The organism is Pseudomonas sp. GW821-FHT09A09 (assembly GCF_059418405.1).
Genome location: NZ_JBWKPU010000037.1, coordinates 1 through 57671, shown reverse-complemented (window position 1 = coordinate 57671; position 57671 = coordinate 1). Strand labels below are relative to the sequence as shown.

48 protein-coding genes and 4 tRNA genes are annotated in these 57671 nt (G+C 61.4%); 25 read left to right on the top strand and 27 right to left on the bottom strand.

What is annotated here, in order from left to right:
• Positions 1-5: 5 nt before the first annotated feature.
• Positions 6-476 carry a MarR family winged helix-turn-helix transcriptional regulator gene (locus AC07OV_RS25450; RefSeq protein WP_495093214.1) on the bottom strand — a complete coding sequence of 157 codons (471 nt, stop codon included), beginning with the start codon at positions 474-476 and terminating at the stop codon, positions 6-8.
• A 145-nt stretch (positions 477-621) separates the two neighbouring features.
• Here AC07OV_RS25450 and aceE point away from each other — a divergent pair, with 145 nt between their 5' ends.
• Entirely contained in the window at positions 622-3282 is a 2661-nt protein-coding gene (gene aceE / locus AC07OV_RS25445; protein ID WP_495093213.1) for a pyruvate dehydrogenase (acetyl-transferring), homodimeric type, read from the top strand.
• A 1-nt stretch (position 3283) separates the two neighbouring features.
• On the opposite strand, the gene AC07OV_RS25440 is transcribed toward aceE, so the two are convergent.
• Complete coding sequence (locus AC07OV_RS25440) at positions 3284-4063, bottom strand: DUF2242 domain-containing protein (protein WP_495093212.1); 780 nt, start codon at positions 4061-4063, stop codon at positions 3284-3286.
• A gap of 89 nt (positions 4064-4152) precedes the next feature.
• A complete protein-coding gene (locus tag AC07OV_RS25435) occupies positions 4153-5052 on the bottom strand; it encodes a LysR family transcriptional regulator (RefSeq protein WP_494996406.1) in 900 nt (299 codons plus the stop codon).
• A gap of 118 nt (positions 5053-5170) precedes the next feature.
• On the opposite strand from AC07OV_RS25435, the gene AC07OV_RS25430 reads away from it, so the two are divergent.
• Positions 5171-6343, top strand: coding sequence for an MFS transporter (locus AC07OV_RS25430; protein ID WP_495093211.1), 1173 nt, complete (start codon positions 5171-5173; stop codon positions 6341-6343).
• On the opposite strand, the gene AC07OV_RS25425 is transcribed toward AC07OV_RS25430, so the two are convergent.
• From AC07OV_RS25425 to AC07OV_RS25370, 12 genes are all read right to left on the bottom strand, one after another.
• The gene (locus tag AC07OV_RS25425; RefSeq protein WP_494996404.1) at positions 6323-6847 is read right to left on the bottom strand and encodes a GNAT family N-acetyltransferase; all 525 of its coding nucleotides are present in this window, start codon (positions 6845-6847) and stop codon (positions 6323-6325) included. The genes AC07OV_RS25430 and AC07OV_RS25425 overlap by 21 nt on opposite strands.
• A gap of 99 nt (positions 6848-6946) precedes the next feature.
• Positions 6947-8821, bottom strand: a complete 1875-nt coding sequence (locus tag AC07OV_RS25420) for a SurA N-terminal domain-containing protein (RefSeq protein WP_494996403.1) — start codon at positions 8819-8821, stop codon at positions 6947-6949.
• Between the two features lie 231 nt (positions 8822-9052).
• On the bottom strand, positions 9053-9340 hold the full coding sequence (locus AC07OV_RS25415) for an HU family DNA-binding protein (RefSeq protein ID WP_221034285.1): 288 nt from the start codon (positions 9338-9340) through the stop codon (positions 9053-9055).
• Positions 9341-9473: 133 nt separating this feature from the next.
• On the bottom strand, positions 9474-11870 hold the full coding sequence (lon, locus tag AC07OV_RS25410) for an endopeptidase La (RefSeq protein WP_176998900.1): 2397 nt from the start codon (positions 11868-11870) through the stop codon (positions 9474-9476).
• 174 nt (positions 11871-12044) lie between these two features.
• Complete coding sequence (gene clpX / locus AC07OV_RS25405; protein ID WP_003238279.1) at positions 12045-13328, bottom strand: ATP-dependent Clp protease ATP-binding subunit ClpX; 1284 nt, start codon at positions 13326-13328, stop codon at positions 12045-12047.
• A 112-nt stretch (positions 13329-13440) separates the two neighbouring features.
• Positions 13441-14076: an ATP-dependent Clp endopeptidase proteolytic subunit ClpP gene (gene clpP / locus AC07OV_RS25400; protein ID WP_016974096.1), complete on the bottom strand. Its 636-nt coding sequence runs from the start codon at positions 14074-14076 to the stop codon at positions 13441-13443.
• 91 nt (positions 14077-14167) lie between these two features.
• On the bottom strand, positions 14168-15478 hold the full coding sequence (gene tig / locus AC07OV_RS25395) for a trigger factor (RefSeq protein ID WP_495093210.1): 1311 nt from the start codon (positions 15476-15478) through the stop codon (positions 14168-14170).
• Between the two features lie 488 nt (positions 15479-15966).
• Positions 15967-16590 (bottom strand): RNA polymerase sigma factor, encoded by a 624-nt coding sequence (locus AC07OV_RS25390; RefSeq protein WP_495093209.1) that lies wholly within the window; start codon positions 16588-16590, stop codon positions 15967-15969.
• A 135-nt stretch (positions 16591-16725) separates the two neighbouring features.
• Positions 16726-16801: transfer RNA gene (locus tag AC07OV_RS25385), tRNA-His, on the bottom strand.
• A gap of 76 nt (positions 16802-16877) precedes the next feature.
• Positions 16878-16962: transfer RNA gene (locus tag AC07OV_RS25380), tRNA-Leu, on the bottom strand.
• Positions 16963-17018: 56 nt separating this feature from the next.
• Positions 17019-17094 (bottom strand) — tRNA-His (locus AC07OV_RS25375).
• 32 nt (positions 17095-17126) lie between these two features.
• Positions 17127-17203: transfer RNA gene (locus tag AC07OV_RS25370), tRNA-Arg, on the bottom strand.
• Positions 17204-17478: 275 nt separating this feature from the next.
• On the opposite strand from AC07OV_RS25370, the gene folD reads away from it, so the two are divergent.
• Both folD and pbpG read left to right on the top strand, forming a co-directional pair.
• The gene (folD, locus tag AC07OV_RS25365) at positions 17479-18333 is read left to right on the top strand and encodes a bifunctional methylenetetrahydrofolate dehydrogenase/methenyltetrahydrofolate cyclohydrolase FolD (protein ID WP_495093208.1); all 855 of its coding nucleotides are present in this window, start codon (positions 17479-17481) and stop codon (positions 18331-18333) included.
• A 208-nt stretch (positions 18334-18541) separates the two neighbouring features.
• Positions 18542-19465: a D-alanyl-D-alanine endopeptidase gene (pbpG, locus tag AC07OV_RS25360; RefSeq protein WP_176998904.1), complete on the top strand. Its 924-nt coding sequence runs from the start codon at positions 18542-18544 to the stop codon at positions 19463-19465.
• Positions 19466-19611: 146 nt separating this feature from the next.
• On the opposite strand, the gene AC07OV_RS25355 is transcribed toward pbpG, so the two are convergent.
• Entirely contained in the window at positions 19612-20274 is a 663-nt protein-coding gene (locus AC07OV_RS25355; protein WP_494996401.1) for a peptidase C39 family protein, read from the bottom strand.
• Between the two features lie 211 nt (positions 20275-20485).
• Between AC07OV_RS25355 and AC07OV_RS25350 the strand changes: the two genes are divergently transcribed.
• Positions 20486-20647: a hypothetical protein gene (locus AC07OV_RS25350; protein WP_494996400.1), complete on the top strand. Its 162-nt coding sequence runs from the start codon at positions 20486-20488 to the stop codon at positions 20645-20647.
• Here AC07OV_RS25350 and AC07OV_RS25345 read toward each other — a convergent pair.
• Positions 20644-21054 (bottom strand): PA0061/PA0062 family lipoprotein, encoded by a 411-nt coding sequence (locus AC07OV_RS25345; RefSeq protein ID WP_178920856.1) that lies wholly within the window; start codon positions 21052-21054, stop codon positions 20644-20646. The genes AC07OV_RS25350 and AC07OV_RS25345 overlap by 4 nt on opposite strands.
• A 226-nt stretch (positions 21055-21280) precedes the next feature.
• On the opposite strand from AC07OV_RS25345, the gene AC07OV_RS25340 reads away from it, so the two are divergent.
• The 3 genes from AC07OV_RS25340 to AC07OV_RS25330 are packed head-to-tail and all read left to right on the top strand — an operon-like array spanning position 21281 to position 27063.
• Entirely contained in the window at positions 21281-24502 is a 3222-nt protein-coding gene (locus AC07OV_RS25340) for an efflux RND transporter permease subunit (protein ID WP_494996398.1), read from the top strand.
• Entirely contained in the window at positions 24492-25661 is a 1170-nt protein-coding gene (locus AC07OV_RS25335) for an efflux RND transporter periplasmic adaptor subunit (RefSeq protein ID WP_494996397.1), read from the top strand. The genes AC07OV_RS25340 and AC07OV_RS25335 overlap by 11 nt, the downstream gene beginning before the upstream one ends.
• Entirely contained in the window at positions 25645-27063 is a 1419-nt protein-coding gene (locus AC07OV_RS25330; protein ID WP_494996396.1) for an efflux transporter outer membrane subunit, read from the top strand. The genes AC07OV_RS25335 and AC07OV_RS25330 overlap by 17 nt, the downstream gene beginning before the upstream one ends.
• 116 nt (positions 27064-27179) lie before the next feature.
• Here AC07OV_RS25330 and AC07OV_RS25325 read toward each other — a convergent pair whose 3' ends face one another.
• On the bottom strand, positions 27180-28463 hold the full coding sequence (locus AC07OV_RS25325; RefSeq protein WP_494996395.1) for a Zn-dependent hydrolase: 1284 nt from the start codon (positions 28461-28463) through the stop codon (positions 27180-27182).
• A gap of 130 nt (positions 28464-28593) precedes the next feature.
• Positions 28594-30081 carry an NCS1 family nucleobase:cation symporter-1 gene (locus AC07OV_RS25320; protein WP_495093207.1) on the bottom strand — a complete coding sequence of 496 codons (1488 nt, stop codon included), beginning with the start codon at positions 30079-30081 and terminating at the stop codon, positions 28594-28596.
• 590 nt (positions 30082-30671) lie between these two features.
• Between AC07OV_RS25320 and hydA the strand changes: the two genes are divergently transcribed.
• The 3 genes from hydA to preA all read left to right on the top strand — a co-directional run bounded on the left by hydA (position 30672) and on the right by preA (position 34921).
• Entirely contained in the window at positions 30672-32111 is a 1440-nt protein-coding gene (gene hydA / locus AC07OV_RS25315) for a dihydropyrimidinase (RefSeq protein ID WP_176998913.1), read from the top strand.
• A gap of 168 nt (positions 32112-32279) precedes the next feature.
• Positions 32280-33647 (top strand): NAD(P)-dependent oxidoreductase, encoded by a 1368-nt coding sequence (locus tag AC07OV_RS25310; protein ID WP_176998914.1) that lies wholly within the window; start codon positions 32280-32282, stop codon positions 33645-33647.
• Complete coding sequence (gene preA, locus AC07OV_RS25305; protein ID WP_494996393.1) at positions 33647-34921, top strand: NAD-dependent dihydropyrimidine dehydrogenase subunit PreA; 1275 nt, start codon at positions 33647-33649, stop codon at positions 34919-34921. The genes AC07OV_RS25310 and preA overlap by 1 nt, the downstream gene beginning before the upstream one ends.
• A 104-nt stretch (positions 34922-35025) precedes the next feature.
• Here the strand turns inward: preA and AC07OV_RS25300 are convergent, their stop codons facing one another.
• Positions 35026-35646: a TetR/AcrR family transcriptional regulator gene (locus AC07OV_RS25300; RefSeq protein WP_025854871.1), complete on the bottom strand. Its 621-nt coding sequence runs from the start codon at positions 35644-35646 to the stop codon at positions 35026-35028.
• Positions 35647-35884: 238 nt separating this feature from the next.
• Between AC07OV_RS25300 and AC07OV_RS25295 the strand changes: the two genes are divergently transcribed.
• From AC07OV_RS25295 to AC07OV_RS25260, 8 genes are all read left to right on the top strand, one after another.
• A complete protein-coding gene (locus AC07OV_RS25295; protein WP_494996392.1) occupies positions 35885-36748 on the top strand; it encodes a diguanylate cyclase domain-containing protein in 864 nt (287 codons plus the stop codon).
• Between the two features lie 95 nt (positions 36749-36843).
• The gene (locus tag AC07OV_RS25290; RefSeq protein ID WP_176998917.1) at positions 36844-37311 is read left to right on the top strand and encodes a GNAT family N-acetyltransferase; all 468 of its coding nucleotides are present in this window, start codon (positions 36844-36846) and stop codon (positions 37309-37311) included.
• A complete protein-coding gene (gene copC / locus AC07OV_RS25285) occupies positions 37305-37670 on the top strand; it encodes a copper homeostasis periplasmic binding protein CopC (RefSeq protein ID WP_176998918.1) in 366 nt (121 codons plus the stop codon). The genes AC07OV_RS25290 and copC overlap by 7 nt, the downstream gene beginning before the upstream one ends.
• Before the next feature lie 3 nt (positions 37671-37673).
• Positions 37674-38531: a copper homeostasis membrane protein CopD gene (copD, locus tag AC07OV_RS25280; protein ID WP_495093206.1), complete on the top strand. Its 858-nt coding sequence runs from the start codon at positions 37674-37676 to the stop codon at positions 38529-38531.
• Between the two features lie 638 nt (positions 38532-39169).
• On the top strand, positions 39170-40432 hold the full coding sequence (locus AC07OV_RS25275; RefSeq protein ID WP_494996390.1) for an OprD family porin: 1263 nt from the start codon (positions 39170-39172) through the stop codon (positions 40430-40432).
• Between the two features lie 179 nt (positions 40433-40611).
• On the top strand, positions 40612-41436 hold the full coding sequence (locus AC07OV_RS25270; protein ID WP_495093205.1) for an NAD-dependent epimerase/dehydratase family protein: 825 nt from the start codon (positions 40612-40614) through the stop codon (positions 41434-41436).
• A gap of 3 nt (positions 41437-41439) precedes the next feature.
• Positions 41440-42315, top strand: coding sequence for an SMP-30/gluconolactonase/LRE family protein (locus tag AC07OV_RS25265; RefSeq protein WP_494996388.1), 876 nt, complete (start codon positions 41440-41442; stop codon positions 42313-42315).
• Between the two features lie 10 nt (positions 42316-42325).
• Positions 42326-43186, top strand: coding sequence for an aldose 1-epimerase (locus tag AC07OV_RS25260; protein ID WP_495093204.1), 861 nt, complete (start codon positions 42326-42328; stop codon positions 43184-43186).
• Between the two features lie 84 nt (positions 43187-43270).
• On the opposite strand, the gene AC07OV_RS25255 is transcribed toward AC07OV_RS25260, so the two are convergent.
• The 5 genes from AC07OV_RS25255 to AC07OV_RS25235 all read right to left on the bottom strand — a co-directional run bounded on the left by AC07OV_RS25255 (position 43271) and on the right by AC07OV_RS25235 (position 48657).
• Positions 43271-44416, bottom strand: a complete 1146-nt coding sequence (locus AC07OV_RS25255) for an HlyD family secretion protein (protein ID WP_176998924.1) — start codon at positions 44414-44416, stop codon at positions 43271-43273.
• The gene (locus tag AC07OV_RS25250) at positions 44413-46056 is read right to left on the bottom strand and encodes an MFS transporter (RefSeq protein WP_495093203.1); all 1644 of its coding nucleotides are present in this window, start codon (positions 46054-46056) and stop codon (positions 44413-44415) included. Before AC07OV_RS25250 ends, AC07OV_RS25255 begins: the two co-directional genes overlap by 4 nt.
• A gap of 162 nt (positions 46057-46218) precedes the next feature.
• On the bottom strand, positions 46219-47025 hold the full coding sequence (locus tag AC07OV_RS25245) for a sulfite exporter TauE/SafE family protein (RefSeq protein ID WP_495093202.1): 807 nt from the start codon (positions 47023-47025) through the stop codon (positions 46219-46221).
• On the bottom strand, positions 47026-48270 hold the full coding sequence (locus AC07OV_RS25240; RefSeq protein ID WP_495093201.1) for an NAD(P)/FAD-dependent oxidoreductase: 1245 nt from the start codon (positions 48268-48270) through the stop codon (positions 47026-47028). It lies immediately after the preceding gene.
• A gap of 51 nt (positions 48271-48321) precedes the next feature.
• Positions 48322-48657, bottom strand: coding sequence for an ArsR/SmtB family transcription factor (locus tag AC07OV_RS25235; protein WP_017136253.1), 336 nt, complete (start codon positions 48655-48657; stop codon positions 48322-48324).
• A gap of 109 nt (positions 48658-48766) precedes the next feature.
• On the opposite strand from AC07OV_RS25235, the gene AC07OV_RS25230 reads away from it, so the two are divergent.
• A complete protein-coding gene (locus AC07OV_RS25230) occupies positions 48767-49630 on the top strand; it encodes an MBL fold metallo-hydrolase (RefSeq protein WP_495093200.1) in 864 nt (287 codons plus the stop codon).
• A 99-nt stretch (positions 49631-49729) separates the two neighbouring features.
• Here the strand turns inward: AC07OV_RS25230 and bkdR are convergent, their stop codons facing one another.
• Complete coding sequence (bkdR, locus tag AC07OV_RS25225) at positions 49730-50218, bottom strand: Bkd operon transcriptional regulator BkdR (RefSeq protein ID WP_176998929.1); 489 nt, start codon at positions 50216-50218, stop codon at positions 49730-49732.
• 195 nt (positions 50219-50413) lie between these two features.
• Between bkdR and AC07OV_RS25220 the strand changes: the two genes are divergently transcribed.
• From AC07OV_RS25220 to AC07OV_RS25200, 5 genes are all read left to right on the top strand, one after another.
• Positions 50414-51649 carry a 3-methyl-2-oxobutanoate dehydrogenase (2-methylpropanoyl-transferring) subunit alpha gene (locus AC07OV_RS25220; protein ID WP_176998930.1) on the top strand — a complete coding sequence of 412 codons (1236 nt, stop codon included), beginning with the start codon at positions 50414-50416 and terminating at the stop codon, positions 51647-51649.
• Between the two features lies 1 nt (position 51650).
• Positions 51651-52709: an alpha-ketoacid dehydrogenase subunit beta gene (locus AC07OV_RS25215; protein ID WP_176998931.1), complete on the top strand. Its 1059-nt coding sequence runs from the start codon at positions 51651-51653 to the stop codon at positions 52707-52709.
• Positions 52710-53969, top strand: coding sequence for a dihydrolipoamide acetyltransferase family protein (locus AC07OV_RS25210; RefSeq protein ID WP_495093199.1), 1260 nt, complete (start codon positions 52710-52712; stop codon positions 53967-53969).
• A gap of 3 nt (positions 53970-53972) precedes the next feature.
• Positions 53973-55352 (top strand): dihydrolipoyl dehydrogenase, encoded by a 1380-nt coding sequence (lpdA, locus tag AC07OV_RS25205; protein WP_495093198.1) that lies wholly within the window; start codon positions 53973-53975, stop codon positions 55350-55352.
• 182 nt (positions 55353-55534) lie between these two features.
• On the top strand, positions 55535-56554 hold the full coding sequence (locus AC07OV_RS25200) for a branched-chain amino acid aminotransferase (RefSeq protein ID WP_176998934.1): 1020 nt from the start codon (positions 55535-55537) through the stop codon (positions 56552-56554).
• 99 nt (positions 56555-56653) lie between these two features.
• Here AC07OV_RS25200 and AC07OV_RS25195 read toward each other — a convergent pair whose 3' ends face one another.
• Positions 56654-57550, bottom strand: a complete 897-nt coding sequence (locus tag AC07OV_RS25195; RefSeq protein ID WP_495093197.1) for a GNAT family acetyltransferase — start codon at positions 57548-57550, stop codon at positions 56654-56656.
• Between the last annotated feature and the right edge of the window lie 121 nt (positions 57551-57671).

Genomic DNA, 57671 nt, shown 5'->3' with positions numbered 1-57671 from the left:
AGAGGTCAGGGTTTGCGTCGGATGCGGGGCTGTATACCCGCCTCCATCGCCAATCCCGCCGTGCGCTCCAGGGTGTCGGCAAACAATTGGCGCTGCTCCGGCTCGATCTGCGAGAGGAACAGCTCATCCACTGTGCTTTCGTAGATCTTCCACATCTTTTTGCGCAACACCCGGCCCGCGTCGGTGATCGAGGCAAACGCCGCACGGCCATCACCCTCGGAACGCGAACGCACCACCAGGCCGTCCTTTTCCAGGCGGTCTACCAACCGGGTCAGGTTGTAGCGCTCGATCGCCAGCACATCGGCCAACTCGTGCATGCGGCGGGTGCCGTCGGGGCCGCTTTCCAGGCCCCACAAGGCGTCATACCAGGCATAGGGCGGCAGGTCCGCCTCGGCCAGGCGGCGTTCAATTTCACGGATGACCGTCCTGTGGGCCCTGACAAAACGGAACCAGACATCAGGCTCTTTCGACGACATGCAACACCATCCGGGGGTTTTCAAGAAGGTTGCAATAGTACCTCATCCCACGCTAGATTCTGGCATGTAGTTGCAATTGCAATTACTTTTGCAGCGCTCCCACAAAGAGCCTGCCGCTTGAAATCTGCCTACCCTGGAGCCGCACATGACCACGAATCACGCAGTAAGACCGGACAACGATCCGCAGGAAACCCGCGAATGGCTGGAGTCCATCGAATCGGTGCTGTCCACCGAAGGCCGCCCCCGCGCGCACTACCTGATTGATCAGTTGCTGGATTTCGACGTAGCGCGGCATGGCGACTTCCACGGGCGGGTGACCACACCCTACGTCAACACCCTCCCGCTCGAACGCCAGCTGCCCTACCCCGGTAACCTGTCCATCGAACGCCGTACCAACGCGTTTATCCGCTGGAACGCCATGGCCATGGTGCTGCGCGCCGGCAAACACTCAGGCGTGGGTGGGCATATCGCGACCTACGCGTCAGCCGCCGTGCTGTACGACGTAGGTTTTGACCACTTTTTCCGTGGTCGTACTGACACTTTCGACGGCGACCTGGTGTACATCCAGGGCCACTCATCCCCAGGCATTTACGGTCGCGCCTACCTCGAGGGCCGCATCAGCGAAGCCCAACTGGACAACTTCCGCCGCGAAGCCAGTGGCGAGGGCTTGTCGTCCTACCCTCACCCTCGGCTGATGCCGGACTTCTGGCAATTCCCCACTGTGTCCATGGGCCTGGGGCCGATCACCGCGGCCTACCAGGCGCGCTTTATGCGCTACCTGGAACTGCGCGCACTCAAGCAGCACCAAGGGCGCAAGGTGTGGGCCTTCCTCGGTGATGGTGAAATGGACCAGCCGGAATCCCTGGCCGCCATCTCCCTGGCCGGGCGCGAGAAGCTCGACAACCTGATCTTCGTGGTCAACTGCAACCTGCAACGCCTGGACGGCCCGGTACGCGGCAATGCCAAGGTGATCCAGGAGTTCGAAAGCCTGTACCGCGCCGCCGGCTGGAATGTGATCAAGGTGATCTGGGGCGGCGGTTGGGATGCGCTGCTGGAAAAGGACAAGAGCGGCCTGCTGCGCCAACGCATGATGGAGTGCGTCGACGGCGATTATCAGAACTACAAGTCGCAGAACGGCGCCTACGTGCGCGAACATTTCTTCGGCAAATACCCGGAGTTGCTGGCACTGGTCGCCGATATGTCCGACGACGATATCTGGAAACTCTCACGGGGCGGGCATGACCCGGACAAGGTCTACAACGCCTACGCGGCCGCCATGCGCCACAAAGGCCAGCCGACGGTGATCCTGGCGAAGACAGTCAAGGGCTTCGGCATGGGCGAAGCCGGCGAAGGCCAGAACATCAACCATCAGCTCAAGAAGATGGGCGCCGACGCCGTCAGGGCCTTTCGCGATCGCTTCGACCTGGACGTGGCCGACGACCAGCTCGACCAGATTCCCTACCTCAAGCCAGCGCCCGACAGCGAAGAGGCGCGCTACTTCGCGGCACGCCGCCAGGCGTTGGGCGGCTACGTACCGGCGCGTCACAGCGCGGTCGAGCCGTTGCAGATTCCCGAACTGAGCGCTTTCGCCACCCAGCTCAAGGACACCGGCGAGCGCGCGATCTCCACCACCATGGCGTTTGTGCGCATCCTCGGCACTCTGCTCAAGGACCCGAACCTGGGCAAGCTGATCGTGCCCATCGTGCCGGACGAATCGCGCACCTTCGGCATGGAAAGCCTGTTCCGCCAGATCGGCATCCATTCTGCCGTCGGTCAGCTCTACACCCCACAAGACGCCGGGCAACTGAGCTACTACAAAGAGAGCAAAGACGGGCAGATCATGCAGGAAGGCCTGAATGAGTCAGGCGCCATTTCTTCCTGGATTGCGGCCAGTACGTCCTACAGCAACCACGGCCTGATGACCGTGCCGTTCTACATTTTCTATTCGATGTTCGGCTTTCAACGCGTCGGCGACCTGGCCTGGGCGGCCGGCGATGCACGGGCCCGTGGCTTCCTGCTGGGCGCCACGGCCGGGCGTACCACGCTGATGGGCGAAGGCTTGCAGCATGACGACGGCCACAGCCATATCCTGTCGTCGGTGATTCCGTGTTGCGTGTCGTATGACCCGACCTTTGCCTACGAGCTGGCGGTGATCATTCGCGAAGGCATGCGGCGCATGTATGTCGAGCAGGAGGACATTTACTACTACATCACCCTGCTCAACGAGAACTACCCACACCCGGCCATGCCCGAAGGTGTCGAGGAAGGGATTCTCAAGGGTATGTACCGGCTAACGGCCAGCGAACAGCCACAGGTGCAGTTGATGGGCAGCGGTTCGATTCTGCGGGAGGTGATCGCCGCCGCCGAATTGCTCGATAAGGATTTTGCCGTACGCAGCAACGTGTGGAGTGTGACCAGCCTCACCGAGTTACGCCGTGACGGGCACCAGGTGGAACGCTGGAACCTGCTGCACCCGCACAGCGATCCGCGCGTGAGTTACGTGGAGCAGTGCCTGGCCGACCAGGCTGGGCCGGTGGTGGTGGCGACTGACTACATGAAGTTGTTCGCTGACCAGATTCGCCCGTTCGTCAGCGGCCGCCGGTTTGTGGCGCTGGGCACCGACGGTTTCGGGCAATCGGACACACGGGAAACCTTGCGTGCGTTCTTTGAAGTGGACCGGCACTTCATCGTGCTGGCGGCGCTGAAGGCGCTGGCGGATGACGGCGTGATCGGCCGCGAGAAGGTCGGGGAAGCCATCAGCCGCTACGGGATCGACGTCGACAAGGCCGACCCCGTAGCGGTCTGAGTTATTGCGCAGGCGTTGGCAGGGGCGGAATCGCTTCTGTCGGCGCCGGCAGGCTTGGGTTGGTCGGCGCGGGTGCCGGTGCAGGCTCTTCGTGGGGCACAACCGGTGCCGGCTCGGCAGGCGGTACCACCGGCTCGGACGCGGCCGGTTCTTCCTTCGGCGCCTCGACCTTCTCGGCAACCGGGGCAGCCTTGGGCTCTGGTACACCCAAGTCAGCCTTGGGCTTCTCGGGAATATGTTCGGCCTGCTTCACTTCCTGCGGCAGGAACACATCCACCAGTGCAAAGTAACGCTCGTAGAACTTCGGCGCGGAGACGGTCTCGCTCGCCACTTTCACCATGGAGTCATCGGTAGAACCGATCGGCATCGACACCGACCCCAACACACCGACGCCCAGGCTCGCGGAGTTGTTGACCTTCTTCAGGGCATAGCGGTCCTGCAAGGCGTTGGCAAACATCGTCGAGTGATTGTTGCCCTTGCCATCATTGGCGCACACCACGTTGAAGCTGATCTGCATGTGGGTTTCGCCAGTCTGCTGGAAGCTCTTGTTACCCACCACCAACTTCGGATCGCTGCTGGTGATGATGTAGCCCTGGCTCAACAACGCACGACGCGCCGCTTCACAGGCAGCCGCATCGCTGACCGGGTAATCACGGGAGAACGTGCCGGAGTCGTCGAAATTCTCATGTTCATAAATAGCGGTCTTGGGTGACGAGCAGCCCGCGGCGCCCGCCAGCACCAGCGCCAACCCGAGGTTACGCAAGTGAAATGATGTCGACATCGAAAATCCTGAGAAAAACAGTCCGGGCGGTATTGTGCAACAGAACGAGGCCTTGGCGCGCGGATTCCTGTCGGTAAAACGTCACAGACCTACGCACCGGTGCCTGCAGGAAAAAGCCCTGCGCACATATGATCAATAAACACGCGCAGTTTGACCGAGGCATGACGGCTGGAGGGCCAGAGCATCCAGAAACTGCCGCGATGCTCCAGGTAATCGTCCAGTACCCGCTGCAGGCGCCCGTCGGCCACGGCCTGCTTGACCATGTAGTCCGGCAGGCAGGCGATGCCCAAGCCTTCGTGTACGACATGGTTGAGTGACTCGATGGTGGTGCTGACCAACGGCGTGCGCAACACCGGTTCGGCGGCGCCGGGGTCGAGCCGCAAGGGCCAGGGCTCCAGTTTGCCCGTCGCGCAGAACTTGTGGCGCAAGCAGGCATGGCGGTTCAAATCCTGGGGCTGCTGCGGCGTGCCGCACTCGCGAAAGTAGGCCGGGGTGCCCACCAGCACCAGTTGATAATGCCCCAGATGACGGGCCATCAGCCGGGAGTCTTCGGGCTTGCCGGTGCGAATCACCGCGTCGAACCCTTCCTCGATCACGTCCACCATGCGGTCAGAGAAATCCACATCCAGTTCGATCTCCGGATAGGCGCGCATGAAATCGCTGAGTACCGGCATCAACAGGCCGCGCACTTGCGGCACGCTGATGCGCAATTTGCCGCGGGGTGTGGCGCTGGCCTCCGTGAGCTCGCGCTCGGCAGCCTCGACTTCGGCCAGGATGCGCCGCGAGCGCTCCAGGAACAACGTGCCCTCCCCGGTCAGGGTGATGCTGCGCGTGCTGCGGTGAAACAAACGCACGCCCAGGCGCTCTTCCATACGCGCGATGGTTTTGCCGATGGCCGAGGACGACACACCCAGCACACGCCCGGCGACGGTAAAACTGCGAGTCTCGGCCACCTGCACGAAGACCGAAAGGCTGCCCAGACTGTCCATGACAGGGTCCTTGATGATTGCGGACACCAGCGTCCGATAAGTTCGGAACCTTAGCCTGTTTTTCCGCTGACCACAGCCCCCTACTCTGCCGCCTTGCCTTTTGCATGGATCGAGCGCGATGACCTCACTGACCGAATCTCCCGTGACCACCCAGCGGGACACATTGCCATTGGGTGGCCTGCTCGCTTTGGCAAGCGCCGGGTTTATCACTATCCTCACCGAAGCCATGCCTGCAGGGCTGCTGCCGCAGATGGGCGAAGGCCTCGGCGTGTCACCCGCGCTCGTCGGCCAACTGGTCACGCTGTACGCCCTTGGATCACTGCTGGCGGCCATTCCGTTGACACTGCTGACCCGAAGCTGGCGACGTCGGCCATTACTGCTCGTGGCGATCGGTGGCTTTGCACTGGTCAACAGCGTAACAGCCCTTTCCAGTCACTATGGGCTGACCCTGGTCGCACGCTTTTTTGCGGGTGTATTTGCCGGCCTGCTCTGGGCACTGCTGGCCGGGTATGCCAGCCGAATGGTGGCGCCTCACCTGCAAGGCCGCGCAATCGCGGTGGCGATGCTCGGCGCCCCGTTGGCGCTGTCGCTGGGGGTGCCCGCTGGCACCTTCCTCGGCGCGGCCGTGGGCTGGCGCCTGAGCTTTGCAATCATGACCGGGCTCACGCTGGTGTTGCTGATCTGGGCGCGCCTGCAACTTCCGGACTTCGCTGGCGAGCAGGCGGGTAAACGCCTGGGGCTGCATCAGGTAGTGGCGTTGCCGGGTATTCGTCCGGTGTTGTGGGTGACCTTTACCTACGTGTTGGCCCACAACATTCTCTACACCTACATCGCCCCGCTTCTGGTGCCTGCGGGCATTGCCGCCGATGTCGACCGGGTGCTGCTGGTGTTCGGCCTCGCCGCGCTGTTGAGCATCTGGCTGGCCGGTGTGTTGATTGATCGATGGTTGCGCACATTGCTACTGATCAGTTGCGCACTGTTTGGGCTGATTGCCTTGGCGCTGGCATTCTGGATCATGCAGCCCGTGGTTATTTACCTCGCCGTGGCCTTGTGGGGCCTGGCGTTCGGCGGGCTGCCGGCTTTGCTGCAAACAGCGCTGGCCAAGTCGGCCGGCGAGTCGGCGGATGCCGCGCAATCGATGCTGGTGACCGTGTGGAACCTGGGCATTGCAGGTGGCGGCTTGGCGGGCGGTGTGTTGCTGCAGGGCTGGGGTGTCGGGGCGTTTGCCTGGGCGGTGGTGCTGCTGATGCTACTGGCCTTTGCCGGCGCGCTAAAGACTGCGCCCCAGTAACTGGCCCGGCCACCCATCCACGTCGAACGTTGAAAGCCGCTCATAGCCGCAGGATTCATAGAAGCGCACCAGATCGCCGCTCCCGCCGCCGTAGCAATCCACCCGCAAACGCTTCACGCCGGATGCGCGGGCGCGCTCATCGGCAAAGCCCATCAGTTGCCGACCAACGCCGCGCGCACGCTCATCGCGCGCGGCGATCAGCAAACGCACGTACAGCTCAGGCTCGGTTGCCGGTGGCGCATAAGGCATAGGCTCACCCAACACCAGTGCGGCAAGGATGCGGCCGTCGGGGGCTTCGACGACCCACGCATCCGGCATCGCACAGGCTTGCATGACTTGCTCGACGCGCCGAGGCGAAGCCGACCAAGGCTGCGTGCCCCACTGGCCGTCATTGCCCATGCCGACGAACCAGGCAATCACCTCGTCAAACACCTGCAACACGGCGGGAACATCCGACACCCTGGCGCGACGAATCAGCCCACCTTCTCTTCCTTGATCAAACACGCTTGATACTCCTGGTTCGGCAATAGCGAATAGCCAGTCTAGCGCACATAAAAAAGCCCCCGGTCTTTTCAGGCCGGGGGCTTCTTGTTCAGGCGTGCATCAGAACTTCTTGATGTCAGCCTTGGCTTCCAACTGCTTGCGGTACGCCGCGAAGTCTTGCTGGCCAATACGGGAGGCGAGGAAGCGGCGGTATTGCGCTTTCTCTTCGTCCGTAGGAGCAGCCGCTTCGTTGACGCCGTTCAAGCGCACGATCACCAGGCTACCGTCAGCCAGGGTCACAGTGGTGAAGGTCGGCTTGTCCTTGGCCGCAGGCTTGGGCATGCGGAACAGGGCTTGCAGCACGGCCGGGTCAATCGCTTCCTGGTTGCGGGTAGCCGCTTCGGTCACCTTCCAGGCCTGGCCGTCGATCGGCTGGTTCAGCGGGGTCTTGCCATCACGCAGGCTGGTGATCAACTCGTCAGCATGGGCCTTGGCCGCCGCGCTGGCACGCTCCTTGGTCATCTGGGTGCGGATCGCCGCAGAGACGCTTTCCAGCGGCAGTTGTGTTGGCTTCAAGTGCTCTTTGGCACGCAGCACGATGATGGTTTCCGGGTCCAGCTCGATAGCCGAACTGTTGGCACCTTCATCCAGCACTTCCGGGCTGAACGCTGCGGTCACCACGGCACGGTTGGCCGCAACACCTTCGCCACCTTCACGGCCAAAGGGCGCGGAGGTGTGCACAGTCAGTTTCAGGTCAGAAGCCGGCTGCGCCAGATCGGAGGCTTCGAATGCCGCATCTTCCAATTGCTTGGTCGCTTCGACATAACGCTGTTCAACCTGCTGGGTCTTGAGCTCGCGGGTCAGCTTGTCTTTCAGGCTGGCGAACGTTGGCACTTGCGGTGCCTCAACGCCGAGCAACTTGATCAGGTGCCAACCGAAGGAGGTGCGCACCGGTGCCGACACCTGGTCCTTGTTCAAGGCGTACAGGGCCGTTTCGAAGTCCGGGTCGTAGACGCCAGGGCCGGCGAAACCGAGGTCACCGCCATTGTTGGCCGAACCCGGGTCCTGGGAGAACTCCTTGGCCAGGGCTTCGAACTTCTCACCCTTGGCCAGGCGCGCCTGGATTTCTTCGATCTTGGCCTTGGCTTGCGCCTCGGTGACCTTGTCGTTGACTTCAATCAGGATGTGCGCGGCACGACGCTGTTCAGCGAGGTTGGCGGTTTCTTTCTGATAAGCCGCTTGCAGTTCATCGTCCTTGACGGTGACCTGGTCGAAGAAGGAAGACTTCTTCAGCTCCAGATAGTCGATGACCACCTGGTCCGGGGTCATGAACTCTTTGGCGTGCTGGTCGTAGTAAGCCTTGACCTCATCGTCGGTGAGTTTCACCGCGGCAGGGTTGGCCTTGAGATTGACGGTGGCGAAATCGCGGGTCTGTTTTTCCAGACGGGCGAAGGCAAGCACTTCGGCGTCAGTCACAAAACCACTGCCGGCGATGCCTGCGCGAACCTGGCCGATCAGCATTTCCTGGGTCATCATCTGACGGAACTGCATACGGCTGTAGCCCAGCTGACGGATCACCTGGTCAAAGCGTTCGGCGTTGAACTTGCCGTCCACCTGGAATTCCGGAGTCTGCAGGATCACTTGGTCCAGTGCCGCTTCAGAGAAGCCGAACTTGGAATCCGCAGCGCCTTGCAGCAACAGCTTGCGATCGATCAGGCCCTTGAGGGCCGCGTCGCGCAGCAGCTTTTCGTCCAGCAGGGAAGCATCGAAATCCTTGCCCAGCTGTTGCATCAGCTGACGGCGTTGCATATCGACGGCACTGCTGAGTTCGGTCTGGGTGATTTCTTCACCGTTGACCTTGGCAACGTCCTGCTTGTTGTTGGTCGAAGCCTGGAAAATGGCCTCGATACCGGTGAACGCCATCAACGCGACGATGATCCCGATAATGGTCTTGGCAATCCAGCCTTGTGAATTGTCCCTGATATTCTGCAGCATGCGTCCCCCAGAAACGGTTGAACTTCAAAAATTAGGCAACCGTGGAGCGTGGGTAGAGTCCGGATAGAAGAAAGGCGCATCCGAGGATGCGCCTTCTCGTAACTGGCGGAGCGGACGGGGGTTTGAACCCACACCCCCGGCGTGGCGACCCGATGGATACTTGGGTCAGCTGCCGCTCCGCTGCCAGGCCGGACGTTTGTCCAACCCGGGTAGGTAAGGCTTGAGCGAAGCTTAGTTAACGGCTTCTTTCAGGGCTTTACCGGCTTTGAAACCTGGTTTCTTGGCAGCAGCGATTTGCAGTGCTTTGCCAGTCTGTGGGTTACGGCCAGTGCGAGCTGGGCGGTCAGTCACAGAGAAAGTACCGAAGCCTACCAGTACCACGGAGTCGCCGGCCTTCAGAGCGCCAGTGACGGATTCGATTACTGCATCCAGCGCACGGCCAGCAGCAGCTTTCGGGATATCAGCGGATGCAGCGATAGCATCAATCAGTTCCGACTTGTTCACTCTAAGTCCCCTTATATATCTATTGAGTATGATTCTAAGTTTTTTGGTGAAAGCAAAAACCAGTGCTGAATGGCCTACAGACACTTAAGAGCCGCTTTATAACAAGGGCTCTAAAAAGCTGTCAAGGAAGCCACCAGGCTTAATCGCATTAATGCGTGCTAATTCTTTCCTTGGAATCAGACTCGCGTTTTTCGTCCTTCGCGACTATCTCCGGAGCCACATCCGGCAAGGGCTCCGGCGCGTATTGCAGCGCAATTTGCAGGACCTCGTCAATCCATTTAACCGGTTTAATCTGAAGATCCTGCTTGATGTTGTCAGGAATTTCCTTCAAGTCGCGAACATTCTCTTCCGGAATGATCACGGTCTTGATACCGCCCCGATGTGCAGCCAGCAATTTCTCTTTCAGACCACCGATCGCCAATACTTGGCCACGCAAGGTGATTTCACCGGTCATGGCCACGTCAGCGCGTACCGGAATGCCGGTCAATGCCGAGACCAGGGCCGTGCACATGCCTACGCCAGCGCTAGGGCCGTCTTTCGGGGTCGCCCCTTCCGGCATGTGGATGTGGGTGTCGTGCTTCTCGTGGAAGTCCAGGGGGATCCCCAGGCTCTTCGCGCGGCTGCGCACCACGGTCTGCGCGGCGGTAATGGATTCAACCATCACATCACCGAGGGAACCGGTCTTGATCAGTTGGCCTTTGCCAGGGATCACCGCCGCCTCGATGGTCAGCAATTCGCCGCCCACTTGGGTCCACGCCAGGCCAGTCACCTGCCCTACTTGATCCTGCTGCTCTGCCAAGCCGTAGCGGAATTTGCGCACGCCGAGGAAGTGTTCCAGCGAGTCGGCTGTCACCTTCACCGAGAAGCGTTTTTCCAGTGCGTGCTCTTTGACAGCCTTGCGGCAAATCTTCGCAATCTGGCGCTCCAGGCCCCGTACACCGGCCTCGCGGGTGTAGTAGCGCACGATGTCGCGGATGGTTTCGACCTCAAATTCAATCTCGCCTTTTTTCAGGCCATTGGCTGAAATCTGCTTGGGTGCGAGGTATTTGACGGCAATGTTGATCTTCTCGTCTTCGGTGTAGCCCGGCAGACGAATCACCTCCATCCGATCCAGCAGTGCTGGCGGGATGTTCATGGAGTTGGAGGTGCACAGGAACATCACGTCGGACAGGTCGTAGTCGACTTCCAGGTAATGGTCGTTGAAATTGTGGTTCTGCTCAGGATCGAGCACTTCCAGCAACGCCGACGCCGGATCGCCGCGCATGTCGCTGCCCATCTTGTCGATTTCATCGAGCAGGAACAGCGGGTTGCGCACGCCGACCTTTGTCATCTTTTGAATCAATCTTCCTGGCATCGAACCGATGTAAGTACGGCGATGACCACGAATTTCCGCTTCATCACGCACACCGCCAAGGGCCATGCGCACGAATTTGCGGTTGGTGGCGTTGGCAATGGACTCGGCCAGGGAGGTTTTACCCACACCAGGCGGACCCACCAGGCACAACACCGGGCCACGAATCTTCTTCACGCGCTTTTGCACGGCGAGGTATTCGAGGATGCGTTCTTTGACTTCTTCAAGGCCGTAGTGATCGGCGTCGAGGATGTCCTCGGCACGCGCCAGGTCCAGGCGAACCTTGGTCTGGGCCTTCCACGGCACCTGCACCAGCCAGTCGATGTAGGAGCGCACCACGGTGGCTTCGGCCGACATCGGCGACATTTGCTTGAGCTTGTTCAGCTCGGCGGTGGCTTTGGTCAGGGCGTCTTTGGGCAAGCCAGCGGCATCGATGCGCTTTTTCAGCTCTTCGATTTCGTTGTGGCCTTCCTCGCTATCGCCGAGTTCCTTCTGAATGGCCTTCATCTGCTCGTTCAGGTAGTACTCGCGCTGACTGCGCTCCATTTGTTTCTTCACGCGACCACGGATGCGCTTCTCAACCTGCAGCAGGTCGATTTCCGCATCCAGCAAGGCCAGCACGTGCTCGACACGGGCGGACAGGTCAATGATCTCGAGGATGTCTTGCTTCTGCTCGATCTTCAGCGCCATGTGCGCAGCCATGGTGTCGACCAGGCGGCTTGGCTCATCGATGCTGTTGAGGGAAGACAGGACTTCAGCCGGGACTTTCTTGCCCAACTGCACATACTGCTCGAACTGCGAGAGCAGGCTGCGAACAAACACTTCGGATTCGCGCTCAGGGGCTTCGACTTCGTCGATCAGCGCCACTTCGGCGCGCAGGTGGCCATCCACCTCCATGAAACGCTCTACCGCACCACGCTGCTCGCCTTCTACCAGGACCTTGACGGTGCCATCAGGCAGCTTGAGCAATTGCAGGACAGTGGCAATGGTGCCGACGCGATACAGGGCGTCTTCGCCTGGATCATCATCAGCAGGATTTTTCTGGGCCAACAGCAGGATCTGCTTGTCGCCCGTCATCGCGGCCTCGAGGGCTTCGATAGACTTCTCGCGCCCCACGAACAGCGGGATAACCATGTGCGGATAGACGACGACATCACGCAACGGCAGGAGAGGCAATTCGATGGTGGTCTTCATGATTTCGCCTCTATGACAGATGAAAAATAAGCTTGAAACCAAGATGGGGGCTGCATGCAAAAAAAACAAGCGCAATGCCAGCAGTTAAACGCATGAATACACGCGAATTAAAAACCGCCCCAAAAAACAAGGGGCCCCGAAAGGCCCCTTGCTTGCTCTGCGACTGCAAAACGCTTACGCGTCTGGCGCAGCCTTGGCAGTCGGCTCACTGTTTTCGTAGATATACAGTGGCTTGGACTTGCCTTCTATAACGCTTTCGTCGATCACCACTTTACTCACCTCGGACTGCGAGGGGATTTCGTACATGGTGTCGAGCAACACGCCTTCGAGGATCGAACGCAGGCCACGTGCACCGGTCTTGCGCTCCAGCGCCCGCTTGGCAACGGACTTGAGGGCATCGGTGCGGAACTCGAGGTCCACGCCTTCCATCTCGAACAGCTTGGCGTATTGCTTGGTCAGGGCGTTTTTCGGCTCGGTGAGGATCTGGATCAAAGCCGCCTCATCCAACTCGTCCAACGTCGCCAGGACTGGCAGACGGCCAACGAATTCCGGGATCAGACCGAACTTGACCAGATCGTCAGGCTCGACTTCACGCAGGGACTCGCCCACCTTCTTGCCTTCTTCCTTGCTGCGCACTTCGGCACTGAAGCCGATGCCACCACGGGTGGAGCGCTGCTGGATAACTTTTTCCAGACCCGAGAACGCACCGCCACAGATGAACAGGATGTTGCGCGTATCAACCTGAAGGAATTCCTGCTGCGGGTGCTTGCGGCCACCTTGAGGCGGTACGGAAGCGACCGTGCCTTCGATCAGTTTCAACAGGGCTTGCTGCACGCCTTCACCGGAAACGTCCCGGGTGATCGACGGGTTGTCGGACTTGCGCGAGATCTTGTCGATCTCGTCGATGTAGACAATACCCATCTGGGCCTTCTCTACGTCGTAGTCACACTTCTGCAGCAGTTTCTGAATGATGTTCTCGACGTCCTCACCCACGTAGCCAGCCTCGGTGAGGGTGGTGGCGTCGGCGATGGTGAACGGAACGTTCAGCAGGCGAGCGAGGGTTTCTGCAAGCAGGGTTTTACCCGAGCCTGTAGGACCGATCAGCAAGATGTTGCTCTTGCCGAGTTCAACTTCGTCGCCTTTCTTGTCACGCTGGTTCAGACGCTTGTAGTGGTTGTATACCGCTACGGCCAGAACCTTCTTTGCACGCTCTTGACCGATGACATACTGGTCAAGGATGCCGCTGATTTCTTTAGGCGAAGGCAATTTATGCGCACTGCTCTCGGCCTGGGCTTCCTGCACCTCCTCGCGGATGATGTCATTGCACAGGTCGACGCACTCGTCGCAGATAAACACCGAGGGGCCGGCAATCAATTTGCGTACTTCATGCTGGCTTTTGCCGCAGAAGGAGCAATAGAGCAGCTTGCCGTTGTCCTCGCCGTTGCGGGTGTCAGTCATTCGTTCGATCCAAATCCGATAGGCTTGCAACACAAGATGAAGGCTTATGCGGGCTTTTTCAAGCCCGCCAGTGGTCGGACATGCCGACCAGCCCTATTTTGAGCGGCTTATATTAAGCGGGGCGCTTGTCGATCACTGCGTCGATCAACCCGTATTCACGAGCCGCTTCGGCACTCATGAAGTTGTCGCGGTTGGTGTCGCGCTCGATTTCTTCCAGGGTGCGCCCGCTGTGCTTGGCCATCAGCGTGTTGAGACGCTCGCGTATGAACAGGATTTCCTTGGCGTGGATTTCGATGTCCGACGCCTGGCCCTGGAAACCGCCCAGTGGCTGGTGAATCATCACGCGCGAGTTAGGCAGGCAGAAACGCTTGCCCTCGGCACCTGCGGTCAGCAGGAATGCGCCCATGCTGCAGGCCTGGCCGATGCAGGTGGTCGACACGTTCGGCTTGATGAACTGCATGGTGTCGTAGATCGACATGCCTGCAGTGACCGAACCGCCTGGGGAGTTGATGTAGAGATGGATGTCCTTGTCCGGGTTTTCGGCTTCAAGGAACAGCAGTTGCGCACAGATCAGGTTGGCCATGTAGTCCTCTACGGGACCAACCAGAAAGATCACTCGCTCCTTGAGCAGGCGCGAGTAGATGTCGTAGGCGCGTTCGCCACGAGCGGACTGCTCTACAACCATCGGGACCAGGCCGCCAGCGGCCTGGATATCAGAGTTCTGCTGAATATAGGAATTACGGAACATGCTCTGCAGTTACTCCCAAATAGTCATGTCTTGAAAACGCATAAGCCAGCGCGAGGCTGGCTTATGGTTGAATTTCCAACGAGTTGGACAATCAGTCGGCTTGTGCTGCTTCCGCCGGTTTGACTGCTTCTTCGTAAGAGACCGCTTTATCGGTCACCTTAGCCTTCTGCAGAACAGTATCCACAACTTGTTCTTCCAGCACAACCGAACGTACTTCGTTCAGTTGCTGGTCGTTCTTGTAGTACCAAGCCACGACCTGCTCAGGCTCCTGGTAGGCCGAAGCCATTTCCTGGATCATTTCGCGAACGCGATCTTCGTCAGGCTTGAGGTCGAACTGCTTGACCACTTCAGCCACGACCAGACCCAGCACAACACGGCGCTTGGCTTGCTCTTCGAACAGCTCGGCCGGCAGTTGGTCTGGCTTGATGTTGCCACCAAACTGCTGAACCGCTTGAACGCGCAGGCGATCCACTTCGTTGGACAGCAGGGCCTTAGGCACTTCGATCGGATTGGCAGCCAGCAGACCATCCATAACCTGGTTCTTGACCTTGGACTTGATGGCCTGGCGCAGCTCGCGCTCCATGTTCTTGCGAACTTCGGTGCGGAAACCTTCGATACCGGTTTCCTTGATGCCGAATTGAGCGAAGAACTCTTCGTTCAGCTCAGGCAGCTTAGGCTCGGAAACGCTGTTGACGGTCACGGCGAACTCGGCAACTTTGCCCGCCAGGTCCAGGTTCTGGTAGTCAGCCGGGAAAGTCAGGTTCAGAACGCGCTCTTCGCCGGCTTTGGCGCCAACCAGGCCGTCTTCGAAGCCAGGGATCATGCGGTTGGAACCCAGCACCAGCTGAGTGCCCTTGGCGGAGCCGCCAGCGAATGCTTCGCCGTCAACCTTGCCAACGAAATCGATGTTCAGCTGGTCTTCGTTCTGGGCAGCACGGTCGGCCACTTCGAAACGGGTGTTCTGCTTGCGCAGGATTTCCAGCATGTTGTCCAGATCCGAATCAGCCACGTCAGCGCTCAGACGCTCTACGGCGATACCTTCAAAACCGGCAACTTCGAACTCTGGGAACACTTCGAATACGGCAACGTATTCCAGGTCCTTGCCAGCTTCCAGGGACTTAGGCTCGATCGAAGGCGAGCCAGCCGGGTTCAGCTTTTGCTCGACAACGGCTTCGTAGAAGGAAGCCTGGATCACGTCACCAATCGCTTCCTGGCGCGCATCGGCACCGAAACGGCGCTTGATTTCGGTCATTGGCACTTTGCCTGGACGGAAACCAGCGATCTTGGCCTTTTGGGCAGTCTGCTGCAGACGCTTGTTGACCGCAGTCTCAATACGCTCTGCCGGAACGGTGATGCTCAGGCGGCGCTCGATGGCAGTAGTATTTTCAACAGAAACTTGCATGGATATTCCTCGTTGCACAGACGTTAGCCGGCCGTTTCCGACCCCAGAATCAAGGGCATGCATTCTAGTGGGTCAAACTCAAGAAGTCACCCTACTGAAAACGGGTAGAAAAACAGCAGGCCATTTATAGGTTCAAGTGCACGCATGCACCTCATCCCGTTAGCAAATACAGCTCATCACGCCAGGGCTCTGCGTCAGCCCTTCTATATATAGAAGAGCCTGGGAGCGCGCCCCTGGCCACTGGACTTGCGAGCAAGGCCAGCGGGTACGGCGGCAGCATCGAGACACACAAATACGACGAAACGCCCTACCCTGAAAACTCGAAACACTTAAACAAAAACGGCACAGCCCCGTTTCCAGGTACTGTGCCGTCTTCGCTATTAAATAGCTGTACTGATCCGGAAATAGCCCTGAATCAGTTCCACACGCTCAAAACCGGCAACGATTCTAACGCCAAGGCATTGAGAATGCTTGTTTTTTTCTGTGCGTCAAGAACCGGCCGAGGCCTGATACTGATCAACCGCCGCAAACACCCGAATCCGGGCGCGATGCAACAGCACCCGGGCATTGGAGAGGCTCACGCCAAGCAACTCGGCAATCTCTTCAAGCTCAAGCCCAACACGCTCACGCAACACCAAGGCAGCGCTCTGAGATGCCGAAAGCGCCTGCAACGCGTGCTCAATACACACCCGCAGCTCTTCTTCACTCGCCAGCGCCTCGGGCGTGTCCTCGTGCCACCCGCAAGGCGGGGGCGCCCATTGCCCATCGACCGCACCAAAACGCTCATCGAGCAGCCCATCATCGACAAACATTTCACGACGAGTTTGACCGTAACGACCTTTCGCCTTGTTGGCCGTGATGGTCAGCACCCAGGTCTTGAGGCTGGAGCGCCCTTGAAAACCACTCAAGCCCCGAACAACAGCCAGCCAGGCGTCCTGCACCACATCATCGACATGCCGATGCCCCGCAATGGCTGACGCCACCGCTCGCATGGCGCCCTGATGCGCATTGACCAAGTCGCAATAGGCAGACTGCTCACCCTGTAAAAGGCGATCCAGCAACTGCGCCTCCCCCATCACGTGCTGATGCTCATCCTGCTGGAGTGCCAACATATCCAGATCCTCGACGATAACTTCCGATGAGGACCCAGACCCACGCAAGGCCATCCTCGCCCATACATACGTGGCGCAGCATTTTCCGGATGCAAAAAAAAGCGCCAGATCATAGATCTGGCGCTTTTCTGAATATGGGGTGGACGAAGGGGATCGAACCCTCGACAACGGGAGTCACAATCCCGTGCTCTACCAACTGAGCTACGCCCACCATCTTGCATCAACAAAGAACTCGAACATCTTCCTTGTCTGGCCTCACCCTGCCCGAAGGCCTAGTAAAGCTTAATTGGTGCGGATGAAGAGACTCGAACTCTTACGCCTCGCGGCGCTGGAACCTAAATCCAGTGTGTCTACCAATTCCACCACATCCGCGCTTGAAGCTCTTAAAGCAAAGGCGCCAGATGTTTAATCTGGCGCCTTTCGAAATATGGGGTGGACGATGGGGATCGAACCCACGACAACAGGAGTCACAATCCTGTGCTCTACCAACTGAGCTACGCCCACCATATTGCGCTACTTGTGCCAAAGCTGCCTAATGGCGCACCCGGCAGGACTCGAACCTGCGACCATCCGCTTAGAAGGCGGATGCTCTATCCAGCTGAGCTACGGGCGCCTTATTAATCTGTACTCTTGGAGGATTACAAACTAAGTGCTTCCAGCCTTACAGAACAACAATTCTGCTCGACCTTCTTAACCAGTGCTAGGCTGTGCCCGACAAGTGCGACGAATAGTATAGAGGGCCTGGAAACCCGTCAAATCTTTTTTGAAAAAAATTCATTTTATTTAAGGGGTTAGGGCAATTTGCTGACCAAGCGCCTTTGCCCTCACGTCCTGGCATGCGAGAATGCGCGCACTTTTCTTCCCCCTCTCGATGGTTAATCACGCGTAATGACTGCACAACTTATCGACGGCAAATCAATCGCCGCCAGCCTGCGCCAGCAGATCGCCAAACGCGTCACCGAGCGTAGCCAGCAAGGCCTGCGTACGCCCGGCCTCGCGGTGATCCTGGTCGGCAGCGATCCTGCCTCTCAGGTTTATGTCTCGCACAAGCGTAAAGACTGTGAAGAGGTCGGCTTTATCTCCAAGGCCTACGACTTGCCTTCCGAGACCACCCAACAGGCCCTCACCGACCTGATCGACAGCCTCAACGATGACCCGGCCATCGACGGCATCCTGCTGCAACTGCCGCTGCCGGAACACCTGGACGCCTCCAAACTGCTGGAGCGCATTCGCCCCGACAAAGACGTGGACGGTTTCCACCCTTATAACGTCGGTCGCCTGGCCCAGCGTATCCCGCTGCTGCGCCCGTGCACCCCGAAAGGCATCATGACCCTGCTGGAAAGCACCGGTGTCGACCTCTACGGTCTCGACGCCGTCGTGGTCGGTGCTTCCAATATCGTTGGTCGCCCAATGGCCATGGAGCTGCTGCTGGCCGGCTGCACCGTGACCGTCACCCACCGCTTCACCAAGGACCTGGCAGGCCACGTCGGCCGCGCCGACCTGGTGGTCGTTGCCGCCGGCAAGCCGGGCCTGGTCAAGGGCGAGTGGATCAAGGAAGGCGCCATCGTGATCGACGTCGGCATCAACCGCCAGGAAGACGGCAAGCTGGTTGGCGATGTGGTGTACGAAACCGCCCTGCCCCGTGCCGGCTGGATCACGCCGGTACCCGGCGGCGTTGGCCCGATGACCCGTGCCTGCCTGCTGGAAAACACCCTGTATGCCGCAGAGACCCTGCACGGTTAATAACCAGGCGTACTGAAAAAGCCCTGCCTTATCGCAGGGCTTTTTATTGCCCGCAGGAAACCCTGTTTTTTCTTAGTTTTTAAGAACTTTCGTCCGGTTCTAGAAGAACATTCGACAGTTTCTGATCCATACTCCTAAAATGTAACGGCATTTATCAAAAACCCGTTTCCGAACGGTATTTCCTTACTTTTTTAGCGAGTTCATCCGCGTGAAAATTCGTCTCTCTCTCGTCAGCCTATTTTTTGCGTTTACAGGCACCTTTGCACACGCCGCCGAAACCACCCTGGCGCCGCGTGATACCTCCAAACTGCAAATCGCCTCCGGCAGCGCCATGCTGGTAGACCTGCAGACCAACAAGGTCATTTACTCCAGTAACCCGGACGTGGTGGTGCCCATCGCGTCGGTGAGCAAACTGATGACCGGCCTGGTGGTGCTTGAAGCCAAGCAAAACATGGATGAGTACATCGATATCAACATCAAGGACACGCCGGAAATGAAAGGCGTGTTCTCCCGCGTGAAAATCGGCAGCGAAATGCCGCGCAAGGAAATGCTGCTGATTGCCCTGATGTCCTCGGAAAACCGCGCCGCCGCCAGCCTTGCCCACCACTACCCGGGCGGCTACCCGGCGTTTATCGCGGCGATGAACGCCAAGGCCAAGGCGCTGGGCATGACCAGCACTCATTACGTCGAACCGACTGGCTTGTCGATTCACAACGTGTCCACCGCCCGCGACCTGAGCAAATTGCTGGCCGCTGCGCGCCACTACCCGCTGCTGAGCCAGCTGAGCACCACCAAGGAAAAAACCGTGTCCTTCCGCAAACCCAACTACACCTTGGGTTTCTCCAACACCGACCACCTGATCAACCGCGCCAACTGGGACATCAAGCTGACCAAGACCGGTTTCACCAACCAGGCCGGCCACTGCCTGGTGCTGGTGACCAGCATGGGTAACCGCCCGGTGTCGCTGGTAATCCTGGATGCTTTCGGCAAGTTCACCCACTTCGCCGATGCCGGCCGCATCCGCAATTGGGTCGAGACCGGCAAGAGCGGCTCGGTGCCTGACGTAGCATTGCGCTACAAGGCCGACAAAAACCTGAAGAACCGTCCTAACGCCGCGGAAGTGCGCCGCTAAACACGCTACCTCCCTGTGTGAGCAGGCTTGTGTGGGAGCTGGCTTGCCTGCGATGCAGACACCAAGGTGTTTCAGTTACACCGCGGTGATGCTATCGCAGGCAAGCCAGCTCCCACATGCCCACACTGGCCTTTAGAGGCTGGCCGTTACTTTCTTTCCGCTAACACCTTAAGTGCCTGCGCCGCCGCCTGCTCCTGCCCAGCCTGCGCCGTCGCATTGGCCGCATCGCGCCAACGCTGTGCATCCACATTGGCCGGCAACTGGCTAGGACGCTGGGTCAAAATCCCCCAATTACCCGCACTCTTCCACGCCGATTCAAAGTCGCTGAAGCTCATCAACAGCCGCCGGTCCATACCCGATCGCAGCAGCACCGTGCTCTTCTGCTGGTTGAACCCCACCACCACGACGTAGCGCGTCCCCGACCAAAAGCTTGAATTGATCCGCGCCATCACCGGGTAACCCGCCGCCACCTGTGCCAGCACGGCCGTCAGCTTGGCATCCACCGGGTACACCATCAGCCCGTACTCGCGCGCCAGCATCTGCATGTTGCGCTCAAGGTCCGCCTCGCCACCCGGCAAGTGCAGGGGTTTATCCAGCAGCCCCGGTGTCATGACAATGCCTTGTTGCGACAGCATGCTGGCTAAAGCCGAAGGGCCGCTCTGATAGGCCTCGCTGCGAAAGGTTGGCACGCCATTGAGTTCGACACGTTCCGGCAGGCCCGCCAGTTTCGACGGATGCCCGGAACAGGCGCCTAACCCCAGCGCGCAGGCCAGCAACAAGGATGTTTGAAGGTTCGACCGTAACCGCAATTTTCTACTCGCTTGATCAGCTTCCGGTAAGGGCCTTGATCATAGGGCGCCGAGCCACGCCGGTATAGCCCAAGCCCTTAGTAAAACGCGCGGGATAGAGCAAAGAAGTTGGAAGGACTCGACCATTGGTCAATAGCGGGCAACCGCCAGGTGACTAGACTGTCCATTGAGAAGACTGTGTGTGCCCCGCAGGGGGCGAAAGGAGGCCCGAATGAGCCTTGCAACAACGATTTTCCTGTTGATCTGCGGTTGGCTGGCGGTTGCCGGCGCCATGTTGTGGGGGGTCATGCGCGTGACCCGTCGGCACCATCACCCCCACGTCAAACCGGCTGCACCGACCAAGCCCCATAAGGCTGCGGTGCACCACGCCTAGCCAGGCATGCAACTGAAGTCCTGCGTCGCGGCCACTTCCTTGCCGTGCCCATCCTTGAGGGATGCGCGCACGGTGGTGCCCAGGCTGGATTCCACCAGTGTGTAGTGCTCGCCCGCCTTGAAGTGCTTGTAGTCGACCCGACCCTGGCAGTCCTGCTGGTTGTCGTCGCCTGGCTCTTCTTCGAACAGCGTCACGTCCAGGCGGTGCTCGCCCGGGGTCACTTCAAAAAAGCGCCCGTCATCCACGCGCTTGCCATCCACGCGCTCGGCCATCAGGTCATTCGGCGCTTCTTCCTTCAAACCAATCCAGGCTTCGCTCGGGTCAGCCTTGGGAAGGGGGCCGGCGCACGCCGACAACAACAGGACAGCACCCAGGGCGGGAATCAACAACAACGGTTTAAGTGACATGGCAGGGCTCCAAAAGGACATCGATAAACACGGTGGACGGCACTCAACTGTGTCGCGTCCGATGGGTTACAAGCTTGAGGAGCCACCCTTTGTAGAACAAATGAATACATATGAAACGATCTTCAGCCCTTAACTAAATGTTCCTTCACCTCGCTGAAAGGCGCGTGTTAGGTGGGTCGGGCAAGACTGCCGGGGTTTGCAATCCTGCTCCAATGGAGGTTCACGCATGCTCGGGCTGGTAAAGACCGCACTGCAAAAGCCGTACACGTTTATCGTGTTGGCCATATTCATCTGCATCATCGGGCCGATGGCGGCCCTGCGAACCCCTACGGATGTTTTCCCCGATATCGGCATCCCCGTGGTCGCCGTGGTCTGGCAGTACAACGGCCTGTCGCCGGACGCCATGGCCGGTCGGGTGATCTACACCTACGAACGCTCCCTGAGCACCACCGTCAACGACATCGAACACATCGAATCGCAATCGCTGCCCGGCATGGGCATCGTCAAGATCTTTTTCCAACCGGGCGTGGACATCCGCACCGCCAACGCCCAAGTGACGGCCGTTTCACAAACCGTCCTCAAGCAAATGCCACCGGGCATCACGCCACCGCTGATCCTCAACTACAGCGCTTCCACGGTGCCGATCCTGCAACTGGCGTTCTCCAGCCCCAGCCTCTCGGAGGCCAAGATCCGCGACCTGGTGCAGAACAACATCCGCCTGCCCCTGAGCGCCCTGCCCGGCCTGGCCATGCCCACGCCCATGGGCGGCAAGCAACGCCAGATCACGCTGGACCTCGACCCGCAGGCGCTCGCGGCCAAAGGTTTGTCGGCCCAGGACGTGGGCAACGCGCTCGCGCTGCAGAACCAGATCATCCCGGTGGGCACCGCCAAGCTCGGCCCCAACGAATACACGATCCTGCTCAACAACAGCCCCAAGGCGATTGATGAACTCAACGACCTGCCGATCAAGACCGTCGACGGTGCGCTGATCACCATCGGCCAGGTGGCCCACGTGCGCGACGGTTCGCCACCGCAGACCAACATCGTGCGCGTCGACGGCCACCGCGCCGTGCTGATGCCGGCGCTGAAAAACGGCAGCATCTCCACCCTGTCGATCATCGACGGCATCCGCCAGATGCTGCCGCGCATCAACGAAACCCTGCCACCGTCGTTGAAGACCTCGCTGCTGGGTGACGCCTCGGTGTTCGTCAAAGAGTCGGTGGGCAGCGTGGCCCAGGAAGGCATCATCGCCGCCCTGCTGACCAGTGCGATGATCCTGCTGTTCCTCGGCAGCTGGCGGTCGACGCTGATCATCGCCGCCTCGATTCCCCTGGCCGTGCTCTCGGCCATCGCCCTGCTGGCCGCCACCGGGCAAACCCTCAACGTCATGACCCTCGGTGGGCTGGCGCTGGCGGTGGGGATTCTGGTGGACGACGCCACGGTGACCATCGAAAACATCAACTGGCACCTGGAACAAGGCAAGGCGGTGAAAACCGCAATCCTCGACGGCGCCGCGCAAATCGTCGGCCCGGCATTCGTCTCGCTGCTGTGCATCTGCATCGTGTTCGTGCCGATGTTCCTGCTGCAAGGCATCGCCGGCTACCTGTTCCGGCCGATGGCCCTGGCGGTGATCTTTGCCATGGCCAGTTCGTTCATCCTGTCGCGTACGCTGGTGCCGACCCTGGCGATGTTCCTGCTCAAGCCCCATGTGCCGGAGCAAGGGCCGGGGCATCACCCGGAAGATGAGTTCATCAACCACCACGAAGGTGAGCAGCACACCAAACCGCGCAATGCCGTGCTGCAAGCGGTGCTGAATTTCCAGCAGGGTTTCGAACGCCACTTCTCGAATATCCGCGACACCTACCACGGTCTGCTGACCTTGGCGCTGGGCCATCGCAAGCGCTTCATCGTCGGGTTCCTGGCCTGCGTACTCGCCTCGTTCCTGTTGCTGCCAAGCCTGGGCCAGGACTTCTTCCCGGCCACCGACGCCGGCGCCCTCGCCCTGCACGTGCGCCTGCCACTGGGCACGCGCATCGAAGAAAGCGCGGCCGCCTTCGACCGCATTGAAGCGCGGATCCGCGAAGTGATCCCGGCCGAAGAACTCGACACCATTGTCGATAACATCGGCATTCCCCTCAGCGGCATCGACATGGCCTACAGCAGCAGCGGCACCATCGGCCCGCAGGATGGCGACATCCAGGTCACCTTGAAAAAGGACCATGCGCCGACTGCCGACTACGTGAAGAAACTGCGCGAAGCCCTGCCCGAAAGCTTCCCCGGCAGCCACTTCGCCTTCCTGCCCGCCGACATCAGCAGCCAGATCCTCAACTTCGGCGCACCGGCCCCGCTGGACGTGAAAATCTCCGGGCGCAGCGATGAAGAAAACCGCGCCTACGCGGTGGAACTGGAACGCCGCCTGCAACACGTACCGGGCATCGCCGACCTGCGCATCCAGCAGTCCACCGGCTACCCATCGCTGCAAGTCAACGTGGACCGCATGCGCGCCAATGGCCTGGGCATCACCGAGCGTGACGTGACCAACAGCATGGTCGCGTCCCTCGCCGGCAGCTCCCAGGTGGCACCGACCTTCTGGCTCAACCCGGCCAACGGCGTGTCGTACTCAATCGTCGCCGCCACCCCGCAATACCGTCTCGACAGCCTGCCGACCCTGGAAGCTTTGCCGGTAACCGGTGCCGATGGCCAGTCGCAAATCCTCGGCGGCGTGGCCACCATCTCGCGGGTGCAGAGCCCGGCGGTGGTGACCCACTACAACATCGAACCGACCCTGGACCTGTACGCCAACGTGCAAGGGCGTGACTTGGGCGGCGTCGCCCGCGACGTGCAAAAAGTGCTGGATGACACCGCCTCCATGCGCCCCAAAGGCGCGGTGATCAGCCTGCACGGGCAGATCGATGCATTGCATGAAGCCTTCAGCGGCCTGAGCTTTGGCCTGCTCGGCGCGGTGGTGCTGATCTACCTGCTGATCGTGGTCAACTTCCAGTCCTGGGCCGACCCGTTTGTGATCATCACCGCACTGCCCGCCGCATTGGCCGGCATCGTGTGGATGTTGTTCCTCAGCGGCACGTCGTTGTCAGTGCCGGCCCTCACCGGGGCCATCCTGTGCATGGGCGTGGCCACGGCCAACTCGATCCTGGTGGTGAGCTTCTGCCGTGAGCGCCTGGCCGAACATGGCGATGCACTCAAGGCCGCGATGGAAGCCGGCTACACACGCTTTCGCCCGGTGTGCATGACCGCCCTGGCCATGATCATCGGCATGCTGCCACTGGCGATTTCCCAAGAACAAAACGCCCCCCTCGGCCGGGCGGTGATCGGTGGCTTGATCTTCGCCACCGTCGCCACCCTGCTGTTTGTTCCCGTGGTCTTCAGCCTGGTCCACGGGCGTCATCCTACTCGCGCTGTTGCTGGAGAAACTTCACATGTCGTCTGATCACAAACCCTCGCGCAAGCGTCTGATGCTCATGGGTGTCGGCGGCCTGACTCTGGCCGCCCTGTTGGTCGCCAACGGCCTGCACGCCCGCACGATGCACGAACAATCGGTGACCGCCTGGACGGAAACCGCCGCCATCCCCCAAGTGATGGTGTTCCAGCCCAAGCAAAACGCTGCCGGTGACACGCTGCGCTTGCCGGCGCACCTGGAGGCCTGGAGCAAAGCGCCGATTCATGCCCGGGTCAGTGGCTACCTCAAGGACTGGAAAGCCGACATCGGCACCCAAGTCAAAGCCGGGCAAATCCTCGCCGAGATCGACAGCCCAGACCTGGACCAGCAACTGGCGCAAACCCACGCCCGACTGATGCAGGAGCAAGCCAATGCGCGCCTGGCGGAGACCACCGCCACGCGCTGGCAAAATCTGTTGGCCAGCCATTCAGTGTCGCGCCAGGAGGCCGATGAAAAAACCTCCAACGCTGCGGCGGCCAAAGCCAACGCCGAAGCCGCCGCTGCCGACTATGCACGGCTGTCGGCACTGGAAAGCTACAAGACCATCCGCGCCCCATTCGCTGGCACCATAACTGCGCGCAACACCGATATTGGCCAGTTGATCAAGGCCGATACCGACAGCGACCCGGAGCTGTTCAACATCGCCGACACCCATCAACTGCGCCTGTACGTGCCGGTGCCGCAGAACTATGCGGCGGTTATCCACCCGGGTCTGGAAGCCGAGCTGACCGTGCCCGAGCACCCGGGAGAGCATTTCAAGGCGCGCCTGATCGGCGACTCCACCGCCATCGACCGGCGTTCCGGCACCCTGCTCGCGCAGTTTGTGGCCGATAACCCCAACGGTGAATTGCTGCCCGGAGACTACGCCGAAGCCACGCTGCCGATCCCGGCCGACACCCACGGCGTGAGCATCCCGGCCAGCGCGTTGATCTTCCGCGCCCAAGGCACCCAAGTGGCGGTGCTGGACGCGCAGAACCACGTGCACCTGCAAAACATCCACATCGGCCTCGACCTCGGCGAACGCCTGGTGATCGACCAGGGCCTCAAGCCCGCCGACCGCATCGTCGACAACCCGCCCGATGCCCTGCGCGAAGGTGACCCGGTACAACTGGCCGACGCCTCCGGAGGTGCGCATGCGCCCAAGGCTTAAGCCCCTCGCGGCCTTGATGCTGCTGGCGTTGCAAGGCTGCTCAATGGCGCCCACGTACAAGGTGCCAAGCGTGGACCTGCCCGCCGGCTATCGCGAACAGACCAGCGATGGCCCGTGGCACAGCGCGCAGCCGTCCGACCAGTTGGCGCCCGAATGGTGGAAGCTTTACAACGACCCGCGTCTGAGCGAGCTGCAACAACAACTGCTCAAGGCCAACCCGGACCTGGCCGCAGCGTTGGCGCACTTTGATGCGTCCCAGGCCTATGCCAGTCAGCTGCATGCCGGCTTGTTCCCGCAGATCACCGCCAGCGCACAACCCCTGCGCCAGCGGCAATCGGACACGCGACCGTTGCGTGGCAGCACGCAGCCGTCGGTGTACAACAGCAACACCGCCGGTTTTTCGTTGAGCTATGACTTGGACCTGTGGGGCAAGATCCGCAACCAGGTTGCGGCCGGCGACGCCCAGGCACAAGCGTCTGGCGATGACCTGGCCGTGGCGCGCTTAAGCCTGCAGCATCAGTTGGCGACCTTGTACGTGCAGCTCAACGGCCTGGATGCCCAGGCGCGGATTCTCAACAGCTCGCTGGACGATTTCAGCCAGGCGTTGCAACTGACCCGCAGCCGCTACGAAGGCCAGATTGCCTCGGAGCTGGACCTGACCCGCGCGCAAAACCAGCTGGCCGAAGCCAAGGCCCAGCTGGATGAAGTACGCGGCCAGCGCAACCTCACCGAGCATGCGATTGGCGAGCTGGTGGGGGTAGCCGCGAGCACCTTCACACTGCCGCCGAGCCAGCAATTGATCGCGTTGCCCGGCATTCCATCGCAGCTGCCGAGCCACCTGCTGCAACGGCGCCCGGATATTGCTGCGGCTGAACGCCGGGTGTTTGCCGCCAACGCCAACATCGGCGTGGCTAAGGCGGCCTGGTACCCGGACTTCAGCCTCACCGGGTTGATTGGCGGGCAGACCCAAGGGGTCGGCAACCTGTTTTCGGCGGGTAATCGTTATTGGGCGCTAGGGCCGTTGGTCAATTTACCGATCTTCGATGGCGGCCGTTTGAGCGCCAATGAGCGTCAGGCCAAGGCCGAATTCGAAGAGGCCTCGGCGCAGTACCGCAGCCACGTGTTGAAAGCCATCCGCGAGGTGGAAGATAACCTGGCGCAACTGCGGGATTTGCAGCAGGAAGCCCAGGATGAACAAGCCGCGGCGGATGCGGCGCAGCATACCCAGGCGCTGGCGATGAACAGCTATCAGGCGGGGGCGGTGAGTTACCTGGATGTGGTGACCGCGCAGACCGCCGCGTTGCAGGCACAGCGCACGTTGCAGGCGGTGCAGACGCGGCAGTTGCAAGCCAGCGTCGGCTTAGTCACAGCGCTGGGGGGCGGCTGGCAACCCTCCTCCTGACACCCCGTAATCACCTGTAGGAGCCGGCTTGCCGGCGATGGCGATAAACCAGGCAGCATTGCTTTGCCTGACACTCCGCTATCGCCGGCAAGCCGGCTCCTACATTGGGTGGTGATTCAGGCAGCGAGCTTGCCGCTGGCAATCGCGGCAGACGCAGCAACCATCGCCCGCAACAACACCGCACACCCCGCTGCCAGGTCATCCGGGGCGGCGTTCTCGATTTCGTTATGGCTGATGCCCCCCTCACACGGCACAAAAATCATCCCGGCCGGGCCGAGCTCGGCGACGAAGATCGCGTCATGCCCTGCCCCGCTGACGATGTCCATGTTCGACAGTCCCAGCCCATTCGCCGCATCGCGCACCGCATTCACGCAGCCTTTGTCGAAGTACAACGGCGGGAAGTCGGCCGTGGGCTCCATCTCAAAACTCAGGCCATGTTTGGCGCAGGTCTCATCGATCACCTTGCGCACCTGGGCAATCATCGAGTCCAAACGTGCGGGTTCCAGATGACGGAAATCCAAAGTCATGCGCACTTCGCCAGGGATGACATTGCGCGACCCCGGATACGCCTGCAGGCACCCCACGGTGCCGCACGCATGCGGCTGATGCCCCAACGCCGCCGCATTCACCGCCGCGACCACCGCAGCGGCGCCCACCAGGGCATCCTTGCGCAGGTGCATCGGGGTAGGTCCCGCGTGGGCTTCCACGCCGCGCAGTTTCAGGTCGAACCACTTCTGGCCCAGCGCCCCCAGTACCACGCCGATGGTTTTCTGTTCATCCTCAAGGATCGGGCCTTGCTCAATGTGCGCTTCAAAATAAGCACCGACTTTGTGCCCGCTGACGGCACGCGTTCCCGCATAGCCAATCGCATTCAACGCATCACCCACGCTGACGCCGTCGGCATCGACCTTGGCCAGGGTATCGGCCAGGGTGAATTTTTCGGCAAACACCCCCGAACCCATCATGCACGGCGGGAAGCGCGAGCCCTCTTCATTGGTCCACACCACCACTTCCAGCGGCGCTTCGGTTTCCACGTTGAGGTCGTTGAGGGTGCGCAGCACTTCGACGCCGGCCAGCACGCCGAAGCAGCCGTCGAACTTGCCTCCGGTGGGCTGGGTGTCGATGTGGCTGCCGGTCATCACAGGTGGCAGGTTGGGGTTGCGCCCGGGGCGGCGGGCAAAAATATTGCCGATTCCGTCGACGGTGACCGTGCAGCCCGCCGCTTCGCACCATTGCACGAACAGGTCGCGGGCCTTGCGATCGAGGTCGGTCAGGGCCAGGCGACACACGCCGCCCTTGGGCGTGGCACCGAGCTTGGCCAGGTCCATCAGGGACTGCCACAAACGGTCGCGGTTGATGAGCTGATGGGTGGATTGCAGAACGTCGAGGGCAGCGTTCATAGGGATCTCCTCAGGCTGTTTTTATAGTGCGTCATGCACATTTTTGCAGGAGCCAGCTTGCCGGCGATGAGGCCAGTGGCTGCGGCGCACCTCTTCAGATTGCTATCGCCGGCAAGCCGGCTCCTACAGGTCAGGTGGGGGTTTTCAGGGCCAGTGACCGGGCCGCTCGCTTGGCATTCAGGCCGTAATACATCAAGCCGCCCAACGCCGAGCCGGTGAACCAGCCATAGCTGTAGAACCAGCTGAACGCATCGCTGCCCAGGGACAACAGCGTCAGTACCACCGGCACGCCGAAGGCAATGAAGCCGCTCCAGTTCCACGCCGGGTACACGTCATCGCGGTACAAACCGGCCAGGTCCAGTTGCTGTTTGCGGGTGATGAAATAGTCCACCACCATGATCCCGGCGATAGGCCCCAGCAGGCTGGAGTAGCCCAGCAACCAGTTGGAATACACCGTCTCCAGGCTCACATCGGACACGATCAGCCCAAGCTTTTTCAGCAGCTCATGGCCCATCAGCGCCAGCCCCACCAGCCCGGTGAGGATCACCGCCGTGGTGCGGTTGATCAGCTTCGGCGCGATGTTCTGGAAGTCGTTGGTGGGCGAGACGATGTTCGCCGCGGTGTTGGTGGACAAGGTGGCGATGATGATCAGCGCCATGGCAATGGCTACCCACACCGGGCTCTGGATATGCCCGATCAGGGTCACTGGGTCAGACACGCTCACGCCCACCAGTTTCACCGAGGCGGCGGTCATGATCACGCCGAGGGCGGCGAACAGGAACATGGTCAGCGGCAGGCCAAAAATCTGCCCGAGGATCTGGTCCTTCTGGCTTTTGGCGTAGCGGCTGAAGTCCGGAATATTCAGCGACAGGGTGGCCCAGAAGCCCACCATCGCGGTAAGGCCGGCCATGAAGTAACCGGTGAGGCTCGCGCCTTCGGGGCGCTTGGGCGGGATCGCCATCAACTCGCTGATCGACACATTGGGCATCGCCCACACCAGCAGGCCGATGCCCACCGCCACCAGCAACGGTGCCGAGAGGGTTTCCAGGCGCTTGATCGACTCGGCGCCGCGCAGCACCACCCACAGGTTCAGCGTCCAGAAGATCATGAAGCCGATCACCTCACCCGTGCCGCCGAGGGACTTCCAGCCCTCGAAGATCGAACCCAGGAACAGGTGGATCGCCAGCCCGCCGAACATCGTCTGGATGCCGAACCAGCCACAGGCCACCAGCGCGCGGATCAGGCACGGCACGTTGGAGCCGAGGATGCCAAAGGAGGACCGCAACAACACCGGGAACGGAATGCCGTACTTGGTGCCGGGGAAGGCGTTGAGGGTCAGCGGGATCAGCACCACGATGTTCGCGAGCAAGATCGCCATCAGCGCCTCGCCCACCGACAACCCGAAATACGCCGTGAGCACCCCGCCCAAGGTGTAGGTGGGCACGCAGATCGACATACCCACCCACAGGGCGGTGATGTGCCATTTGTTCCAGGTTCGTTCATGCACCTTGGTCGGTGCCATGTCGTGGTTGTAGCGAGGGCTGTCGAGGACGTCGGGGCCGGCGTCGAGTTCGTACAGGCCGTTGCGCTCAATGACTTGCGATCTGTTCTGTTGCATGGCCGCTCCACGGTTTTTCGAATTATTTTTGCTCACCCAACGCATCACGCCGGGTGGCCGGAGTACCTCGTAAACAACATGACATCACGGGCCCGGCCAGCCGCCACTGCACTCAATAACCGTGCCGACAACCGTTACCGAAACCGCACCGCTTATATAACGTACTGATGTTTATCAGCTTTCCGATTAGGCCCTGGGTACTTGCTGCGTGACTCAGGCTAGATAACGCGCAAGTTATTCGAACTGTCAGGACTCAATCTGGTGCAACACAATTATTTTTATTTCCCATGCCCGTCAAGTGGCATGTCTCAAGCGTCTGATTTGCAATAAGAAATGTTGCTCAATTTAAGAACCTGTCAAGTGCGTCAAAATGGTGAGACGGCGCTTCATTTTGGTGAAAATCGTTTTTAAACCTTATAAATCAATACTTTAAATACGATATAAGCTTATAAAAAATCTTCTTGCCCAATCTAAAAACTCGGGCTAGTTTCTATTCCTGTCACCGATGACAGGAATTAACCGACCATCGGTAAGCAGCATTACAACACTTAGAACTGGCACAAGCCGGTCAAGCCTGTGAGGAACTCGACATGTCGCTGTTGATCCGTGGCGCTACCGTTATTACCCATGATGAAAGTTACCGCGCCGATGTTTTATGCGCAGGCGGTCTAATTCGGGCCATTGGCACGAACCTGGATATTCCCGCCGGCACTGAAGTACTCGATGGCAGCGGCCAATACTTGATGCCGGGCGGCATCGATCCCCACACCCACATGCAACTGCCCTTCATGGGCACCGTGGCCAGTGAAGATTTTTTCAGCGGCACCGCCGCTGGCCTGGCCGGTGGCACCACCTCGATCATCGACTTTGTGATTCCCAACCCGCAGCAGTCCTTGCTGGAGGCGTTTCATCAGTGGCGCGGCTGGGCGCAAAAGTCCGCCTCCGACTACGGCTTTCACGTGGCAATCACCTGGTGGAGCGAGCAGGTGCGCGAAGAAATGGCCGAGCTGGTCAGCCACCACGGCATCAACAGCTTCAAGCATTTCATGGCCTACAAGAACGCGATCATGGCGGCCGACGACACCCTGGTGGCGAGCTTCGAGCGCTGCCTGGAACTGGGCGCCGTGCCCACCGTGCATGCCGAAAACGGCGAGCTGGTGTATCACCTGCAGCGCAAGCTGATGGCCCAGGGCATCACCGGGCCGGAAGCACACCCGTTGTCGCGTCCCTCGCAAGTTGAGGGCGAAGCGGCCAGCCGGGCGATCCGCATTGCCGAGACCATCGGCACCCCGCTGTACCTGGTGCATGTGTCGACCAAGGAAGCCCTCGACGAGATCACTTACGCCCGCAGCAAAGGCCAGCCGGTCTATGGCGAAGTGCTCGCCGGCCACCTGCTGCTGGACGACAGCGTGTACCAGCACCCCGACTGGCAGACCGCCGCCGGCTACGTGATGAGCCCGCCCTTCCGCCCGCGTGGGCACCAGGAAGCGCTGTGGCATGGCCTGCAATCGGGCAACCTGCACACCACCGCCACCGACCACTGCTGCTTCTGCGCCGAACAAAAAGCCGCAGGCCGTGACGACTTCAGCAAGATCCCCAACGGCACGGCAGGTATCGAAGACCGCATGGCGGTGCTGTGGGATGAAGGCGTCAACAGCGGTCGCTTGTCGATGCAGGAGTTCGTCGCCCTGACCTCCACCAACACCGCCAAGATCTTCAACCTCTACCCCCGCAAAGGCGCGATCCGCGTCGGCGCCGATGCCGACCTGGTGCTGTGGGACCCCGAGGGTACGCGGACCATTTCCGCCAAGACCCACCACCAGCAAGTCGACTTCAACATCTTCGAAGGCAAGACCGTGCGCGGCGTGCCGAGCCACACCATTAGCCAGGGCAAGCTGGTGTGGGCCGACGGTGACTTGCGTGCTGAACGCGGGGCCGGGCGGTATGTGGAGCGGCCGGCGTATCCGGCGGTGTTTGAGCAGTTGAGCAAGCGGGCTGAGCATTCCAGGCCCACGGCTGTGAAACGCTGAAGCCGCCTTCGCAGGCAAGCCAGCTCCCACACTGACTGTATTCACAAATAAAAATATGTGAACCCGATCAACTGTGGGAGCTGGCTTGCCTGCGATGAGGCCAGCACAGGCAACACAAAAACCAATGCCCATCAGAGGCAGCACCTCAATCACCGTGAGGCCAAACCCGTGATCCAGACCCTGACTCACCTCCCCCATCCCCATGAAGACGGGGCAACACTCGCCAGCCACTTCACCGACCTGGCTCCGCCACTCAACGCGCGCCAGGCCCAACTGGAAGCCTCGCGCTGCCTGTATTGCTACGACGCGCCGTGCGTGAACGCGTGCCCCAGCGAGATCGACATCCCATCGTTCATCCGCAACATCCACACCGAAAACGTCCAAGGCGCCGCGCAGAAGATCCTCTCGGCCAACATCCTCGGCGGCAGTTGTGCGCGGGTGTGCCCCACCGAAATCCTCTGCCAGCAAGCCTGTGTGCGTAACAACGCCGAAGAATGCGCGCCGGTGCTGATCGGCTTGTTGCAGCGCTACGCGGTGGACAACGCACACTTCACCGAGCATCCGTTTCATCGCGCCGCCTCGACCGGCAAGCGCATCGCCGTAGTCGGCGCCGGGCCTGCAGGCCTGGCCTGTGCCCACCGCAGTGCGTTGCACGGCCATGACGTGGTGATCTTCGAAGCCCGGGAAAAAGCCGGTGGCCTGAATGAATACGGGATCGCCAAGTACAAGCTGGTGGATGACTTCGCCCAGAAGGAGCTGGATTTCCTGCTGCAGATCGGCGGCATCGAGATTCGCCACGGCCAACGCCTGGGCGACAACCTCACCTTGAGCGAACTGCACCAGCAATTCGACGCGGTGTTCCTCGGCCTCGGCCTGGCCGCGAGCAAACAACTCGGCCTGCCCCATGAAGACGCGCCCGGCCTGCTCGCCGCCACCGACTACATCCGTGAACTGCGCCAGGCCGATGACCTCACTCAACTGCCCCTGGCCGACCGCTGCATCGTGCTCGGCGCCGGTAATACCGCCATCGACATGGCTGTGCAAATGGCCCGCCTCGGTGCTCGCGACGTCAACCTCGTGTACCGCCGTGGCCTGGCGGACATGGGCGCCACCCACCATGAGCAGGACATCGCCAAGGCCAACCAGGTACGCCTGCTGACCTGGGCCCAGCCAGAAGAAGTGTTGCTGGATGACAGGGGCCAGGTGCGCGGCATGCGCTTCTTGCGCACGCGCATGGAAAACGGTCGCCTGCACCCCACCGGCGAAACCTTCGAGTTGGCCGCCGATGCCATCTTCAAGGCCATCGGCCAGGGCTTCGACAGCGCGGCACTGCACGATCCGTTGGCCCAACAACTGCATCGGGTGGGCGAACGGATTTTCGTCGATGAACACCTGCAAACCAGCGTTCCAGGGGTGTACGCCGGGGGCGATTGCGTCAGCCTCGGCCAGGACCTCACCGTGCAGGCGGTGCAACACGGCAAGCTGGCCGCCGAGGCCATGCACGCCCAACTCATGCTGAATGTGGAGGCTGCGTAATGGCCGATCTCTCGATTGTGTTCGCCGGTATCAAAGCCCCCAACCCCTTCTGGCTGGCCTCTGCGCCGCCCACCGACAAGGCCTACAACGTGGTCCGCGCCTTCGAAGCCGGCTGGGGCGGCGTGGTGTGGAAAACCCTCGGTGAAGACCCGGCGGCGGTCAACGTGTCGTCACGCTACTCGGCCCACTACGGCGCCAACCGTGAAGTGCTGGGCATCAACAACATCGAGTTGATCACCGACCGCTCCCTGGAGATCAACCTGCGGGAAATCACCCAGGTGAAAAAGGATTGGCCAGACCGTGCGCTGATCGTGTCGCTGATGGTGCCGTGCGTAGAGGAGTCGTGGAAAAGCATCCTGCCCCTGGTGGAAGCCACTGGCTGCGATGGCATCGAGCTGAACTTCGGTTGCCCCCATGGCATGCCCGAACGCGGCATGGGCGCGGCGGTCGGCCAGGTGCCGGAGTATGTGGAACAGGTGACGCGCTGGTGCAAGACCTATTGTTCACTGCCGGTGATCGTCAAGCTCACGCCGAACATCACCGACATCCGCGTGGCGGCGCGGGCGGCGTATCGCGGCGGCGCGGATGCGGTGTCGCTGATCAACACCATCAACTCCATCACCAGCGTCGACCTGGAACGCATGGTCGCCCTGCCGGTGGTCGGCACCCAGAGCACCCATGGCGGCTATTGCGGCTCGGCGGTCAAGCCGATCGCGCTGAACATGGTTGCCGAAATCGCCCGCGACCCGCAGACCCAGGGCCTGCCGATCTGCGGCATTGGCGGCATCGGCAACTGGCGCGATGCGGCCGAGTTCGTCGCACTGGGCTGCGGCGCGGTGCAGGTGTGCACGGCGGCGATGCTGCATGGGTTCCGGATTGTCGAGGAGATGAAGGATGGGCTGTCGCGGTGGATGGACAGTCAGGGTTACAAGAACCTGCAGGAATTCTCCGGGCGGGCGGTGGGCAATACCACGGACTGGAAGTACCTGGATATCAACTACCAGGTGATCGCCAAGATCGACCAGGAGGCCTGTATTGGCTGTGGGCGTTGCCATATCGCCTGTGAGGACACTTCGCACCAGGCCATCGAGAGCGTGAAATTAGCGGATGGCACGCATAAATATGAGGTGATCGATGAAGAGTGCGTGGGCTGCAACCTGTGCCAGATCACCTGCCCGGTGGCGGACTGTATCGAGATGGTGCCGATGGACACCGGCAAGCCGTTTTTGAATTGGACGCAGGATCCGAGGAATCCCTACCGGGAGGCGGTGTAGTTCTGTAGACCGCTATCGCCGGCAAGCCGGCTCCTACAGGGGATTGCGTTCCAACTGTAGGAGCCGGCTTGCCGGCGATAGGGCCATCAGCCCTCACACAAAAATCAAGGCTCCAACCCAATCCCCCGCAAAATCACACTCGTCACCGTCTGTATCGCCTTCTCAAACTGCATGTCCGACAACGGCTGGTGGTCATTCAGGATCTTCACCTGGTGATCGAAGTCGGCATAGTGCTGGGTCGATGCCCAGATCATATACAGCAGGCTCGACGGCTCCACCGGCAGGATGCGCTTGTCCTCCACCCACTGGCGAATCTTCGCTTCCTTCATCTTGGCCCAGTCATACAGGCTTTCATCCAGCGCCTCACCGAGCGTCGGTGCACCATGGATGATCTCGTTGGCCCACACTTTGGATCCATACGGCCGCGTGCGCGAACGCTGCATCTTGGCGCGGATGTAACTGCTGAGCACCACCCGTGGGTCATCGAAGGTTTCGAAACTCAGGGCATCCTGCTTCCACACTTCCAGCAGGTCGAACAGCACCGCACTGTACAGCTCGCTCTTGGTGGTGAAGTAGTAATGCAGGTTGGAGCGCGGCAGTTGCACTTCTTCGGCAATGTCGGCCATGGCGGTGCTGCCATAGCCTTTTTCGGCGAAGATTTTCTCCGCCGCCAGCAGGATTTTCTCGACGTTGACTCGACGAATTCCGATCTTGTGATTACCCATAAAGGCTGCAAACCCACTCACTGTCTATGGACGCTTCAAACGGCACGTGCGCCATCACATCACGAACAGACACATTAGGCCACACACCTGCCGCCTCAACTTCGGCTTACTCAGCCGATTGACCGGACATGCCGTTGATCGACAGGTCGGCTTTCGCGGCGCAAAGGCTGCAGTTTTCCTCGGCGTCCGGCTGCGTGATCGGGCTATGATCGGTACATCTGAACCGGACCCCTGACCTATGGCCGTCGACCTGCACACCCTCTATCCAAAATTGATCCACCTGATGCTGGACACGGTCTTCGTGGTCGAAAGCAACAACCAAATCGTTTTTGTCAGCGATGCCTGTGAAACGCTGCTCGGCTATCGCGCCGACGAGTTGACCGGCACGCTCATCACCGACTACATGCACCCTGAAGACCTGGCGCGCACCCGCGCTTCGATCGTGCGGGTCATGAACGGCAAGCCCCACGTCGACTTCCGCAACCGCTATATCCGCAAGGATGGCGGTGTCGTGCACATCCTGTGGGCGGCCTTCTGGTCCGAAGAGGTGGGTGCGCGGATCGGCGTTGCACGGGACGTCACGGCCCTCACCCAGGCCGAGGAGGAACTGCGTTTCCTCGCCCATCACGACCCGCTGACCGCGCTCACCAACCGCTCGCTGTTCAACGACGGGCTGGACTCGGCCCTGCAGGCCGCGCAGCGGCAGAACAGCACCCTGGCGTTGCTGTTTCTGGACGTCAATGACTTCAAGGGCATCAACGACGTGCATGGCCATGGCGTGGGCGACCGCGTGCTCTGCGTGATTGCACGACGACTGGAGCGCTGTGTGCGTGAGGGCGACCTGGTGGCGCGGATGGGCGGGGACGAGTTCACGGTGCTGCTGACGGATATCCAGTCCCAGGACGCCGTTTACGCGAAAGTGACTCAGATCCTCGCGGTCATGGCAGAGCCGTTGGGCGCAGGCTTCGAAGGGATCAAGATGCCGTCCTGCAGCATCGGCGTGGCGTTTTATCCAGCGGACGGTGAGGACGCCGATACGCTGCTCAGCCATGCAGACGGTGACATGTACCAGACGAAACGGCGCAGGCTTGCGGCGGAGTGAAGAGCCGCGTGCACGCCAGGTGAAACTTCCTGTGCGAGCCTTTCCCCTGGAAATCGGATTGGTTAGGATCGCGATCCCAATGAAGGATCAATGCCATGACTATTCGACCTCGCGTGGCCGCCGACGACCCAGTGCTGGGAGCACTGTGGGAGCGCTCGGTGCGGGCCACCCATGACTTCCTCCCCGAGGATGACATTCAACGTCTGCTGCCTCTGGTGCGTGATACCTACCTGCCCATGCCCGCCCTCGACGTGTGGGTGTATGAAGACAGCGCCGGCGTCGCCGGTTTTATCGGCACCGGTGGGCACAATGTGGAGATGCTCTTCATCGAGCCTGCGCGCCGTGGCCAAGGGGTTGGCCGCCAACTGCTGGACCACGCCCGCGCCCGCCACGACACCCTGACGGTGGACGTCAACGAACAGAACCCCCAGGCCGTGGGGTTCTACCTGCACTATGGTTTTACCCAGGTCGCGCGTTCGCCGCTGGATGGCGAAGGCAAGCCCTTTCCCTTGCTGCACTTGGCGTTACCGACGCCCTCACCTGAAGGTACTGAACCATGCTGATCAAGAAAACCCTCACCGCTGTCGCGCTGCTCGCCTCCCTGCTGGGGGCCTCGGCAGCGTTCGCCCACGCCCACCTCAAGAGTTCCACCCCCGCCGCCGACAGCACTGTCGCGGCACCAGCCGACCTGCGCCTGACCTTCAGCGAAGGCGTCGAAGCCACGTTCACCAAGGTGTCCCTGAGCAAGGACGGCACCGAAATCGCCATCAAGGGCCTGGAAACGCCGGACGCCGACAAGAAAGTCCTGGTGGTCACACCGGCCGCCCCGCTGGCAGCCGGCAACTACAAAGTGGTGTGGAATGCGGTGTCGGTCGACACCCACAAGAGCAACGGTGAATACAGCTTCAAGGTCGGCCAATAACCCATGGCGACCCTGCTGGTGCTGTGTCGCTTCCTGCATTTCATCGTCGTGTTGCTGATGTTCGGGGCCTGTGTCTTCAGGCCCTGGCTGCTCGGCGCTGAACCGCTACCGGCACTGGACCGGCAACTGCTGCGCATCACCCGCACCCTGGCCTGGGTCGGGTTGTTCTCTGGCGTAGCGTGGCTACTGTTGATCACTGCCAGCATGGCGGGCAGTTGGGACGCGGCCTTGCAACCCGCCACCGTGCAGTTGGTGTTGGGTAAAACCTTCTTTGGCCAGGTGTGGGCCTGGCACCTGTTGTTCAACCTGCTGCTGGTGCTGGCGCTGATTAAACCCTGGCTCGCGCTGCGCCTGCCGTTGATCGCCCTGCTGCTGGTGACGCTGGCACCGGTGGGGCACGGCGCCATGCTCGATGGGCTCAGCGGGCAACTGTTGATCCTCAACCAGGTGGTGCACCTGGCGTGTGTTGGCACGTGGTTGGGTGGCTTGCTGGTGCTGGTGTTGGTCCTGCGCCAACCGCAGGGTCATAGGCTGGAGCCGATCCTGCGGCGCTTCAGCGGCGTGGGGTATGGCCTGGTCGTCGGGTTGCTGGTGACCGGGCTGATCAATGTGCGCGTGCTGACTGGGCAACTGTGGCCGACGCCGTTGTTCAGTGGTTTCGCCTTGATTCTGCTGATCAAGGTGATGCTGGTGTTGGGGATGCTTGCCCTGGCGTTGCTCAATCGTCTGCGCATCGAACGCTGCGAGGAGCGCGTGGGCAGTTTGAAAGCCAGCGTGATGCTGGAATGGGCGCTGGGCATTGGCGCGGTTGCCGCGGTTTCCTTGCTCGGTACCCTGCCGCCGATGGTCATGGCGGGTTAAAAATTCACGTTGAAATGTCATCACTGTGGGAGCTGCGGGGCGACGGTTCGGCTTGCCTGCGAAGGCGGTATGGCTGGCGACTAGGATCGAGAGCTTATCCGTTACTTAGGTAACGGCTGCTATTGGTTCCGCCCTTACGGCGGGTCACTTTCGAAAAGCGCGAAAGTAACCAAAGCGCTCTTGCCCCACCACTCGGCACCTCGCCTAGGCTCGGTGTGCCCTCACTCCGGCTTGAATCCGTGGGCCGCCGTCCTGCCGGGTTACCCACGGATTCAAGCCTGCGTTCGGCCAGCGTGGTTAACGGGGCGCCTGAGATCAAGATCAAGATCAAAAGCAAGAGCACGGCGGCCTGGTAGCCGACCTGAGTAGTTAGGTCAAAAGCAGGTACGTGTAGGAGCTGGCTTGCCGGCGATGCAGGCAACTCGGTGAATCAGGCATACCCGGTTGAGGCCATCGCAGCGGTGCGGCGATCCGACAAGCCAGCTCCCACATGGACCGTGTCCGTATTTCGAAAGGCTCGCTATAGTCATCGTATAACTTCTGCTTGACACCCCGTGAAAACCTCGTAAATATCCGCGCAATGTTGTACGACGACGTACGACAAATAATAAAAACAACAAATAAAAGGGAGTTTCACTGTGAGTCCATTCGCCCGTAATTCCTCCTCGCGTATTGGCCTTCTCGGTCTTGGCAGCCTGGTTTGCACCCTACCCCTGACCACCCACGCCGACGGCTTTATCGACGACGCCACGGCCACGCTCAACCTGCGCAACGCCTACTTCAATCGCAACTTCACCAACCCTACCTACCCCCAGGCCAAGGCCCAGGAGTGGACGCAAAACTTCATTCTCGACGCCCGGTCCGGCTTCACACAGGGCACTGTCGGCTTTGGCCTGGATGTGCTGGGCCTGTACTCGCAGAAGCTGGATGGCGGCAAAGGCACCGGTGGCACGCAACTGTTGCCGATCCACGATGACGGGCGCCCAGCGGACAACTTCGGGCGCCTGGGCGTGGCGCTGAAAACGCGGCTGTCGAAGACCGAATTGAAAGTCGGCGAATGGATGCCGGTGCTGCCGATCCTGCGCTCTGATGACGGCCGTTCCCTGCCGCAGACCTTCCGGGGCGGCCAGGTCACTTCCAACGAAATCGCCGGCCTGACCCTCTACGGCGGGCAGTTTCGCGGCAACAGCCCGCGCAACGACGCGAGCATGGAAGACCTGTTCATGAACGGCAAAGCCGCGTTCACGTCGGACCGCTTCAACTTTGGCGGCGGTGAATACAGCTTCAATAACAAGCGCACCCAGGTGGGCGTGTGGTACGCCGAGCTTTCCGACATCTACCAGCAACGCTATTTCAACCTGACCCACAGCCAGCCAGTGGGCGACTGGACCCTGGGCGCCAACCTCGGTTACTTCACCGGCAAGGAAGATGGACGTGCCCTGGCGGGTGACCTCGACAACAAGACCTTTTCCGCACTGCTCTCGGCCAAATACAAGGGCAACGCCTTTTATGTGGGCCTGCAGAAACTCACCGGCGACAGCGTGTGGATGAAGGTCAACGGCACCAGCGGCGGCACGCTGGCCAACGACAGCTATAACGCCAGCTACGACAACGCCAAGGAAAAATCCTGGCAAGTGCGCCATGATTTCAACTTCGTGGTGCTGGGCATTCCCGGGCTGACCATGATGAACCGCTACATCAGCGGCAGTAACGTACACACCGGGGCGATCACCGATGGCAAGGAATGGGGCCGCGAGTCGGAACTGGCCTATACCATCCAAAGCGGTACGCTGAAGGACCTGAACGTGCGCTGGAGGAATTCGTCACTGCGCCGGGACTTCAGCAACAATGAATTTGACGAGAACCGGCTGTTCATCAGCTACCCACTCTCTCTGCTCTAACCCTCTTCTGTAGGAGCCGGCTTGCCGGCGATGGCGTCCTTGAACCCATCGCACGACCTGGGGCCGCCATCGCTGGCAAGCCAGCTCCTACAGGGAGGTGTGTGTGTTGACAAGCCGAGGGGTCCGTAAGGATACTTTGGCAAAGTCATACGACAACCTACAACAACAATGGAACCCCCATGACCACCACGACTACTGCACCCGTTCCATTCAATCGCCTGCTGCTCACCGGCGCTGCCGGCGGCCTGGGTAAAGTCTTGCGCGAACGCCTGCGCCCTTATGCCCAGGTGCTGCGCCTGTCGGACATCGCCGCCATGGCCCCCGCAGCCGGCGCCCATGAAGAAGTGCAAACCTGCGACCTCTCCGACAAACAGGCCGTGCACCACCTGGTGGAAGGCGTCGACGCGATCCTGCACTTTGGCGGCGTATCGGTAGAGCGCCCGTTCGAGGAGATCCTCGGCGCCAACATCAGCGGCATCTTCCACATTTACGAAGCCGCCCGCCGCCATGGCGTCAAGCGCGTGATCTTCGCCAGTTCCAACCATGTGATCGGTTTTCACAAGCAAGGCGAAATCCTCGACGCCCACTCGCCACGCCGCCCAGACAGCTACTACGGCCTCTCCAAGTCCTACGGCGAAGACATGGCCAGCTTCTATTTCGACCGCTACGGCATCCAGACCGTGAGCATCCGCATCGGCTCCTCGTTCCCGGAACCACAGAACCGCCGCATGATGCACACCTGGCTGAGCTTCGATGACCTTACCCAACTGCTCGAACGTGCGCTGTATACGCCAGACGTCGGCCACACCGTGGTCTATGGCATGTCGGATAACCTCGACACCTGGTGGGACAACCGCTACGCCGCCCACCTGGGCTATGCCCCCAAGGACAACTCCGAAGTGTTCCGCGCACAGGTTGAAACCCAGCCACCGGTGGCCGCCGATGACCCGGCCAAGGTCTACCAGGGCGGTGCATTCTGCGCGGCCGGCCCGTTCGGCGATTGAGCCATGAGTGCAGAACTGATCGTCGACGCACGCAACGCGGTGGGCGAATGCCCGGTGTGGGTGCCTGAAGAAAACGCGCTGTACTGGGTGGACATCCCCCACGGCGGCCTGCAACGCTGGAACGCCGCCACCGGGCATGTCGCCGCCTGGAAAGCCCCGCAGATGCTCGCCTGCATTGCCCGAACGCAAACGGGCAACTGGGTGGCCGGGATGGAGAGCGGCTTTTTCCAACTCACGCCGCACAGCGATGGCAGCCTCGACACCGCCCTGCTGGCCAACGTGCAGCACCCGCGCGCCGACATGCGCCTGAACGATGGCCGCTGTGATCGCCAGGGCCGGTTCTGGGCCGGCAGCATGGTGTTGAACATGGGCTTGAACGCGGCCGAAGGCACCCTGTATCGCTATGCCAGCGGCACCGCACCCCATGCACAACTGGGCGGGTTCATCACCCTCAACGGCCTGGCGTTCAGCCCGGATGGGCGCACGCTGTACGCGTCGGACTCGCACCCGCTGGTGCAACAGATCTGGGCATTCGACTACGACATCGACACCGGCACGCCGTCCAACCGCCGCGTGTTCGTGGACATGCAGGCATACCCCGGTCGCCCTGACGGTGCGGCGGTCGACGCCGAGGGTTGCTACTGGATCTGTGCCAATGACGCCGGGCTGATTCACCGCTTCACCCCTGACGGTCGCCTCGACCGTTCCCTGGCAGTGCCGGTAAAGAAACCTACCATGTGCGCCTTTGGTGGCAGCCGACTGGATACCCTGTTCGTCACCTCGATCCGTGATGATCAGAGCGAACAGTCCGTGTCCGGCGGCGTATTCGCCCTCAACCCCGGCGTGCAAGGCCTGCCAGAACCGACCTTCGCGCTTTAGGTGAATGCCGATGCTGATCGAACTCGAAGACGCCCTCACCCACCTCACCCTGGCCCCGGCCGTGGGCGGCAGCATCGTCAACTGGCGGGTGCGCGCTACCGGGCAGCCCTTGCTGCGCCACAGTGACCAACAGGCGCTGGACACCGGCTTGCCGGGCAAGCTGGGGTGCTACCCGTTGGCGCCCTGGTCCAACCGGATTGCCGAAGGCGGTTTTGATAACCCGGACGGTTGGCTGGCATTGACGCCCAACAGCGCCCTCGACCCATTGCCGATTCATGGCTCTGCCTGGCAACAGGCGTGGCAGGTGGTCAGCCAATCTGCCGACGAAGTGGTGCTATCGGTGGAATGCGACACGCCGTTCGCCTATCGCGCTGAGCAAAGGTTTCGATTGGAGGGTGGCGAGCTGAGCATCGCATTACGCGTGACCCATCTGGCGGCACAGCCTGCGTGGCATGGTTTGGGATTGCATCCTTACTTGCCGCGCAAACCGCGGACACGGCTGCAGGCAGAGGCGTCGCAAGTGTGGTTGAGTGATGCGTCAAAGCTGCCGACGGGGCTGGCGCCGGTGCCGTCAGAGTGGGATTTCCAGGCGCTCAAAGGATTGCCCGAAGGGCTAGTGGACAATGGTTTTTGCCAGTGGGACGGCCACTGCGTGATTGAACAGCCTGAGTTGGGCTACACCCTGGAATGCCACGCCGAAGGTAGCGACTACTTTTTACTGTACTGCCCACCGGGGCTGGAGTTCTTCTGCATCGAACCGGTAAGCCATCCCGTCAATGCCCACCACCTGCCCGGCAGACCCGGCTTGAAACTGCTGGAACAAGGCCAGTCCACCCACCTCAACTTCGCCCTGAAATATCACCCCTTGTAGGAGCCCGGCTTGCCGGCGATGGGGCCATCAAAATCACCGCAAGACGTTCGGGCCCAATCGCCGGCAAGCCGGCTCCTACAGGGATCAGGGTGGGCTGTTCTTCAGGCGCCCCGCCGTGTCGATACTCACCACCACCGACAACCCCGGCCGCAACCGTTCGCTCTCGGCCTGGTCCGGGTCCACCGTGATCCTCACTGGCACCCGCTGGGCGATCTTCACGAAGTTGCCGGTGGCATTGTCCGCCTGCAACAGGCTGAATTCAGAACCCGTGGCCGGGGAAATGTGCTGCACCGTGCCGTGGAATTTACGGTGGTTCAGCGCATCCACCGTGAAAGTCACCGGCTGGCCGACCTGCACGTTGTCCATCTGGGTTTCCTTCATGTTGGCGATCACCCACAACTGCGGCGGCACCAGCGCCATCAACTGCGCGCCGGAGTTGACGTAGGCGCCCAGGCGCACGCCGATCTGTCCCAACTGGCCGTCACGCGGCGCTGTGATGCGCGTGTTCGACAGGTCGATCCGCGCCAGCTCCACCGCCGCATCGGCACTCGCGACGGCCGCTTCCAGGGAGCCACGATTGACGATCACTGTTTGCAGGTCCTGCCGTGCGATTTCCAGGTTCGCCTGGGCCTGGGCCACAGCGGCGATGGTCTGCGCGTTGGCGGCGCGGGTCACGTCCAGCTCGCGCTTGGACACCGAGCCGTCACTGATCAACTCTTGATTGCGGCGCAAGTCGGCAGTGCTTTTACGCGACTGCGCCTCGCTGTCGGCCAGGGCCGCCTGGCGCAATTTGATCGTGGCTTCGGCGCTGTTGCGCTGCTGCACCACATTGGCCAACGCGGCCTTTTGCACCGCCAGTTGGGCCAGCGCCTGGTCGAGGCGCTGCTTGTAGATGCGGTCATCCAGGCGCACCAACAGGTCGCCGGCCTTCACGTACTGGAAGTCCTGCACCGGCACTTCGAACACGTAGCCGCTGAGTTGCGGCCCGATGATCGTGACTTGCCCGCGAACCAGGGCGTTCTCCGTGGTTTCCACCGCGCTGCTGAACGGTGGCAGCTGCCAGGCGTACAGCACGATCAGTACGCCGACGACGGCGATCGCGGCAAAGCCCAGGGACGAAAGAATGCGTACCCGCAACGGCCGCAGCTCGGTGGGCACGGCGCCGGGGGGCGTGCTGCCTTCCGGGGTGGCGGCGATGGCGGTGGTGGTCGTGGTGGAAGGTTCGGTCATGAAGATGCGCCGCTGGGTTGAACGGGAGTGGCTGCTCGGGTGGTGCTCATCAGCCACAGACTGCGGATAAAGATCCAGATCATGGTGAGTATCGCGATGATCGCGATCAACATGAAGACATCGTTGTAGGCCATCACGTTCGCTTCACGGGTGGCCGCCGTGGCCAGGCTGCGAATGCCCATGAGGTTGCGCAGCTCGGGGTCGGCGATGATGCCCCCGTAGGCCGAGCCGCCACTGTTCACCCGTGCGGCCACACGTGGGTCGAGCAGGGTCAGGTGCTCGACGATCATGCTGGAGTGGAATTTCTCCCGCACGATCTGGAAGGTGCCCAGCAGCGCCGCGCCGATCAGCCCGCCGAGGTTCTGGCAAATGCCGAACATCACCGAAAAACTCACCAGATTGCGCGGGTTGGTCAGCACGTTTTTCGTACCCAGCACCATGGTCGGCCCGAGGAAGAAGGTCCCGCCGAAGCCTAGCAGGAACTGGCTGATATACAGGTTTTCCGGGCGGGTCAGGTTGCTGGAAAAGCTGTCCATCACCGACCCCACCGCCATCAGCGCCAGGGATATCACCAACGGCATCAACAGGTGCGCCGGGTTGATGGTCAACGCGCTCACTGCCAGCCCGGCAATCGCACCGGCCAGCATCACCACGTACAGCGTGTGCATCTGCTGGTAGCTCATGTTCAGCATCTGCATGAAACCCACCGCGCCGGTGGACTGCTCGGACAGCACCATGCGAATCAGGATCACCGCCAGCGCCAGGCGGATCATCACCCCGCTGCCAAGCCAGCGGGTCATCAGCATCGGGTTGCTGCGGTTATGCTCGATGGCCAGGCCGGCCATGATCAGCACCAGGGAACAGGCCGACGCCACGCCGATCCACGGGGCTTCGAGCCACCAGTCGATACGCCCCAGGGACAACACGGCGCACAGCAATGCCACGCCGGTGGCGAGCAAGGCGAAGGTGAGGAAGTCGAGTTTTTCAAAGGTCTTGAAGCGGTCGCCCGGCGGCAACTTGAGCAGGAACACGCAGCCCAGGCAGATCAGCGCCATGCCCAGTTCGAACAGGTACAAGCCGCGCCATTCGGCGATTTGCAGCAGGTCTTCGGAGAACAACCGGGCCAACGGCAACGCCAGCTGCGCCGTGCCCAGGCCCAGCACCAGCGCCTTCAAGCGCCACTTGGCCGGGAACGCCTGGATCATGTAGTACAAGCCCAGGGAGCTGAGCGCCGCGCCCACCATGCCGTGGGCCGCACGCACCGCGATGGCCGAACTGAGGTCGTTGACGAACAAGTGGCCGAAGGTCACCAGCGCATACAGCACCAGGAACACCTCGGTGAACGCGCGCAGGCCGAACTGCTGGCGAAACTTCACCAGCAGCAGGTTCATGCACACGTTGGTCATCACGTAGGCGGCGGGCAGCCAGGCCATTTCGGCGGTGGTCGCACCCAGGGCACCTTGCAGATATTGCAGGTTGGCAATCACCAGCGCGTTGCCCAAGCCCCCGGTGATTGCCACCAGCACGCCCACCATCGCGAACAGCCAGCGCTTGTGCGTGGGGTGCAACGGCGTCGACGGCGAACCGGGCAGGCTCGGGCGCTCGTGGGGTTCCCAGGCGTGGGGGGTGTATTTGTCCATTTACAGACCTAGAAGTGCAAGGCTGGGTAACAGTGTACAGGTAGGAGCCGGCTTGCCGGCGATGACAGTTTTGAGAACGACGGTGTTCTTCAGGGCCTCATCGCCGGCAAGCCGGCTCCTACAGGTCGGTGAGCGTTTTCCGCCGCGGGCAAGCCGGTGGAATCAGAGAGCGGCTTTGATCAACATGCCCGCCGCCACCAGCACACACAGGCCGGCAAAGCCGACTTGCAGGGTACGCGTGGGGATCAACGCACACAGGCGCCGACCGGCTAGCATGCCGACGATGCTGGCGCCAATGAACATCCAGCCCACCGGCTCGATGCGCACACCGGCATGGAACGCGCCCGCCACACCAATCAACGAGATCAGGCTGATCACCATCAACGAGGTGGCGACAATGCCGCGCATCTGCACGTCGGTGAGCTGCTTGAACGCCGGCACAATCAGAAAGCCCCCGCCCACACCGAGCAGGCCCGACACGGCACCGGTCACGGCGCCCAGTGCAGCCAGGGTGGCTGTGCATTTGGCGGTCCAGGCCAGGCGCCCGGTCTGCTGGTTGAGCATGCAATTCTTCTGGCCCCAGGACGCGGCACCATGGTCACTCGGCCCGGCCTCGGTCTTTTCGCGCTGCAACATGCGCCAGGCCACCAGCACCATCAGCGCACTGAACAGGCCCATCAGCAGGTGCTCCGGCAATTGGTGGGCGAAAAACACCCCCACCGGTGAAAACAACCCGCCGAGCACGGCGATCAGCAACGCCGCACGATAGCGCACCAGGCCATGTCGCAAGCCGTCAATGGCCCCGACCGCTGCCGCCGCCCCCACGGCGAGCAGCGACACCGGTGCGGCCTGGGTCATGCTCAGGCCCAACCCCAGCACCAGCGCCGGCACGCCGAGGATGCCGCCGCCCGCGCCGGTCAGGCCCATGACCAGGCCCATCAAGATACCCAACACACTGGCCAGCAGCATTCAGTCCACCTTGCTCAGGCGGGTCAGCCACTCGCGGCCCTTGAGCATGCCGTTCCAGTAGAACCACGGCAGCAGCGTCGCCTTGAGGAACCACATCGACCGCCGCGCCTGGGTCGGGTCCAGGGGAAAAGTCGGCAGCAGCTTGCCGCCATAACCGAACTCGGCCAGCACCACCTTGCCCTTCTCCACCGTCAGCGGGCAGGAACCATAGCCGTCGTACTTGAGGGGCAGCGGCGCCTGTTTGCGCAGGGCCAGCAGGTTTTCCGCGACCACCACGATCTGTTTGCGCACGGCCGCAGCGGTCTTGGCGTTGGTGGTGCCGCACACATCGCCCAGGCCGAAGATGTGCGGATAACGCAGATGCTGCAGACTGTGGGGGTTCACCTCGCACCAGCCGGCCGCGTCGGCCAGCGCACTGTGGCGGATGAAGTCCGGGGAAACCTGCGGCGGGACCACGTGCAGCAGGTCAAAGCTTTTCTCTTGAACAGTGACGTTGCCCTCGGCGTCCTTCACCTCGAACCAGGCCCTGCGCGCCGGGCCGTCGACCTTGACCAGATTGGCGTTGAACGCCAGGCGGGCGTTGTACTTTTCAACGTACTTCATCAACGGCGGCACGAAGGTCGGCACGCCGAACAGCGCGGCACCGGCCAGGTTGAACTCGACATCGATGTTGTTCAGAACGCCCTGCTTGAGCCAGTGATCGCAGGACAGGTACATCGCCTTTTGCGGCGCGCCCGCGCATTTGATCGGCATGGCCGGCTGGGTAAAGATCGCCTTGCCACCCTTGAGCTGCTGCACCAGTTGCCAGGTGTAGGCGGCGTGTTCATAGCTGTAGTTGGAGGTGACGCCGTTGCGCCCGAGGGTGTCCTGCAGGCCCTCGATTTTCTCCCAGGCCAGGCGCAGGCCGGGGCACACCACCAGGTTTTTCCAGCTGACGCGCTGACCGCTGTCGAGTACCAGGGTCTGCTCATCGGCCAGTACTTCGGTGACGGCGGCCTGTATCCAGGTCACGCCATTGGGCAACACATCGGCCAGTGGGCGGCGGGTCTTCTTCACGTCGTAGGCGCCGCCGCCCACTAAGGTCCAGGCCGGCTGGTAGCAGTGGTGGTCGCTGGGTTCGATGAGGGTGATGTTCAGGTGGGGGTCGCGCTTGAGCAGGCTGGCCAGCAGGCCGATGCCTGCCGAGCCGCCGCCGATGACTACGATGTCGCCACTGATGGTTGGGCCCCAGTGTTGGTCGGTCATGGTCTATCGCCTTTTGTATTCAATGCACACAAGGGTCGTTGCCGGATGGCATCACGCCCAGCTTTTTATCACCGCGCCGCAGTACAGGCCGGACAGGGTCTTCATCACTTGAATCACTTCATGGCTGGCCAGCCCGTAGAAGATGTATTTGCCTTCCCGACGGGTGGCGACCAACCCTTCGTCACGCAGGATGCCCAACTGTTGGGACAGCGTAGGCTGGCGCACGCCGGTCATGGTTTCCAGCTCGCCGACGTTGCGCTCGCCCTGGGTCAACTGGCAGAGGATCAACAAACGGTCTTCATTGGCCAGCGCCTTGAGCAAGGAACACGCCTTGGACGCCGACGCGCGCAGCTGGGCGACTTCGCCTTCACTCAGAGTAGATTCCATTTGCCTCGGGTCCTTTTTGTCACTTAAGCTCAAAACATTATGTGTAAACGTAAACTGATTGTAACGACTTTTTTCTTCACCACTTCCTTACAAAACAGGAACAGCCGCCATGCCCGCGTTGATTCAAGCTTTTTTGGACGAGGCATCGTCGACCTACACCTACATCATCTATGAAGCCGACGGCGGCCCCTGTGCCGTCGTCGACTCCGTGCTCAACTACGACCCGGCTTCCGGGCGCACCGACACGGCCCAGGCCGACAAGGTCATCGACTTTGTCCGCGAACACCACCTGCAGGTGCAATGGCTGCTGGAAACCCACGCCCACGCCGACCACCTGTCTGCCGCGCCGTATTTGCGGCGCACCCTGGGCGGCAAGATTGCCATCGGGCAGTCCATCAGCACCGTGCAGGGTGTGTTCAAGAACCTGTTCAACCTGGAGCCGGAATTTCGCGTGGATGGCTCGCAGTTCGATCACCTGTTTGCGCCGGATGAGGTGTTTCATATCGGCAACCTGAAGGCCCAGGCGCTGCATGTACCCGGACATACGCCGGCGGACATGGCCTACCTGATCGACGGCCGGTTGATCCTGGTGGGTGACACGCTGTTCATGCCGGATGTTGGCACGGCGCGCTGCGATTTCCCGGGCGGCGATGCGCGGCAGCTGTATGCGTCGATGCGCAAGTTGCTGGCGTTTCCGCTGGAAACCGAACTGTACGTCTGTCATGACTACCCGCCCGAAGGCCGCGCAGCGAAATGCCTGACCACCGTGGCGGAACAACGCGCGGGGAATATCCATGTGCATGACGGGGTGGATGAAGCGGCGTTTGTGGAAATGCGTACCAAACGGGACGCCGGGTTGGGCATGCCGACGCTGTTGCTGCCGGCGATCCAGGTGAATGTGCGGGCGGGGAATATGCCGCCGGCGGAAGACAATGGCGTGGTCTACCTGAAGATCCCCCTCAACAGACTTTGAAATACCCACCCCCTGTAGGAGCCGGCTTGCCGGCGATAGCGGTGGGTCAGGCAAACCGCCATCGCCGGCAAGCCGGCTCCTACAGTTGGGCGGGGTGGGTCAGGTGCCCAGGTTAATGCCATTGGCCGGCAACGGCAGCGCGGTTTTATAGCGCACCTGCTTGAGCGCAAAACTCGACCGAATATTCGCCACCCCCGGCACCTTGGTCAGAAAGTCCATCATGAACCGCTCCAGCGACTGGATCGTCGGCACCAGCACCCGGATCAGATAGTCCGGGTCGCCCGCCATGAGGTAGCACTCCATCACTTCCGGCCGGTCGGCAATTGCGCCTTCGAACTGCTGCAGCGCCAGCTCGTTCTGTTTCTCCAGGCTGACGTGGATAAATACGTTGACGTGCAGCCCGAGCAGGTCGGCGTCTAGCAAGGTGACCTGGTCACGGATCAGCCCCAATTCCTCCATCGCCTTGACCCGGTTGAAGCACGGCGTGGGCGACAGGTTCACCGAACGCGCCAGGTCGGCGTTGGTGATGCGGGCGTTCTCCTGCAAGGCGTTGAGAATGCCGATATCGGTACGGTCCAGTTTGCGCATGAGACAAAATCACCTGTTTTTTATGTTTATGCAGTTTTTTTATCCGCAAATGATCTTGAGCGCAATGAAACACAGATAAATATTCTTCTACGCCCCGCCTATGATTGTTGTAGGACAAGATTTCCCTTACCCGGGGACTGACTGTCAGCTAGCGCGCCCACTACAAGAAATTCACAAGATAGAGCGTAGAAAGCCATGACCCAGCAGTACGAACCACTGCGCCTGCACGTTCCCGAACCCTCGGGCCGCCCAGGCTGCAAGACCGACTTCACGTACCTGCGCCTGACCGACGCCGGCACGGTGCGCAAACCCGCCATCGACGTAGAACCCGCCGACACCGCCGACCTGGCCAAGGGCCTGATCCGCGTGCTCGACGACCAGGGCCAGGCCCTGGGGCCGTGGGTCGAAGGCGTTAGCGTCGAGATCATGCGTCGCGGCATGCGCGCCATGCTCAAGACGCGCATCTTCGACAACCGCATGGTGGTCGCCCAGCGTCAGAAAAAAATGTCGTTCTACATGCAAAGCCTTGGCGAAGAAGCCATCGGCAGCGCCCAGGCCCTGGCCTTGAACATCGACGACATGTGCTTCCCCACCTACCGTCAGCAAAGCATCCTGATGGCCCGCGAAGTGCCGCTGGTGGACCTGATCTGCCAGCTGCTGTCCAACGAGCGCGACCCGCTCAAGGGGCGCCAGCTGCCAATCATGTACTCGGTCAAGGACGCCGGCTTCTTCACTATTTCCGGCAACCTCGCCACTCAATTCGTACAAGGCGTGGGCTGGGGCATGGCTTCGGCGATCAAGGGTGATACCAAGATTGCCTCGGCCTGGATCGGCGACGGCGCCACCGCCGAATCCGACTTCCATACCGCCCTCACCTTCGCCCACGTGTACCGCGCGCCGGTGATCCTCAACGTGGTCAACAACCAGTGGGCCATCTCCACCTTCCAGGCCATTGCTGGCGGTGAAGCCACCACCTTCGCCGGACGCGGCGTCGGTTGCGGCATCGCCTCCCTGCGCGTGGACGGCAACGACTTTATCGCTGTATACGCCGCCTCCGCCTGGGCCGCCGAGCGTGCGCGCCGCAACCTGGGCCCGACGCTGATCGAGTGGGTCACCTACCGCGCCGGCCCGCATTCCACTTCCGATGATCCGTCCAAGTACCGCCCCGCCGACGACTGGAGCCACTTCCCCTTGGGCGACCCGATTGCGCGCCTCAAGCAGCACCTGATCAAGATTGGCCAGTGGTCCGAAGAGGAACACGCGGCGGTCAGTGCCGAGCTGGAAGCCGAGGTGATCGCCGCGCAGAAAGAAGCCGAACAGTACGGCACCCTGGCCGGTGGCCAGATTCCAAGCGCCGCGACCATGTTCGAAGACGTCTATAAAGAGATGCCGGAGCACTTGAAGCGCCAGCGTCAAGAGTTGGGGATCTGACATGAACGATCACAACAACAGCATTGAAGTGGAAACCGCCATGACCACCACCACCATGACCATGATCCAGGCCCTGCGCTCGGCCATGGATGTGATGCTCGAACGTGACGACAACGTGGTGGTGTTCGGCCAGGACGTGGGTTACTTCGGCGGCGTGTTCCGTTGCACCGAAGGCTTGCAGAACAAGTACGGCAGCTCGCGGGTATTCGACGCCCCGATCTCCGAAAGCGGCATCGTTGGCGTCGCCGTGGGCATGGGCGCCTATGGCCTGCGCCCGGTGGCCGAGATCCAGTTCGCCGACTACGTCTACCCTGCCACCGACCAGATCATCTCCGAAGCGGCGCGCCTGCGTTATCGCTCGGCCGGCCAGTTCACCGCACCGCTGACCATGCGCATGCCCTGCGGCGGCGGCATCTACGGCGGCCAGACCCACAGCCAGAGCATCGAGGCGGTGTTTACCCAAGTCTGCGGCCTGCGCACCGTCATGCCGTCGAACCCCTATGACGCGAAAGGCCTGCTGATCGCCTCCATCGAAAACGATGACCCGGTGATCTTCCTGGAGCCAAAACGCCTGTACAACGGCCCGTTCGATGGCCATCACGACCGCCCGGTAACCCCGTGGTCGAAACACCCCCAAGCCCAAGTGCCGGACGGCTACTACACCGTGCCGCTGGACGTGGCCGCCATCGTGCGCCCAGGCTCTGCCGTGACCGTGCTGACCTACGGCACCACCGTGTATGTGTCGCAAGTGGCAGCCGAAGAAACCGGCATCGACGCTGAGGTCATCGACCTGCGCAGCCTGTGGCCGCTGGACCTGGACACCATCGTCAAGTCGGTGAAGAAGACCGGCCGTTGCGTGGTGGTGCATGAAGCCACGCGCACCTGCGGTTTTGGTGCCGAGTTGGTGTCGCTGGTGCAAGAGCATTGCTTCCACCACCTGGAAGCGCCGATCGAACGCGTCACCGGCTGGGACACCCCCTACCCGCACGCGCAGGAGTGGGCGTATTTCCCAGGGCCGTCCCGAGTGGGCGCGGCGTTGAAACGGGTCATGGAGGTCTGAATGGGCACGCACGTTATCAAGATGCCGGACATTGGCGAAGGCATCGCGGAAGTTGAACTGTCGGTGTGGCATGTAAAGGTCGGCGACCTGGTGGTTGAAGACCAGGTACTGGCGGACGTCATGACCGACAAGGCGATGGTGGACATTCCCTCGCCCGTGCACGGCAAGGTGATTTCCCTCGGCGGCGAGCCGGGTGAAGTCATGGCCGTGGGCAGTATTCTGATCAGCATCGAAGTGGAAGGCGCGGGCAACGCCAAGGAAGCGCCCGCCGCGAAAGAAGCGCCGAAAGCTGCACCGGTGGTCGAGGCCAAGCCCACGCCGGTGGCGGTTGAAAACAAACCGGCACCGGTTATCGCAGCCCAGGCACCCGTGGCGCGTGCAGCCGACGAGCGTCCGCTGGCCTCCCCGGCCGTGCGTAAACACGCACTGGACGCCGGCATTCAGTTGCGTCTGGTACAGGGTTCCGGCCCGGCCGGGCGAATCCTCCATGAAGACCTCGATGCCTACCTGCAACAAGGCACGACGAGGGCATCGACGGCCGCCAACCCTTACGCCGAGCGCAACACCGAAGAGCAGATCCCGGTGATCGGCATGCGCCGCAAGATCGCCCAGCGCATGCAGGACGCCACGCGGCGCGCCGCGCATTTCAGCTACGTGGAAGAGATCGACGTCACCGCCCTCGACGAGCTGCGCGTGCACCTCAACGAGAAACACGGCGCCACACGCGGCAAGCTGACCCTGCTGCCGTTCATCGTGCGCGCCATGGTCGTGGCGTTGCGGGACTTCCCGCAGATCAACGCGCGTTACGACGACGAAGCCCAGGTCATCACCCGCCTTGGCGCGGTGCATGTGGGCGTCGCCACCCAGAGCGACGTCGGCTTGATGGTGCCCGTGGTGCGCCACGCCGAAGCCCGCAGCCTGTGGGGCAATGCCGAGGAAATCGCACGTTTGGCCACCGCCGCGCGCAATGGCAAGGCCAGCCGCGACGAACTGTCGGGCTCGACCATCACCCTCACCAGCCTCGGCGCCTTGGGCGGTATCGCCAGTACGCCGGTGCTGAACCTGCCGGAAGTGGCCATTGTCGGCGTCAACCGTATCGTTGAGCGGCCGATGGTGATCAAGGGCCAGATCGTGGTGCGCAAGATGATGAACCTCTCCAGCTCGTTCGACCACCGCGTGGTCGACGGCATGGACGCGGCGCAATTCATCCAGGCCATTCGCGGCCTGCTCGAACAACCCGCCAGCCTGTTCCTGGAGTAACGCATGACGCAGACTTTGAACACAACGCTGCTGATCATCGGCGGCGGCCCTGGCGGTTATGTGGCGGCGATCCGCGCCGGCCAACTGGGTATCCCGACCATCCTGGTGGAAGGCCAGGCACTGGGCGGCACCTGCCTGAATATCGGCTGCATTCCGTCCAAGGCCCTGATCCATGTGGCCGAGCAGTTCCAGCAAACCGTGCACCACAGCCAAGGCTCCAAACTGGGCATCGAAGTGGATGTGCCAACCCTGGACATCCGCAAGAGCGTGGAATGGAAAGACGGCATCGTCGACCGCCTGACCACCGGCGTTTCGGCGTTGCTCAAGAAGCACAAGGTGCAGGTGATCCATGGCTGGGCCAAGGTGGTGGACGGCAAGACCGTCGACGTCGGCGACCAGCGCATCACGTGCGAACACCTGCTGCTGGCCACCGGCTCGAAAAGCGTCAACCTGCCAATGCTGCCGATTGGCGGGCCGATTATCTCGTCCACCGAAGCCCTCGCACCGACAAGCGTGCCCAAGCGTTTGATCGTGGTGGGCGGTGGCTATATTGGCCTGGAACTCGGCATTGCGTATCGCAAGCTCGGCGCAGAGGTCAGCGTGGTCGAGGCGCAAGATCGTATCCTGCCGGCCTACGATGCCGAGCTGACGGCGCCGGTGGCCGAGTCCCTCAAGCAACTGGGGGTGAAGCTGTACCTCAAGCACAGCGTGACGGGCTTTGCCGACAAGCAGTTGCAAGTGCGCGATCCGAATGGCGACACGCTGTCGCTGGAGACCGACCAGGTGCTGGTGGCCGTGGGCCGCAAACCCAATACCCAGGGCTGGAACCTCGAAGCGCTGAACCTCGAGATGAACGGTGCGGCGATCAAGATCGACAGCCGTTGCCAGACCAGCATGCGCAATGTGTATGCCATCGGCGACCTGAGCGGCGAGCCGATGCTGGCGCACCGCGCCATGGCCCAGGGCGAAATGGTCGCCGAGCTGATCAGCGGTCAATCCCGCGAATTCAACCCCGCCGCGATCCCCGCCGTGTGTTTTACCGACCCGGAAGTGGTGGTGGTCGGCAAGACCCCGGACGAGGCCAAGGCCGCCGGGCTGGACTGCGTCGTGGCCAGTTTCCCGTTTGCGGCCAATGGCCGGGCGATGACCCTGGAGTCGAAAACCGGCTTCGTGCGGGTGGTGGCGCGCCGTGACAACCACCTGATCGTCGGCTGGCAAGCCGTGGGCGTGGGCGTCTCGGAACTGTCCACCGCGTTTGGTCTGAGCCTGGAAATGGGCTCGCGCCTGGAAGACGTGGCGGGCACCATCCACGCTCACCCGACCCTGGGTGAGGCGGTGCTGGAAGCGGCGTTGCGAGCGTTGGGCCACGCGTTGCACCTGTAAACACAGCCCCTGTAGGAGCCGGCTTGCCGGCGATGGCGATCGTCGGGTAAACCGAATTGCCTGGATCGCCGGCAAGCCGGCTCCTACAAACCCGCTGCAGAATGAAGTATTGTTGCGCCCATCCAGAAAAAAACCGACAAGCCTGCCTTCGACCAGGCGGTTGACCAGAGATAGAGGGTGTCATGGGTAACGAAAGCATCAATTGGGACAAGCTGGGTTTTGACTACATCAAGACCGACAAGCGGTTTCTCCAGGTCTGGAAAAACGGCGAATGGCAAGAAGGCACCCTGACCGACGACAACGTGCTGCACATCAGCGAGGGCTCCACCGCCCTGCACTATGGCCAGCAGTGCTTCGAAGGCCTCAAGGCCTACCGCTGCAAGGACGGTTCGATCAACCTGTTCCGCCCGGACCAGAACGCCGCCCGCATGCAACGCAGCTGCGCCCGCCTGCTGATGCCGCACGTGTCGACCGAAGACTTCATCGAAGCCTGCAAAAAAGTGGTCGCGGCCAACGAGCGTTTCATCCCGCCGTACGGCAGTGGCGGCGCGCTGTACCTGCGCCCGTTCGTGATCGGCACCGGTGACAACATCGGCGTGCGCACCGCACCGGAATTCATCTTCTCGGTGTTTGCGATCCCGGTTGGCGCCTACTTCAAGGGCGGCCTGGTGCCGCACAACTTCCAGATCTCCAGCTTCGACCGCGCCGCGCCACAAGGCACCGGTGCCGCCAAGGTCGGTGGCAACTACGCCGCCAGCCTGATGCCAGGTTCGGAAGCGAAGAAATCCGGCTTCGCCGACGCGATCTACCTGGACCCGATGACCCACTCGAAAATCGAAGAAGTCGGTTCGGCCAACTTCTTCGGGATCACCCACGACAATAAGTTCATCACGCCGAAGTCGCCTTCGGTGCTGCCGGGCATCACCCGTCTGTCGCTGATCGAACTGGCCCAGACCCGCCTGGGCCTGGAAGTGGTCGAGGGCGAAGTGTTCATCGACAAGCTGGACCAGTTCAAGGAAGCCGGCGCCTGCGGTACCGCTGCGGTGATCTCGCCAATCGGCGGCATCCAGTACAACGGCAAGCTGCACGTGTTCCACAGCGAGACCGAAGTCGGCCCGATCACCCAGAAGCTCTACAAAGAGCTGACCGGCGTGCAGACCGGCGACGTTGAAGCGCCAGCGGGTTGGATCGTCAAGGTCTAAGCCAACAAACCTTGTAGGAGCCGGCTTGCCGGCGATGGCTGCTTTGAAGGCTGCAGTGAATTCAAGGGCCTCATCGCCGGCAAGCCGGCTCCTACAAGTTTACGCCCCGTTTTTGGGGATGTTCTGGGCAATCTTCTTGCCCATGCTGATCCTCGGCTCCACCCCATACCCCAACGCCCCGTAGAACCCCACCACCGCCTCATTGCCACTGGTGATCTGCAGGTTGATCTTCATGCAGCCCAGCGCAATCAGTGCCTGCTCCGCATGCCGCACCAGTGAGGCGCCCAGCCCCTGACGCCGATAATCGGCGTGCACCGCCACTGAATACAACCAGCCACGATGACCGTCGTACCCGGCGAGTATCGTACCGATGACGGCCTTTTTATCCGTCGCCACAAAGAACAGCCCATCGTTGACCGCCAGCTTCTTGTCTATCGCCAGGCTCGGCAGGTTGTGGGCGGTGTCATAGCCAAACGCCTCCTGCCACAACGCCACCACCTGCGCGCGATGCTGTCGGTCGCGATACGGGCCGATGGGATGCCGGGACGACAGCGCCTTTTCCATCACCAGCGTGCGCTCGTTGCCGTGGTACACGTCGCGCACGGTGTGAAACCCCAGCTTGGTGTAGAACGGCTCGGCCGTCAGCGATGACGGCACACTCAGCACCGTCACCCCGGCCTCGCGGGCACGCAGTTCGATCTCGATCATCAACAGGCGGCCAATGCCCTGCCCTTGCAGGTCGGGGTTGACGAACACCGAACGCACCACGTTGCTGTCCAGGGCGGCCGTGGCCACGATCACCTGGCCCTGCACCGCCACCAGCACCAGCCGCCGCGTGAGCAACGCCAATACCGCATCAGGCGTGAAGTTGCTTGCGACGCGGGCGATCACCTCGGCCGGATAATCCCGTGCATTGCTGCTGTGCAGGGCGGCCAGGATGACCTGGCTGATGCCTTCAGCGTCGGTGGGTTGGGCGAGACGAACGGCGGTGGACATGCAGGGCTCCTTGCAGAATCAGATACCAAAACCATCCCCATACTAATGTGGGAGCTGGGGGGGGGGGGGGGGGGGGGGGGGGGGGGGGGGGGGGGGGGGGGGGGGGGGGGGGGGGGGGGGG

What these genes read in the sequence shown, in the direction of transcription:
- AC07OV_RS25450 (WP_495093214.1), bottom strand. Translation starts at nt 476, where the DNA reads ATGTCGTCGAAAGAGCCTGATGTCTGGTTCCGTTTTGTCAGGGCCCAC.
- aceE (WP_495093213.1), top strand. Translation starts at nt 622, where the DNA reads ATGACCACGAATCACGCAGTAAGACCGGACAACGATCCGCAGGAAACC.
- AC07OV_RS25440 (WP_495093212.1), bottom strand. Translation starts at nt 4,063, where the DNA reads ATGTCGACATCATTTCACTTGCGTAACCTCGGGTTGGCGCTGGTGCTG.
- AC07OV_RS25435 (WP_494996406.1), bottom strand. Translation starts at nt 5,052, where the DNA reads ATGGACAGTCTGGGCAGCCTTTCGGTCTTCGTGCAGGTGGCCGAGACT.
- AC07OV_RS25430 (WP_495093211.1), top strand. Translation starts at nt 5,171, where the DNA reads ATGACCTCACTGACCGAATCTCCCGTGACCACCCAGCGGGACACATTG.
- AC07OV_RS25420 (WP_494996403.1), bottom strand. Translation starts at nt 8,821, where the DNA reads ATGCTGCAGAATATCAGGGACAATTCACAAGGCTGGATTGCCAAGACC.
- lon (WP_176998900.1), bottom strand. Translation starts at nt 11,870, where the DNA reads ATGAAGACCACCATCGAATTGCCTCTCCTGCCGTTGCGTGATGTCGTC.
- clpX (WP_003238279.1), bottom strand. Translation starts at nt 13,328, where the DNA reads ATGACTGACACCCGCAACGGCGAGGACAACGGCAAGCTGCTCTATTGC.
- clpP (WP_016974096.1), bottom strand. Translation starts at nt 14,076, where the DNA reads ATGTTCCGTAATTCCTATATTCAGCAGAACTCTGATATCCAGGCCGCT.
- tig (WP_495093210.1), bottom strand. Translation starts at nt 15,478, where the DNA reads ATGCAAGTTTCTGTTGAAAATACTACTGCCATCGAGCGCCGCCTGAGC.
- AC07OV_RS25390 (WP_495093209.1), bottom strand. Translation starts at nt 16,590, where the DNA reads ATGTTGGCACTCCAGCAGGATGAGCATCAGCACGTGATGGGGGAGGCG.
- folD (WP_495093208.1), top strand. Translation starts at nt 17,479, where the DNA reads ATGACTGCACAACTTATCGACGGCAAATCAATCGCCGCCAGCCTGCGC.
- AC07OV_RS25350 (WP_494996400.1), top strand. Translation starts at nt 20,486, where the DNA reads ATGAGCCTTGCAACAACGATTTTCCTGTTGATCTGCGGTTGGCTGGCG.
- AC07OV_RS25345 (WP_178920856.1), bottom strand. Translation starts at nt 21,054, where the DNA reads ATGTCACTTAAACCGTTGTTGTTGATTCCCGCCCTGGGTGCTGTCCTG.
- AC07OV_RS25340 (WP_494996398.1), top strand. Translation starts at nt 21,281, where the DNA reads ATGCTCGGGCTGGTAAAGACCGCACTGCAAAAGCCGTACACGTTTATC.
- AC07OV_RS25335 (WP_494996397.1), top strand. Translation starts at nt 24,492, where the DNA reads ATGTCGTCTGATCACAAACCCTCGCGCAAGCGTCTGATGCTCATGGGT.
- AC07OV_RS25330 (WP_494996396.1), top strand. Translation starts at nt 25,645, where the DNA reads ATGCGCCCAAGGCTTAAGCCCCTCGCGGCCTTGATGCTGCTGGCGTTG.
- AC07OV_RS25325 (WP_494996395.1), bottom strand. Translation starts at nt 28,463, where the DNA reads ATGAACGCTGCCCTCGACGTTCTGCAATCCACCCATCAGCTCATCAAC.
- AC07OV_RS25320 (WP_495093207.1), bottom strand. Translation starts at nt 30,081, where the DNA reads ATGCAACAGAACAGATCGCAAGTCATTGAGCGCAACGGCCTGTACGAA.
- hydA (WP_176998913.1), top strand. Translation starts at nt 30,672, where the DNA reads ATGTCGCTGTTGATCCGTGGCGCTACCGTTATTACCCATGATGAAAGT.
- preA (WP_494996393.1), top strand. Translation starts at nt 33,647, where the DNA reads ATGGCCGATCTCTCGATTGTGTTCGCCGGTATCAAAGCCCCCAACCCC.
- AC07OV_RS25300 (WP_025854871.1), bottom strand. Translation starts at nt 35,646, where the DNA reads ATGGGTAATCACAAGATCGGAATTCGTCGAGTCAACGTCGAGAAAATC.
- AC07OV_RS25295 (WP_494996392.1), top strand. Translation starts at nt 35,885, where the DNA reads ATGGCCGTCGACCTGCACACCCTCTATCCAAAATTGATCCACCTGATG.
- AC07OV_RS25290 (WP_176998917.1), top strand. Translation starts at nt 36,844, where the DNA reads ATGACTATTCGACCTCGCGTGGCCGCCGACGACCCAGTGCTGGGAGCA.
- copC (WP_176998918.1), top strand. Translation starts at nt 37,305, where the DNA reads ATGCTGATCAAGAAAACCCTCACCGCTGTCGCGCTGCTCGCCTCCCTG.
- copD (WP_495093206.1), top strand. Translation starts at nt 37,674, where the DNA reads ATGGCGACCCTGCTGGTGCTGTGTCGCTTCCTGCATTTCATCGTCGTG.
- AC07OV_RS25270 (WP_495093205.1), top strand. Translation starts at nt 40,612, where the DNA reads ATGACCACCACGACTACTGCACCCGTTCCATTCAATCGCCTGCTGCTC.
- AC07OV_RS25265 (WP_494996388.1), top strand. Translation starts at nt 41,440, where the DNA reads ATGAGTGCAGAACTGATCGTCGACGCACGCAACGCGGTGGGCGAATGC.
- AC07OV_RS25260 (WP_495093204.1), top strand. Translation starts at nt 42,326, where the DNA reads ATGCTGATCGAACTCGAAGACGCCCTCACCCACCTCACCCTGGCCCCG.
- AC07OV_RS25255 (WP_176998924.1), bottom strand. Translation starts at nt 44,416, where the DNA reads ATGACCGAACCTTCCACCACGACCACCACCGCCATCGCCGCCACCCCG.
- AC07OV_RS25250 (WP_495093203.1), bottom strand. Translation starts at nt 46,056, where the DNA reads ATGGACAAATACACCCCCCACGCCTGGGAACCCCACGAGCGCCCGAGC.
- AC07OV_RS25245 (WP_495093202.1), bottom strand. Translation starts at nt 47,025, where the DNA reads ATGCTGCTGGCCAGTGTGTTGGGTATCTTGATGGGCCTGGTCATGGGC.
- AC07OV_RS25240 (WP_495093201.1), bottom strand. Translation starts at nt 48,270, where the DNA reads ATGACCGACCAACACTGGGGCCCAACCATCAGTGGCGACATCGTAGTC.
- AC07OV_RS25235 (WP_017136253.1), bottom strand. Translation starts at nt 48,657, where the DNA reads ATGGAATCTACTCTGAGTGAAGGCGAAGTCGCCCAGCTGCGCGCGTCG.
- AC07OV_RS25230 (WP_495093200.1), top strand. Translation starts at nt 48,767, where the DNA reads ATGCCCGCGTTGATTCAAGCTTTTTTGGACGAGGCATCGTCGACCTAC.
- bkdR (WP_176998929.1), bottom strand. Translation starts at nt 50,218, where the DNA reads ATGCGCAAACTGGACCGTACCGATATCGGCATTCTCAACGCCTTGCAG.
- AC07OV_RS25220 (WP_176998930.1), top strand. Translation starts at nt 50,414, where the DNA reads ATGACCCAGCAGTACGAACCACTGCGCCTGCACGTTCCCGAACCCTCG.
- AC07OV_RS25215 (WP_176998931.1), top strand. Translation starts at nt 51,651, where the DNA reads ATGAACGATCACAACAACAGCATTGAAGTGGAAACCGCCATGACCACC.
- AC07OV_RS25210 (WP_495093199.1), top strand. Translation starts at nt 52,710, where the DNA reads ATGGGCACGCACGTTATCAAGATGCCGGACATTGGCGAAGGCATCGCG.
- lpdA (WP_495093198.1), top strand. Translation starts at nt 53,973, where the DNA reads ATGACGCAGACTTTGAACACAACGCTGCTGATCATCGGCGGCGGCCCT.
- AC07OV_RS25200 (WP_176998934.1), top strand. Translation starts at nt 55,535, where the DNA reads ATGGGTAACGAAAGCATCAATTGGGACAAGCTGGGTTTTGACTACATC.
- AC07OV_RS25195 (WP_495093197.1), bottom strand. Translation starts at nt 57,550, where the DNA reads ATGTCCACCGCCGTTCGTCTCGCCCAACCCACCGACGCTGAAGGCATC.